This is a genomic window from Pelagicoccus sp. SDUM812005 (assembly GCF_031127875.1).
Classification (GTDB): domain Bacteria; phylum Verrucomicrobiota; class Verrucomicrobiia; order Opitutales; family Opitutaceae; genus Pelagicoccus.
The window spans coordinates 113,638-171,308 of sequence record NZ_JARXIA010000015.1; the positions used below are offsets into that span (position 1 = coordinate 113,638).

The following is a 57,671-nucleotide window of genomic DNA, read 5'->3' on the forward strand; positions in this document are numbered from 1 at the left end:
TGCCTCGGACGCAAAGATGGTCTTTCTAGCGGGCAGCATTCCCTCCGTCGAAGGGGACATGAAAGCTCAAGCCACCTCCGCGCTCCAGGCCCTCCAAGCCCGAGTCGAGTTGGCCGGAGGAACCCTTGACGATCTCGTGCACATCCGCGCCTACATCGCGGAAGGGGACACCAAAACCTTGGACAAGCGGATCGCCGAATGGGAAGCGCTCTATCGCGAAACCTTCAGCGGAGACCAAGCCCCCGCTATCACTACCTTGCCGGTCGATTCAATCGTGGGGAACGGAATGATTGAACTCGAGGGAGCCGCCGCCATACGTCCTTGATGTGCCAATACTCGAAGCCACCTTTCCTGAAGAGGATCTAGAATCGGAGATGCCAAAATCGCTACTCAGCATGGCCACTATCGGTGGGCGTACCCAAGACACCGAGGAGCGATTCGAAGTCATCAACCCCGCCACCGGATGCCCTTTCGCCACGGCGCCGCTCTGCGGAGCTCCAGAGCTCGCGGCCGCCGTCACCTTCTCCAAGCGAGCCCAACCTCAATGGACTCAATCGGAGCGCAACCGCCGGGGCGCCCTCCTCGCTTGCTCCCACGCCATCGCGCGGAAGCAGGAGGAGCTGGCCAAGCTCATTACCCTCGAGCAGGGCAAGCCCATCGCCGAGGCGCGCAGCGAGGTCGCCTACGCAGCGGAAGTCTTCGAGGCCTACTCAAAGATGGAAGTCCCGAGCAAAGACCTCACCAACGGCGAGAAAAACCGAACCCTCCTGCTCAACCGCCCCTACGGAATCGTCGGCCTCATCACCCCCTGGAACTTTCCCATCGGCACCGCAGCCGTAAAGATCGCCCCCGCCCTCCTTGCCGGCAATGCCGTCATCCTAAAACCGTCCCCCGTCGCCCCCCTCTCCCCGCTCCTGCTCGGAAGAATCCTCAAGGACCTCTTGCCCGCTGGGATTCTGAATACGCTATCCGGCGACAAGAGCTTGGGCGAACAAATCACGCGTCACCCGGAGATCAGGAAACTTTCCGTAACCGGTTCCATTCCCACCGGCCAAGCGATCCTCGCGGAAGCCGCCACGGAACTTAAGTCCGTTACCCTGGAGCTGGGCGGGAACGATCCTGCCATCCTCCTTCCCGACTGCGACCCGCAAAAGATCGCCAAGGACATTCTCGAATCAGCCTGGCGAAACGCCGGCCAAGTCTGCAGCGCCATCAAGCGAGTCTACGTTCACGAATCCATCTACCAAGCCACCGTATCCGCCCTTTGCTTACGCATGGCCGACTACCCTGTCGGCTCCGGAAACGAGCCAGGGGCCCGCATCGGCCCCCTCACTACGGAGTACTCGAAGGAACGCCTGACCGACCTCGTCAAAAACGCCCAAACGGAGGGGGCCAAAATAACTCGCAGTTCGAGCCCGCTCCCCGAACCTGGCTATTTCTTCGCTCCCGCCATCGTTTCGGAGATCCGGCCCGACCACCCGCTCGTGCTCGAAGAGCAATTCGGGCCGGTGCTGCCCGTCGTCCCCTATCGCAATATCGACCAAGCCATCGAATGGTCGAATGCTACCAACTACGGCCTTTCCGCATCCGTTTGGACTACGTGCCCAAGCGTTGGATACGATATCGCATCAAAACTCGAGTGTGGGCGGGTGGGCGTGAACGGACACCGACGGGCCAAAGCCTCCGCCCCTTTCGGCGGATTCAAGCACTCAGGACTCGGCCGGGAGCTCGGCCAATGGGGACTGGCCGAAATGTGCGAGTCTCAGGTCGTCAATATCTTCGAATAATTCCACCACCACTCGCAAACCGCCAACACCACAGAAAAAGATGTCTACTCGTTCATGTGTCGCCGCCCTTGGCGCCATCAGCTTCGCTGCGTCCCTGCTCGCAGCTCCCGAACCGCCGATCTACAACAGCGCCTCCACGTCCCATCCTGAATCCGCCCTGCACGGCATGGTTTCCAGCCGAGAAAAGCTCGCCAGCGAAGCCGCATTGGAAGTTCTCAAAAACGGAGGAAACGCGATCGACGCCGCCGTAACCCTCGGCTTCGCCATGGCAGTCACCACGCCTCAAGCAGGCAATATCGGAGGCGGCGGGTTCATGATGATCCACTCTGCGGATACGAACACAACCGTAGCGATCGACTACCGGGAAAAAGCGCCACTCGCCGCCACCCGAGATATGTTTCTCGACGCGAACGGGGACGTGGACAAGGAACGCTCGCGCTACAGCCACCTCTCCGCTGGGGTGCCGGGAACGGTAGCCGGCTTCGCCCTCGCCCTCGAAAAGTACGGAACCATCACCCTAGCCGAAGCCTTGGCTCCAGCCATCGATCTCGCCCAAAACGGTTTCCCCGTAAACGAAGACCTCTACCAATCGCTCAAGACCGCGAAGCCGCGTGTAGAAAAGCACGCGCCGCACGCCCTGAAGGACTTCTACGACGAAGACGGCATCCCCTATCCTCCCGGGCACATCATCACCCTGCCGAACCTTGCCAAAAGCCTGGGCCTCATTGCCGAACAGGGAGCCGACGCATTCTACAAAGGGCCGATCGCCGACCTCATCGTCGAAGACATGAAGGAAAACGGAGGCATCATCACCAAACAAGATCTCGAACAATACCAGGCTGTAGTGAGAACTCCAGTACGCGGCACCTACAAAGGATACGAGATCGTTTCCATGCCGCCGCCGAGCTCCGGGGGCGTGCACATCGTGCAGATCCTAAACATCCTGGAAGCCTTCGACCTAAAGGCCAGCGGACACAACAGCGCCCAAACCATCCACCTCATGGCGGAAGCGATGAAGTTCGCCTATGCCGACCGCTCCAAGCACCTCGGCGACAGCGACTTCAACCCAATCCCCGTCGACTGGCTCACCTCCAAGGAATACGCCGCCGACATTCGCTCTCGCATGAACACTGAAAAGGCGACCCCGAGCACGGAAATCCTTCCCGGCGAACCGATCCACGAAGGCCTCGACACCACGAACTACACCGTGATGGACAAGTACGGGAACGCCGTGGCCAACACTTATACCATCAACTTCACCTTCGGCTCGAAGATCATGCCGCCCGGTACCGGATTCTTCCTCAACAACGAGATGGACGACTTCTCCTCCAAGCCCGGCGTCCCCAACGCCTACGGTCTCATCGGCGGCGAGTACAACTCCATCGAATCCGAAAAGCGCATGCTGAGCTCCATGTCCCCCACCCTCGTGCTCAAAGACGGAAAGCCCTTCCTTCTCACCGGCAGCCGCGGCGGCAGCCAAATCATAACCGTAAGCCTTCAGGTCATCCTCAACGTCCTAGAGCACGGGATGAATCTATCCGAAGCAGTATCCGCATCACGCATACACCACCAGTGGCTTCCGGACGTACTGCGCCTGGAGCGCGGCATCAGCGCCGACACCCAGGCCAAGCTGAAAGAGATGGGCTACGAACTGAACGAAGGCGGAGCCATGGGTACCGCCAACTCCGTATCCCTCCAGGACGAAGTCTTCTATGGCGCAGCGGATCCTCGCCGCCCGGACACCTTTGCAATCGGCTTCTAAGCTAAAAGAAACTCATAGATATGAATAGCACGATTCGCGCTCTCGCACTCGCGTCCGTCCTCGCATTTTCCCTCCAGGCAAAGGACCAGGAACGCACGCCGCGTACTGACTGGACGGATACGCAACTGGAAGAACTCGCCTGGAAGATCCATCAGAATTGCCTGACGCTCGATACGCACATGGACGTGCCAATCGTCCTCAAACGCCCCGGTTTCGACATTTCCGAGGAGCACAGCTGGCACGAGCATGCGAGCCAGGTCGACTTCCCCAGAATGAAAAAAGGCGGCATGGACGGCGGCTTCTTCGTGGTCTACGTCGGCCAGGGCCCGCTCACCCACGAAGGCCGCCAAAAGGCCATCGCTTCCGGATTCGAAATAGCCGACTTGATTCACAAAACAGTCGAGGAACATTCGGATCTCGCCGCTATCGCCACCACTCCGGCGGAAGCCTACGCCATTCGGGAGGAAGGCAAACGAGTCGTCTTCATCGGCATCGAAAACGGATACACCATCGGGCGAAACATCGACCTGCTAAAAGACTATTACGACAAGGGCGTGCGCTACTTCGGCGTCACCCACAGCAAGAACAACGACCTCGCCGATTCCTCGACCGACCCTGAAGGCAACCTCCACATGGGGCTCTCCGATCTCGGTCGGGCCGCCATCGAGGAATGCAACCGCCTCGGCATCATGGTCGACATCTCCCACTCCTCCGACAAAACGGTCTGGGACATCCTCGAGCTCTCCAAGACACCCCTACTCGCCTCCCACAGCGGCTGCTACGCCTGCTACCCGCACCCGCGCAACCTCAACGACGCCCTCCTCAAAGAAATCGCCGCCCGCGACGGCGTGGTGCAGATGAACATGTTCAGCGCCTACATGATGGACGTCGAACCGAACGAGGAACGCTCCCAAGCAATGAAAGCCTGGTTCGAAAAATACCGAAGCGGCCGGGAGCTCAGCGAAGCCGAGCAGGTCGAGGCCACCGAGCAATACGTCGCCTTGCAGAAGAAGTTCCCGAAACCGCTCTCTACGGTATCCGCCGTGGTCGACCATATCGACCACATGGTGAAGGTGATGGGGATCGATCACCTCGGCTTGAGCGGCGACTTCGACGGAGGCGGTGGAGTCGAAAACTCCATGGACATCGGCCAGATGATGCCCATCACCATCGAAATGCTCAGACGCGGCTACAGCGAGGAGGACCTCGAAAAGTTCTGGGGAGCCAACGTCATGCGCGTCTTGCAAGCCTCCCTGGACTACGCGGCCAGCCTAGCGGAATCTGCCGAGCCGCAGGACAGCTGAAACGCCGCGTCACCAGATCGTTACAACTTTCAGATTTCAATCGCCAAGGACCTGCTCTAGCTCAAGCGTATCCGTGCCCACTCTCTTAGGACACCGTACGTATCGTGAAACTAGCGCTCGTCACCGAAACCTACCCTCCGGAAATCAACGGAGTTGCCATGACTCTCAGCCAGCTCGTCGGAGGGCTGAGAGACAAGGGTCACCTCGTTCAAGTGGTTCGCCCCATCCAATGCTCCGAGCAAGGCGAACCCAGCGTAAGCTCCGATACCATTACCGTATTCGGACTTCCAATACCACGTTACCCTGACCTGCGATTCGGACTCCCTTCCCGCAACCGCCTCATCCACGCTTGGCAAACTAATCGCCCCGACATCGTTCACGTCGCCACCGAAGGCCCTCTCGGGCTCTCGGCCATTCGCGCCGCCAAAGTCCTAGGAATACCCACCACTTCCACCTTTCACACCAACTTCCACAGCTACAGCGAGCACTACAACGCGAAGTTCGCCACCCGCATCGTCCTGGCCTTCCTCCGCTGGATACACAACCAAACGCGCTGCACCATGGCTCCCACGCAAGAGCTCGCCCAAGAGCTCGCAGCGGAGGGATTCAAGAACATGGACGTTTTTGGACGCGGCGTTAACCTAAAAGTGTTCACCCCAAAAGCTCGCGACGAGAACCTGCGAAAGTCCTGGAACGCCGCGACCGATTCGCCCGTATTTATCCACGTCAGCCGACTCGCCGCCGAAAAGAACTACGAGCTCCTAAACAAGGCGTATTCAAAGATCAGAGACACTCGGCCTGACGCTCGCTTCGTTATCATCGGCAGCGGCCCGATGGAAAAGCAACTGCGGCGAAAAATGCCCTATGCCTATTTTCCAGGCGCCATCCCACTCGAAAATCGTCCCGAGCTCGCCCGCTACTACGCTTCCGCCGACACCTTTCTCTACCCGAGCAAAACAGAGACATACGGAAATGTCGCAACCGAGGCCATGGCTTGCGGCAACGCCTTGCTCGGCTTCGACTACGCTGCCCCCGCCCAGCACGTGCGCCACGGTGCAAACGGCCTGCTCGCAGCCCTCGACGACGACGACAGCTTCCTTCGCAGCTCCGTCGAAATCGCTCGCAACGACGCGCTGCGCAAAAGGTTGGGCCAAGCTGCGGCAGCCTACTCGCCCGCCTTCGACTGGCAACCGATCGTCGATCGCTTCGAAAGCATTCTGCGCAGAACGATCACCAGCTAGAGCAACGGTTCTACCGTCGATGAATCGCCGCTGCTCTCTTGGAGCAGGCGATAGGTCTTAGCGATCGTATCCTTTAGGTCGTCCGGCTTGAAAGGCTTGGTCAGGTATCCATCCATTCCCGCTCCGAAGCAATTCTCGCGGTCCTCGCGCATCGCGTTCGCGGTAAGTGCGATGATCCGCGGACGCTTCTCGCCCCAGCGCTTGATGATCTCGCGAGTCGCTTCCAGTCCGTCCATTTCCGGCATCTGGATATCCATGAACACCAGATCGAAATCTCCCTCGCCAATCATATGGACCGCTTCCAATCCATTCTGGGCGACTGCGATTTCATAGCCCATCTTCTTGAAGAGTCGATTCGCGACCTTCTGGTTGATCGCATTGTCCTCGGCTAGCAAGATGCGGAGAGGCATTTGTTCGCCAAACTTCGTGCCTTCGTTCAAAACCTTTTTCACCCGCGGCGCCGCTCTGCCTCCCGCTTCCAGCATACGAGACTTTACGTTCTCCAGCTTGTATGGCTTCAGCAACGACAAGGTGTTGCCATCCGCATTCTCTCCGAGGTGCATGCTACCGAGACGCCCGGTGAAAACGATCGTAAGGTTCTCGTTGCCCAGCACGCTCCGTATCCGCGTCTTCAGCTCCTGATACTCCAAGCCGCCCAGTCCCGCTTCGATGAATACGACGTCCACGTCCGGAAATGCCTGAACGATGGTCTCGAGTTCGTCGATCCTCGTTCCAGACCGGACCGTCACGCCGAACAATTCGAGCTGGCTCGTCAATGACTCGCAACTGAATCCATGATGATCGAGCACGATCGCCTTGCGCCCTTCCAAAAGGCTAGGAGCGCGAGAGCTGCCAATGTCGAAGCTGAGTGCAGCCCGATTAAACGACACCGTAAAGTGGAAGGTCGATCCCACACCTTCGTCGCTCTCGACCCACATCGAACCACCCATCAGCTCCGCAAGGTTCTTGCTGATGGCAAGGCCCAGACCCGTGCCGCCATACTTGCGCGTGGTCGACGCGTCGACCTGGCTGAAGGATCCAAAGAGTCTGTCAATGCGATCGGCAGGGATTCCGATTCCCGTATCGCTTACCTGGAAATGCAAGATGACATCGTCGTCCTTCACATGGAACGGGTCCACTCGAACCACGACGCCGCCCTTCGCAGTAAATTTCACCGCATTTCCGATCAAGTTGACGATCACCTGGCGTAGACGTGTCGGGTCGCCCAACAGGGATCCCGGTATTCCCTTTCCAAATACATAGGAAATATCCAAGCCCTTCTCAGTCGCCTGGATCGCAAGCGTATCGATCGCTTCCTCGATCGTATCGCGAAGGTCGAACATGATGTTCTCCAACTCCAGCTTTCCTGATTCGATCTTCGAAAAGTCGAGGATATCGTTGATCACAACCAGCAGCGCCTCGCTACTAGCCCGGATCGTATCCACATAGTCCTGCTGCTCGTTCTCGAGCGACGTCTCCGCCAAAAGCCCCGTCATGCCAATGATACCATTCATCGGCGTGCGGATCTCATGCGACATATTCGCGAGGAAGAAACTCTTCGCCCGGTTCGCCTCTTCCGCCTCCCGCATCGTCGCCCGCAAGCGCTCCTCGGAACGTTTCTGCTCCGTCACTTCGTGGAAGAACCAAACCCGGCCGTACGATTCGCCCAAAGGCGAGGAGATAGGAATCGAGGTTCGCTCAAAGGTACGTCCATCCGCAAACTCCAAGACGTCCTTAAACGTCTCGCTTTCGTTCTTCGAGATCATCATGGCGCGCTCGAAGAAGGATTCCGAGTCCTCGACCTGCTTGGACGCGACGCTCCAGATCTTCTCCGGACGCCCCACATCCATCAAGTTCGTAGACAAGCCCCAGATTTTGCAGAAGCGTCGGTTAAAATTGGATACGATGCCGCGTTCGTTGACGACGAGGATACCGTCGGTCGCCGCCTCGCTCTGCGCCTTCAATACCGAGTTGTAGCGCTTGAGCAGGTTCTGGCGACGCTTGTTGTGCGTCACGTCCGTTCCCGTTACGACCAAAGCGGATACCCGCCCCTTCTCGTCCTTCACGGAAACCGAACGGAAATAGATATCGAGCTGGCGTCCAGACTCGGTCATGACCTGCACGTCCCCTTGCCAATGTCCGTACTCGAGCGTCTCCTGCAGGATCTTGTCGTAGACATGCTTCTCGCCGAAAAGAGCCTTTACTCCGCCCTTGTCATTAAGCACGTCAATCGTCTGGTAGCCGACGATATTGACGAAGGAATTGTTGCGATACAATGCTTCGCCCTCTCGATCGACCATGAGGACGAAGTCACTCGACGCTTCGACCGCTGCCGACACCATGCGAAGCCGCTCTTCCGACTCCTTGCGCATGGTGATGTCTTCAAAAATCCCATACCAAACAACGTTCTTGCCCGAACGCTTCTCAGGAACCGCCTTCGTGGCGACCCACTTCTGCCGACCGCTGGGAGTATTGATTCGATACTCGATATGAAGCGGCGTAAGGTGCTGGCTCGAAACTGCGAGCGACTCGTAGACCCGCTCCAAATCTTCGATACATACCGCGCCCATCGCAACCGACGCATCCTCCATCACGGACGCTGCTTGCACCCCTAGCAGCTCTTGAACCTTTTCGCTGATGTACGGGAAGCTTGGAGTGCCCGTCTCATCCATCGAAAGGTGGAAGTAAACGCCGGGAACCTGATTGGAAAGGCGATCCAGCTCGTGGGTGCTCTTCTCAAGCTTGCTCTGCACCCGCACCTCTTCCGTAACGTCACGCATGCAAATCACGAAGTCGCCATCCTGTGACGAGAAAATGGATACGGAAAGTTCCGTGCTCACGCCATCCGAAGATTCAACCGACTGCTGAAAAACGGAAGGAGCGCCCTCCAGCGCCTCCTCGAAGTGAAGATCGAGATCGAGGTCTCCGAAAAACGGAAATACGCTCTGCAATTGCCGACCGGCGGTTTCCCCTTGGCCGACCCCCAAGAACGACTCCGCCGCCCGATTCGCAAATCGAACCACAAAGTCGCGATCAGTCCCCTCGTCGTTTCGCCCGCTAACGCAAATCACCGCATCCGCAGTGGCGTGCAAGGCCCGCTCCAACGAAAGGGTCGAACCATTGGACTCGATCTGGTCGCGCCAAATCGGCTCCAGGCTCCAAAGCCTGCTTCCCCCGCTGATCCCAGTGACCACTACATTGCAAACGATCGGTCCCGCCTCCAAAGGCGAGCGCAAGGTGAGCATTCCCGTTCCCCTCTCCAAATCGAGACACTTTTCCGCGTCCCTAAAGATCGCGTCCAAGGGAGCCTCCTCAAGAGCCGAGGTATCCGGATCGCCCGCCAGCAAACTGCACGCCGCATGGTTCGCCCGAGAAATTTTGTAACCCGTAACGATTACTTGGGCTTGGGGCGACTGGAGAAATGCGTCTTGGAAAATGTTGGACAGGCTCATGGAATCGGATTCTGACAGAAGCAAGCCCCGCGTAAGTTGCTGTTGGACTTTAACTTCAACAGACTTTCGCGTTGCGGGTTACAAACGATACTGTGCATGGAGGAAAACATGAACTAATCGAGAGCGTCGCTTCGATGCTTCCCCATCGGCAAAATCCCCCGCAACTTTACTCAAGCGGCCAAATCTCTACAGAGAGTCTCCTCCACCCATGGAGTAGGGACATTACCTCACCCGTCCCTTCAGCGAGCTTCGCGAAACCGAAAACGCAGGCGCCCCCACAGCAAGACCGCCGCCAAAAGCAGCCCCAGGGCCAGTCCCGACCAAACCCCGACCGCGTCGTACCCGAGGACGAAACCGAACACGTAGCCCGCCGGCAAAGCCACCACCCAATAGGTCCCGAAGGTTATCCACATCGGAATCGTCACGTCGGACATTCCACGCAAGGCCCCGAGACAGGCCACCTGAGCCCCGTCGAAGATCTGAAACAAGCCAACCACCACGAAAATGGCCGCCGCCGCCGCGATCACCGTCTCGCTGTCGACGAACTGCCGGGCCAGCCACTCGCCGCCTACCAAGAAAACCGCCGCCGAACCGATGGTTTGCAGCAGGGTGAACCAAAACGTCGTCGCGTAGATCCGCTGCATCCCCACCCAATCGCCGCCGCCCATCGCCGCGCCGACGCGAATCCCGCAGGCAATCGACACCCCCAGCGGAATCATGAACGACATCGCCGCGCAAGACATCGCGATCTGGTGAGCCGCCAGCGCTTCCTTGCCGAGCCAGCCCACCATGATACCCGCTCCCGCAAAAGCTCCTACCTCGAACAGATGCTGGGCGCCCATCGGCAAGCCCAGCTTAAGCATCCCGCGAAACTCCGGCCACTCGTAGCCGCTCAGCCAGCGCCGCGGCAGCAAGCCCTCAAAACGCTTCGCCCTCAAAGTCAGGGCAAACATCACCGCCGCCACCAGGCAGCGCGAGATCAAGGTCGCCCAACCAGCTCCCAGCAAGCCCAACTCCGGAAAGCCGAGCGCCCCAAAGATCAGCAACCAATTCAGCAGCACGTTCAAACCAATGCCGCCCAACAATACCACCATAGGAGCCTGCGACCAACCCAAGCCTTCCCAAACGCTCTTCATGCAATGATAGAAAAGCGCCGGCAACAAGGACAGGACGACCAGCCAATAATAGCCCCGTGCCGCTTCCACCACCACGCTCTCCTGGCCGTAGCGATCCAAGAAAAGCGCGTTCGCCCCCAGCAAGCCCATCGCGACGAGCGAAACCACCACCGTCATGGCCAAGCCGTGGCGGATATGCCGTCCTACCTGCCTCCGATCGCCCGCTCCCTTAGACTGGGAAACCAAAACCGTCACGGACGCCAACACTCCCATCAAGGCGACCAAGGGGATGACGAAAATATTGTTCACGAAAGCCGCCGCTCCCAACGGAGCCACGCCTACCTGCCCGATCATCAAGGTGTCCACCACCCCGATCAGGATCTGGCCCAGATTCCCTAGCACGATCGGCCCCGCCAGCCAAAGCGTAGCCTTCAGTTCCGAAGCCCAATTCCCTTTCGTATCGCCCCCCATAAAAACAAGGGCGTACAGCTAGCCCGCCGCTTCAGACCGAGCAACGCTAAACAACGCAGCGCCCAAAACTCAGCCTACGGCGTATCCAAAAAGCGGAACGCCTAGCTCGCGATCTCGAAGATTCGATGCAAGCGCAAGAGCTCGATCACCGACTGTACCGGCGCCTTCACATTCTTGAGACGCACGCTAGCGGTGCCCTGAGGCAAACGCTTGTATACTCCCAGCAAGGCGCCTACGCCCGAGCTGTCGATAAAGTCTACCTTCGAGAAGTCCAGCTCGACAGCCACGACGCCATCGCTCCAAAGGGAGTCGACCTCCTTCTTGAAATCGCGGGAGGAAGCGGCGTCCAAACGGGCCACCCCAACTTCAGCGCGAAGCGTTCCTTCTACAGTTTGTCCTTCAAGTACGATACTCATTTTAGCGGGAATGTTGGAAATAGGAATGTGTCGATAATCAGGAACGCAGAGGCTCCTCCCCTATAGAACGACGCCGCGCCCCAGCTCTTGAGCTCACCCTAAAAATTCGCCTATCATCACCCTACATGCGAAAACCCACTCTTCTCGGCATCACCGGCGGCAGCGGCTCCGGAAAAAGCTGGCTCGCCAAGCACCTCCAAGAACAGCTCGGCAGCCACCAGCTCGTAGCCATCCAACAAGATTGGTACTACCGCGACCTCAGCCACCTGCCCGCCGACGAAGCAGCCAAGACCGACTTCGACGACCCCGCCGCCTTAGAGCTCGACCTGCTCGAATCCCAGCTGCAACAGCTCTCCCAAGGCCACCCCGTCGACGCTCCCCAATACGACTTCTCCACCTTCTCCCGCAAAACGCAGCCCCACCCCATCCAGCCCCGCCCCGTCATCCTCGTCGAGGGACTCTTCGTCCTGCACCGACAGAGCCTCGCCCGCCGCCTCGACCTCAGCGTCTACGTCGACACCCCCAGCGACCTTCGGCTCCTGCGACGCATCCGCCGCGACCTCAGCGAACGGGGCTACCAGCTCGAGCGAATCCTCGATTTCTGGGAGCACGACCAAATCCCAAGTTTTACCAAATTCGTACAACCCCAGCGCGAACGCGCCTCACTAATATGGGACTCATTGCAAGATACTGCTTTGGTACCTGCGCTTCTGGCCGATCTAAAGAATCGAATATCCAGATATGCAGACCAACCCACAACTTGAAGACGAAGAACTCGTCGACTACTGGTCGAAGGCTGGGACTCCTGTCGGAAAGGCACGTCTCAACTTTCGCGTAAAATCCAAACGCCTCGTCTGGGCCATGGTGCTGGGCTTCTCCCTCGGCCTCAAGCGCGTCATCGACATCGTCGCCTCCGCTTGCGCCTTGCTCGCGCTCTCTCCCGTCTACGCCCTCACCGCCTTCCTCATCAAGCTGGAAGACCGCGGTCCCATCTTCTTCAAGCAAGAGCGCGTCGGCTACCGCGGCACCCGCTTCTACATGTGGAAGTTCCGCTCCATGTGCGTCAACGCCGACCAAATCAAAGACCAGCTGCTCGCCCAAAACGAGCACGGCAGCGACACCGTCACCTTCAAGATGAAGCACGACCCACGCATCACCCGCGTCGGCCGCTTCATCCGCAAGTACTCCGTAGACGAGCTCCCCCAGTTCTGGAACGTCTTCTGCGGCGAAATGTCCATCGTCGGCCCCCGCCCCTGCGTCCCGCGCGAAGTCGTCATGTACACCGTCGAAGACCGCGCCCGCCTCCTCGCCAAGCCCGGCCTCACCTGCTTCTGGCAAGTCGCCGGCCGCGCCGATATCGACTTCGCCGGCCAAGTCCGCCTCGACGTGGAATACATCCGCTCCGAAAGCGTCTGGCTCGACATCAAGCTCCTCTTCAAAACCGTTCCCGCCGTCCTGCTCGGCAAGGGAGCCTACTAATCCCACCTCAGGCCCCACATGAAAAAGACCTGGCACCTCCTCCTTCCCGACTGGAGTTCCTACGACACCCTCTGGCAATCGGAACGCCCCTTCGCCCTCTGGCCCATCGGCAACCAACCGCTCATCTCCTACTGGATGGACGAAGCCGTAAACCAGGAGATCGACGAAATCACCCTCTACACCGCGGACCGTCCCAACGAGCTGCGCAACTACCTCGACGACGGAAACTTCTGGTCGCGCCCCGTCCACGTCATGCCCATCCGCTCAGACGAAGACGCGCCCGAAGACGCCACGCCCGTAGTCGGGCTCCCTCGCGCCAACCGGCTCCCCGAGCCCATCGAAGGCGAAGCCGGACTGCTTCAGCAATGGCTCCGCCTCAACCGCGAGTGGCTCGACAACCTGCAAGACCACACTCTCAAGATCGAAGTCAAGCACCCCGCCGGTGGCTGGGTAGGCCCTCACGTACGCATCCACCCCACCGCTAAGCTCGTCGCGCCTTTCTGGATTCAAGGAAAATGCGAAGTCGGAGCCGGCGCCCAGGTCGGTCCCTACGCCTGCATCGGCGAAAACGCCATCGTCGACGAAAACGCCAGCGTGCAACGCTCCATCGTGCTCCCCGGCACCATGGTCGGCTGCAACACTTCCCTTGAGAACGTCGCCGTAGAAGGCGGCCTGCTGCTCGACAGCAAGCGCGGCTGCCGCGTCGCCATTACCGATTCCTTCATCCTTTCCAACATCAGCGAAAAGCTCTCCAGCCCCAGCATCCTGGAACGCTTGCTCGCCCTCGCCCTCTTCTGCCTCGTCTCGCCCGTCGCCGCCCTCAGCCGCATCGACTGGAGCGAACTGGAAGCCCACGACGGCCGCGGCGGCGCCCTGCGACTCAAGACCGGTAGCCAAGGCCGCCTCATCGTACGCCGCTGGCACTGGCTCAAGGAAGTCGTCAAAGGCCGCATGCGCCTCGTCGGCATCCTGCCACGCCCCGTAGACTGGACCTCCGAAGCGGCCGACCTCGACGTTGCCCGCCGCCTCGCCAAGACCACCCCTGGCGTCATCGCCCTCTCCGACGTGCACGACAGCCATAGCCCTCAAGACCCCACTGAGTGGATACACGCCTCCTATCAAGCGCTTTGCGACGACAAGAGCATCGGCAAACTCATCCGCTCCAAAATCTGGAGACTCGTCTTCAAGCCTATCCAATGAGTTCCAAGTCCATAGCGTATCACGAAACGGGATACTGCGAATTTCCCGCCGCCCTCGAACGAGTCGCGGAAGTCTCCGCCTTGCTCAAAGCCTTCTGCCAACGCAACTGCCTAGACGAAACGCTCTGGCCCCAACTCGACCTCGCCATTTGCGAATGCCTCAACAACGCCGTCGAGCACGGCTGCCAGGAGGACGAATCCCTCGTCGTTAAAGTCAAATGGACCTGGATCGACGAAAAGCTCATCGTCGAAGTCGAAGACCCCGGCCCCTATTTCGACCCCGTGAACGACGCCAGCCTCCCGGAAGATCCGACCTCCGAGTCCGGCCGCGGCTACTTCATCATCCAATCCATAGCCGAATCCTTCTCCGCCGAAAAGACAGACTACGGACATAAGGTCACCCTCCGCTTCGCCACCCACGCGGCATCCGACATCCTCGTGAAAACCGAGGAAATGTTCTCCATGCTGCAGAACCTTTCCAATGACCTCAACCTCGCCTACGCCGAGAGAGACATCATCGCCGGACTCGCCCACGACCTCACCCACTGCCCCGCGATCGAAACGTTCATCGAAAAGAGCGTACAACGCCTGCGCGGATTCGTGGATCTGACCCAAGCAAACGTCTGGACCCTCGAGAGCGACGGCAGCCTAGAAAACGCGTACCACGAAAGCGGCGATCAATTGGAAATCCGCGAAGCCGTGATCTCCCGCGATCAAGCCTGCGCCTGCACCACTGTCATCGCCTCGGAGAAGGAGCTCTGCGTAGAACACTGCAGCCACCTCGACGAGACAGATCCCTTGTACGAAAAATCTGGATGCGCCATCGTGCTGCCCATTCTCTACCAACGGGATTGCCTCGGCACCATTGCCCTGCATGCCGCCGAGCACAGTACAAAGGTTCTCTTCGAAACAACGCTCCCCCTCGCCCGCACTTTCGCCCAATTTCTCGGACTGGCCTACACCAGCGTCAAAACCTTCCGTCATCGGGAAGAGCACGAACGTTCACAAACCCAGCTTCAGGTCGCTGCGGAAATCCAGCAATCGCTCCTTCCCTCGTCGTATCCAAGCAACCAATACTGCCGCTCCACTGGCCGCTGCGTCGCAGCCATGGCCGTCGGCGGAGACTACGTGGACGCCATCGAGATTCGCGACGCGGGCTTGCTCATCGTGATCGCAGACGTAATGGGCAAAGGCGTTCCCGCCGCCCTGCTGGCGACTATTTTCCGCACCGCCATCCGCTCCCGCCTCAATCTCGCCGAAACGCCGGGCTGGTTGCTAGCCAAGATCAACAAGCAGATCTACGACGAGCTGGGCCACCTCAACATGTTCATCACCGCCCAAGCTGCCTTCCTCTCCTACGAAAAGAAGGTGCTAAAGCTCGCCAGCGCCGGACACTGCCCCGCCATTCTCCTCGATTCGAAAACAAACGAAACCGAACTGCTCGAAGCCGACGGCATGCCGCTAGGCATCGACCCCAGCGACTTGTACGAAGAAAACCTGATCCAACTTTCGGATACATCAAAGGTACTCTTCATAACCGACGGATTCTACGAAGCGGAAAATCCCAAGGGCGATATGCTCGGCATGGATCGGCTCGTCAAAGCCATCCCCAAGATTTGGGAGGACGGGCTCGAATCCGTCCCCAACAAGGCCTTCGGCATCGTGTCCGAATTTGCAAAGGGTCGCTCCGCTACCGACGACCAGACCATGATGGCCCTGGAAATCCTCTAGCCGGGAAAAAGGCCGCTACCGCAAAGGGCGCTCGGACTGCAGACGGCTCGCCGTCCGCGACACGTCGATTCCCAAGCCGTCATGAGCCAAAAATTCCGGATCCAAGGTTTCCAGCAAGACCGATACAAAGCGCTTGGCCTCCTCCTCCGAAAACACGGAGCCGGTGAACGGCAGCTGCAGCAATCCGGCGCGGATCCGACGTTCCCGTTGCGCCAAGCCGTGCATCAGACGGTAGCAAGCATAGTTGGCCAGAGCCGTGCCTGCCGAGTGCGAGGGAATCGCCATGAACTGCGACGCCGTCAACTTGCTCGCGAGCTCCCGGTAGGGCAAGGTCGTCCAGTAGCCGGGATCGCCCGCGGATTCGATGACCTTCCCACGCGGCCGCCGCCCGATCGCGTCTTTCTGCGAAACATCCGTTTCGTTAATGGCAATCCGCTCGATCGAGATGGAATCGCTCACTCTTTCTGAAAAAAGCACGATCGCGTCCCACGGCTGGTCGAGCAGCGCGTCGAGCGGCTTGAAGCAGTCGTCCCACCGAGCAGGCAAAGACAAAGACTCGACCCTATGGTGTTCGCGGTCGACCGCCGCTAAACTCGCAACACATTGACAAGCAAGCGACTGCGCAGAAGCGTCGATCGATTCGAGTCCAGCCAACAGTAAATTCATAGCTCAAAACGGTAGCGGATAACCACCTAGGGTCAAAGCTGCTCCCGCAATTATTAACGAATTTACTTCCACGCCTGCTCGGAATTTTCGGCCCTACGGACCTATTCGGCCTCCACCGCTTCCGGCATCTTGCGGTAAAAGCTTCGCTTCTTTCCCACGCCGCCTACGCATTGGCATTCAGCCAAACGCTCGACCTCCAAACACAGGGCCTCGATCTCGGAGCGCTCCGCCTTGAAGGCGATCTTGATGAGCTCCTCCCTCTCGAAAGCCTTGCGGAGCTCCACCACTACAGGCTCAGCCAAGCCGTTCTTCCCCACATGCAATGCGGGCTTCAAACGCTGAGCGTAGCCACGAAGCTCTGACTTTTCCTTGCTGCTAAGCAAATTCATGCAGCTCTCTTGGGAAGGTCCGCCTCGAATGTCAATCGAGAGATAGCTCCGCTCGAGCTCGGTTCAGGCTCTCCTCCAAGCGCTCCAGGGTCAAGGGCTTGGAAAGGTAATCGTTCATCCCGGACTGGATGCAGCGCTCCTTGTCGCCCTGCAAGGCATGGGCCGTCACCGCAATGATATAGGCGCCGGAACTCTCGTCCCCCGCCTCCCCTTCGCGGATCATGCGCGTCGTCTCCATCCCGTTGATCGGAGCCATGCGCACGTCCATCAACACGATGTGGAACTCGCCGCTCTTCATCTTCTTCAGGGCGTCGACCCCGTTGGTAACCGTTTCCGCCTTGTATCCAAGGTGTTGCGACAGCTTGGAGGTGATGAGCAAATTGTTCGGGTTGTCGTCCACTACCAGCAACCGAAGCGGGGCATTCTCCTTCAAGGCTCCTGTGGCAGTTTTTTCAGAAGATTTCATTAGATCCTTTTCCTCTACATTCGCCCTGGAGTTCAAAGGGCGAACACCAGGATTTTTGCGCGGTAGGTGTATTTCTAAGGTAAATACGCTGCCCTTATCAAGCTCAGTTCTCTCAATCCAAATATCCCCGCGCATCGCCTCGCACAGCCGCTTGCAAATCGCTAGCCCCAACCCCGTGCCTTCCTGCCCCCTCTCGCCCCTGCCATGGGCCTGCGCAAAGGGGCAAAACAGGGATCGAATCCGCTCGGGAGCGATCCCGATCCCGGTATCCTCAATGCGAACCCGTAGGCACAAATGCCCTGCGTATTCGCTCGTAGTGGTTGACGCCGTAAGCGAAATTTCCCCTGCGCGCGTAAATTTGTAGGCGTTGCCGAGCAGGTTGATCAGGATCTGCTTCACCCGCGTCTCGTCCCCGACCAAAAGCTCGGCGCTCACCCGCTGGCAATCGACCTTGAAGTCGATGGCATGGTTTCGCGTCTTTGCCCCCATGATGGCCTGCACCTCCAGGAAAATCGACGACAAGTCCAAGTCCTCGCACTCGAGCTCCAGATGACCGGAGTCCACCTTCGAATAATCGAGAACCTGGCCGATCAAATCGATCAGCAGCTTCCCGCTGTGCGTAATGGCATCCACGTATTCGGACTGCTCTCGCGTGAGCCGAGTGTTCGAAAGCAAATCGCAAAAACCGATCACCGCATTCATTGGGGTCCGGATCTCGTGCGACATGTTCGCCAGGAAATCCGTCTTGGCCTGGCTCTCCGTCTTCCCGTACTCGATTTCGGCCTTCGCCGCTTGCAAAGCCGTTTCCAACTCCCGGTTCGCCTTGGCGATATCGTGGAACATGTCCCGCATCTCCGCCAACTTCGAAACCGTGGCGTCGATTCCATCCGTAGCAGGCGCCCCTTTTTGGCAAACCCGCAGCGAGCCGACCACCACCGATTCCACGACGGTGCCGCCTTCCGAAAATTCCGGCATGAAAACCACCGTGCGATCCGCCAAGTCGAAACCTCGCATGCGCAGGTTCAAAACGCTCGCCGACCCGCGCAAGGCCAAGACCCACCCATTGAAGAAGCCCTCGCTGTCATCCGCCGTCAGCTTGAAGAAGTCGCTCGCCTGGCGAGCGCTTGCCAACAAACCCGTCGCCGCCCAGCGCTCCCGCAAAATCCCGGAACAGGACAGGAGGCGCCCGTTGACGTTGAACCGGATCCAGTCCTCGTAAAGTTGTTCAAGGTGTAGCTCTGGGGTAAGTGAGCGCATGTTCGTCTAGTAGAATGAAAAGTGAAACGAGAGACGAGAACTATGCACGCAACCTCGACGCCTAACAAATCCTAGCTCGCAAAGAGGTCAACTTTACCACGATATTTATAAAAGTACTTAAGGGTCGAATCCGCCTCCGCCGCCCCGTCGCTTCTTTCCTGCAAAACCTTACGTGGGCTTGCTAGGTTTTACCGCCGCCCACATCCGCAGGAGGTACTCGGAAAGGTTGAGCATGCTCAGCTTGCCCATGCCGCCGCCGACCACGCTCGCGAAATCCGCTTCGTGTCGCGAACGCTCCTCGAAGTACTCCCAAAGCTCGGCATTCAAGATCAAGGCCGCCGTTTCGCGACGCCGATTCGTCTCCGCCACTTCCACCACGCGATCGAACCAAAACCGACGCTCCTCCGGCAAGGACTCGATGTAGTCGAAAAGCAGTTGCTCGTATCGGTTTAGGCTCATTGCCCCTACCCGTGCCAAGGCCCTACGCCGCTGGCAACTTTTTTATCCAGACCGGTATCCACGCCCCAAATACAGTTACCGCAAAGTACGCTCGCTCAAACCGTTCACCGCTCGCATGTCGCTGACGAACTGCCGGGTAAAGCTGATGAGCTGCACCGCATCCTCGTCGGAGAGGTAGAGCCGCTTGAAGTCGAAGCGAAGCAGCTTTCCCCGCACCAGGGCATAAGTCATGGTTTGGATCATAGGCTGGCGCAGCTCCTCCCGGTTGGTCTGGAAGACGAACTCCGAAACCGCGAAATAGGTAACCATGTCAGGCTCGTCGATGGCGCGAAACCAGTAGCCGTTCTGGAACTCCTTCACGCTCTCGTCGTTCCCCTTCTTGAAGGCAATGTAGTCCTCGAACTCCCAAAAGTCCTCCCGATCCAGCCGCTGGCGGCGCTCGGCAAGGATCCGCTCCTTGACCTCCTCCTTCACCGGCTCGAAGGCCTCGGACGTCATCGAGGTAAACGCATGCTCCTGCGGCACCCAAATCAAGCCGTAGTTGTTCACGTACTTGGAACGGGTAGCCCGCACGAAATCCTGGTTCGTGATCGGCAGCACCAGCAATTCCCCCGGCAATCCGCCCTGGGCCTGGGCCCGATAGAAATCCGAAGACGGCTTCACCCCTTCCCAACCATAGTAAGCAGGCACCCGCAGCTTCAAGGCGCCCGCCCGGATGGTCCATTCATCGAAATAGGCCACCCCGTGCCGGTAGATCGGATCGATCGCTCCCATAGTGGAACGCCGCCGCAAGCGCGTCCCTTGCGTTTGCACCCTCTCGTTCACGCCCCGTTTCTCCGCGTCCTGGGCCACGCGAGCCAAGGCCGCTTCCGAAGCGGCCGCCATGGGGTCCTCCTCCGCCTCCTGGCCTCCCAAGCCCGGCAAACAAGCGACCGCCAAGCCGCTCAGGCCCCAAAGGCGCCCCCAACGTTTCCATTCCCTAAAAAGATCCCTTATCACGCGACAGCTATCAGACGGTGCGAGCCGCCCCCTTGTCAATGCGCAGATGCGACAGCCCAGCCGCATGCCCAGCGGGGAAGCCGCAACCAACCCCAAACGCTTCCCCTTCGCCCGCCAAATTCCGCCCCGCCCCTTCATCCTAAGGGCTTCCCGTAGCCGCGAGCGAGGGCCAAAAAAACTTGTCCCCCAGCGCCAGTTCCCAATGCTTCGTCCCATGTAAAAAAGCTGTAAGCGAGTTGTTCCAACGACTTTCAGCGACACATTTCCAGGACAGTTAGTTCCTATTTTCCTATAGTTGATGTTAGTGGCCGGTCCGGGAGGACCGGCCTACTTCGTTTCTGGAAGCCAGAAGTGTCAAAAACTGGGTAATTCCCCAAAAAGCAGCGCTTTTGATATTAGGATTATCCCCGTTCGCGCCGAATAAGTAGGCACAGGCAAAAAGCCGCCGATCGCCGCCCGCGATCGAAGAAAGACTTTAGACTCTTAGTTGGTTGGTTAACTACAAAAGGCGCTCGAACGAAAGTTCGGGCGCCCTTTTTGTATCCAAAAAACAGTGGTCCTGCTTCCGTAGGCTAACGCATGCTGGCAAAGGTCTTGGCAAGCAGTTCCTTGTCGGACTTATGCCCCACCTTCTGGCGCGTGGCCTCCACCAAATCCTTCTCGAGCTTGTTCTTGGTCGGCTGCTGCGTCTCGTAGTAGACGCCGAACTTCCCCGGCCACGGTTCCTCCGCCAAAGCGAGAGCCGCCGCCATGTCCGACACGTCGTGGACCTCCTCGTCGATCGTCTCGAAGGCTCCGCCCTTGCGCGGGTTTCCAGCGTCGAAGGCGCCCTTGTAGAACTCGACGCACTCGCTCAGCACCTCGATCACCGAAAAGCCGTCGTGCAGAGCCGCCCGCTCGTACATTTCCATCATGTGCTTGATCTGCGTCGCATGCGTGCGCGCCACGAAGGTCGCCCCGCTCGAGAGCAGCTTGCGCATCGGGTTGGTGGGTCGATCGAAGACGCCCCAAGGATCCGTCTTCGACTTGAAGCCCTGCGGCGAAGTCGGAGAGGTCTGCTTCTTGGTCAGCCCGTAGACGAAGTTGTCCATGATCACGTAGGTCAGGCGAAAGTTCTTGCGGCCCGCGTGGTCGAGGTGGTTCCCGCCGATCGAAAAGCCGTCGCCGTCGCCCCCAAACACGAAAACGTGCAAGTCGTCCCGCCCCAGGCTTACGCCCGAAGCGAACGGCAAGGAGCGCCCATGGATGAAATGGCCGCCGTGCGTATTTACGAAGTAAGGAAACCGCGACGAACAGCCGATCCCTGCCAGGGTCACGATGTTTTGCTGAGGCAGGTCGAGCTTCTCCAAGGTTTTGTAGTAGGCAGCCAAAACCGCGAAGTCTCCGCAACCGGGACACCACGTCGGGTGATCCGCTTGCAGGCCTTTTTTGGTCAGGACGCCGCGTTCGGCTTTTACAGGGGTAGGTGTTGCAGTGCTCATGCTTGGACGGGGGCTTGAAGGGTTGCGGCGGGGCTCGGGCAAATGGCTTCGATGCCCTGCCGGATCTCCTTGATCTTGAAGGTCAGGCCATCGGTTTTGTTAAGGCTGCGAATCGCAGGGTTGCAGTAGCGAGCCCGCAGCAAGGTGGCGAGCTGCCCGTATCCATAAAGTCCCTCGTCGTTCATCTCCACCACCAGGATATGTTCGTAGCGGGAAAAGATTTCGCCGAGGTCGTTCGGCAGAGGGTTGATGTAGCGGATCTGCAAATGGCCGATCTTGCGACCGCAGTCCCGCTCGCGAATCACCGTCTCGCGAATCGGCCCCCAGGTCGAACCCCAGCCCACTACCAGCACCTCTCCCTCCCTGTCTCCAAAAACCTGAGACGGGGGAAGCTCCGCCGCGATCTGCTGGATCTTGGAGCGACGCTTCTTCATCATCTTCGCATGCATCTGCGGATTCGCGGAAGGATGTCCGGCCTCGTCGTGCTCGAGACCCGTCACCTGCGGAAAGACGCCGCCTTCCACCCAGGTACCAGGCGGAGCGTGACGCGTGATCCGCTCCAGGTCGTAAGGCTTAAAATCCGCCGGGCGATCCTCCGTATCCAGACTCGGCTCGATCATCAAGGCATCGAGATCCGGCTCGTCAAAGGCCTCGATCCGCGATGCCAAAGACATGTCAGACAAAACGAATACAGGTACGCTAAACTTGCGGGCAAGCTGGCAAGCCTCCCGGGCGATGTAAAAACAGTCTTCCACGTTCTCCGCAGCCAACACCACCCGCGGGCAATCCCCGTGGCTGCCGTGGATCGCTTGCAGCAGGTCGCTCTGCTCCACGTTCGTCGGTAAGCCAGTGCTCGGCCCGCCGCGCTGGATGTTCACCACCACCAGCGGAATCTCCGCCATCGTCGCCCAACCGAGCGCTTCCATCTTCAACGAGATGCCCGGACCGGAACTGCCCGTCACCGCCAGGCGGCCAGCGTAGGAAAAGCCGATCGCCATCGACACCGCTGCCAGCTCGTCCTCGGCCTGCACGAAAACCCCGCCGTATCGCGGCAACTGCTGGCGCAGCATTTCCATGATGGTAGACCAAGGCGTAATCGGATAGCCGGCTCCATGACGCACGCCGCCGGCAATCAACCCCAGCGTCAAGGCCGTGTTGCCGTCCATCGTTACCTGCGGCGGCCCCTCGCTCTCCTCCTCGCTCTGGAACGAGAAGTAGCGATCCAACACGTTGTCGATCGGATACGAAAAGCCCGCGTCGAAGGCTAGGTTCACGTTGCGGAGCACATCCTCCGCCTTGCCGCCAAAGCGCTCCTTGAAAATCTCCCGCAGCTTCCCCACGTCGAGCTTGAAGATCCGCGACAGCAGGCCAAGGGCGAACAGGTTCTTCCCCTTCTCGCGGCTCGAGCCGCCCAAAGCCTCAACCGTCAAAGCCGAAATCGGCACCCCTACCCGCACGAAGCGATGGTCGTCCTCCTCCAGCTTCACGTGGTCGGAATCGTAGAGCAACACCCCGCCCTCCTTCAAGAAACCGATATGGTCCTCGTAGCTGTGCTGGTAGAAGGCCAGGAGAAAGTCCGCCTCGTCTCCCGCCGAGAGCACCTCTCCCGTGCCCATGCGAACCTGGAAAATCGACGGCCCGCCCGAAATCGTGGCCGGGATCGTCATGTAGGTCATGACTTCTTGGGCACTCCTGCCGGCGAGCCGGGCCAGAAATCCACCGATTGATTGAATGCCGTCTTGCGAGTTGCCCGCCAGACGAATGACTGCATCGCGAATCAACTCCTCGCGCGCAGGGATTGGGTTAGCTGAATTGTGGGGCATTTACGAGATGCAGAACTAACGCCGCCGCCTCCCAATAGTCAATCCGATGACGCTCAAAAGCGCGACGATTCTTAGGCCCTCCTCCCCCCGAAACCACCCGTCCGCACAATTGCACAAAATCGCCGCCAGCAAAACGACCGAAGAAAACGGATACACGCACCGCATTACGCGCTAAAAAGTACGCCGTTTCCGCAGAAGGTTGTTGACCTTAGGGCTGTAAACAACTTGTGAATAACTTTACCGTTTCCCCTCTAGAAAAGGGGACGGCTGCTAATTCACATTCGCGAGTGCCCTGTCGCGTCCCTCCACAACCTTCATCCTCTCCGCGCCGAGCCTCTTCGCTCGAAATTTCCAGTACCAAACCGCTTCAACATCCGTCCTCGAAATCCAACAAAATTCCCTCACTAGGCACCCACGCCAGACGCGCCTCTCCCCTGCCCCCACGCAGCGGTAAGAGCGCAACTTAATGCCGCAAATCGAAAGCCAGCATCCAGGTCAATTAAGCGATCCCCCAAGTCCCGAGGCAGATTCCCCCTCGGAGACCCTCTTCCTTCTCTCCATCTGCCGGGACGAGGACGATGCGGCCGCCCTGAGAGCTGACCTCAAACGCTCCGGACTCCGCCCCTACAAGATCCAGCGCTGCGTCCACCTCGACGACGCGATCCACCTTCTGCAGGTCTGCGGCTTCGACCTCGCCTTCGTCCGACTGGACGACTTCCAGGATCCCCACGCCGCCGTCCGGCTCATCCGCCAAAACGATCCCGAGCTCGCCCTCGTCTCCCTGACCTCGAACCGGCTGCTCAACTCCGAAGGCTTCCAGATGCCTGCAGGTATCGATGGCAACTGCCGGCTCGAAGACCTCTCCCCCACCCTCGTCTCCAGCCTCGTATCCAGCATCCTCGAACAAAAACGAGAACGCCAGGAACGCCTGAGGCTCCGCCAGGAACTCAGCTTCGCCCTCGAAATCGGCGAACTCGGAACCTGGTCCCTCGACATCGAAACAGGACGCATCGCCCTGAGCGAACAAGCGAGCCTCGCCCTAGAAACCAGCTCCCCCCAGCAGATCCCCTTCCTGGACGACCTGCTGGAAACAGCGTATCCAAGCGACCAGGACAGCCTCAAGCGACAGTTCGACCTCTCCATCGAAACCCAAGGCGACCTGGAAGCCAGCTTCCGGCTCAATCGCGACGGCCAGCCCGGCCCCAAGCTGAAAATTTCAGCCATCTACCGGCCCGGATGTCCCCGGACCAACCCCAGCCTCAAAGGATTCATCAAACGCGACGCCCAGTCCTCCGAAGAAATCCAATCCCGCATCGAGGCCGCCAACGAAGCCATTCGCAAAGCCCTCACCTTGCGCGACGACGCGATCGCTACCGCCCGGGAAGAACTCGAGGCCCTGATGCAAAAGATTGGGGCCCCCGCTCCCACCGCGCCAGCTTCCCCTGCGGCTCAGGCTCCCCAGCCGGTCGAGCCCCCCCCGCTCCCTCAAACGCCTTCCGCAGTCGAAGCGAGCCGCTCCGACTCCGCCGGCCCAGAGCCCCTCGCGCAAGAGATCTCCCTCCCGGAGTCCGCATCCAACGCCCCCTCCGAGACCGAGCCTCGCGAAACTCACTCGCCAACGCAGCGCCCCGAGCTGGGCCCCCGCCCAGCCCCCGCGTCCGCCCCGCCTTCCACCGAAGAGGAAAGCCAAACCCTCGGCATCGACAAGTCCCTTGCCCTGCAGCAAGTGCTCAAGTCCATCACCCGCCAAAAGCAGGACGAGACGAGCAGCGCCTTCCCCTTCGACTTCTCCACCGAAACCATTTCCAACTACACCGAGCCCAATCCCCACAACGACGGCTTCATCGGGGCCGCCAAACGGCTGATCGATATCACCCAAAACGGCCACGACATCGCCGTCACCCTCAGCGTCGACAACGACGGAGCCATCGAGAGCGAGCGCGAGCGCGACCTGCTCTTCGAAATTCTCAAGGAGCTGCTCACCAACGTCGTCAAACACGCCCGCGCCACCGAGTGCATCATCGCCCTCTTCCGCGACGAAGACGACTGGGTCCTCCAAGTCGAGGACGACGGCGTCGGGCTCGAGAACAATCTCGTATCCATTTCCACCCCGCTCAACAAGATCGGCCTCTTCCGCATCCGCACCAAGCTCGCCCTCAAAGGCGGACAGCTGGACCTCACCCCCACCTTCCCAAAAGGCCTCATCGCCCGCGCCCGACTCCCCGTCACGCTCGTGAACCGCGGAGCCGAACGAGCCTAGCCTAGCCTCGCGCAAGCTTCCGCTGCGGATTGTCCGCCCAATAGGAAGCCGCCGCCAAAACCGCCGCCAAAACCGCGGCTACCCCGTGCGCCCACGCATAGCTGCCCGCCCAGCTGCGAGCCAAGCTAAACGCCAAAGGCCCCACCGCGCTCCCGATCACGATCACGGAAACGAAAAAACCGCTGATCGCCCCGAGATGCTTCAGCCCGAAAAAGCGCGGCATGAAGACGCCGCTCAAGGCCCCGAAGCAGCCGCCGCTCACTCCAAAACCAAGCGCCAAGGCCACCGGCAATGCCCCGCCCTGCAAGCCCACCAAGGCAAACGCCGCCAAGGCGTTGCCGAGCGCCATAAAAGCCAGCAAGTACTTCAAGCGGCATCGATCGCTAACCCAGCCCACCACCAAGCTCACCACTGCATTCAAGAAGGCGATCGGCACGAACAGGTTCAACATTCCGCCTGCGTCCCTCCCCAAGTCGGTGGCCACGTCGATCACATGAAACGCGTATCCAGTAAAGTAGCACGACTGCAGGGCAAAGACCAAGCTGAACGCCCAAAACGAAAAGCTCCTCAAGGCTTCGCCCCGCGTGAACTCCTTCACCAGCTTGAACTCCGGATCCTCCGCCCGCTTCGCGTCGACCGGCTTGCCCGCATCCGCCTCCAATCCGCATTCGCCGGGATTGTCCCGGTACAGCAACCACGCCAGCCCGCAAAAGCCCGGAGCCAAAACCAAGGCCATCAGCCGCCAAGATTCCCGCCAACCGAAAGCTTCGATCATTTCGTTGAAGAGCTTCGGAGCCAAGGAGAAGCACACCGTCACCGCAATCCCGCCCACCGAAAAGATCTTTCCGCGATGAGCCACCCACCACTTCCCCACCATGTTGCGCGAGGTCATCATCACCAGCCCTTGCCCGAAGAAGCGGATCAAGAAAAAGCCGAGCACCAAGCTGCCCATCCGTATCCACAACTTCGATGCGTCGACTCCCGACACCGCCTCCACGCCCGTCGCGACCCCGTCCACCACGCTCATATAAAGGAGCGACAAAGCCAAAGCCGCGCTCGCCCCCACGATCATGCGCCTCGCCCCCAGCCGATCGAACAAGCGCCCCGCGTACGGCAACAAGAAACCGCTCGCCGCCGTCCCCACGAAATACGCCGCGCTCACGCTCAAGCGACTCAATCCCAACGCCTCGATCAACTTCTCGTTGAAGACGTTTACCCCGATCGTCTGGCCCGGCACGCTCGCCACCATCCCCAGCGTTCCCACCACCGCGACGATCCAGCCATAGTGCACCGGCTGCCGCCCCGGCTGGAACGGTACCCCCACCGCAAAAGCGTTCTCTCCCAACTTCACTCTCCCACCCATGAGCCCCTCCGGCCGCAAACTCCACCCCAATTCCCATAAAAAACATTTCGCCAAACGCCCCTCCCATTCGTAAAGCCACCTTACCGGAACGCTATGGAAATTCTCAGCAAAATCGCCACCCACACTTGGGCCATGATCGCCGAGATGGGAGTCTACCTCATCCTAGGGCTCGCCATATCCGTCCTGCTGCACCGCTTCCTCCGCCAAGCATGGGTCGAACGGCTCATGGGCAAGCGCAAGCTCAGCTCCGTGATCTGGGGCAGCGTCGTCGGCGTCCCTATGCCCCTCTGCTCCTGCGGCGTCATCCCCGTCACCATGAGCCTGCGCTCCAAAGGAGCCAGTCGCGGCGCCACCGTCTCCTTCCTCACCTCCACCCCGCAAACCGGAGTCGACTCCTTCCTCGCCACCTACGGCATGCTCGGCCCCGTCTTCGCAGTCTATAAGATAATCGTCGCCTTCCTCTCCGGCATTCTGGTCGGGCTCGCCACGGACCTCTTCGTCAAAGACCTTCCTTCCCCTGCTCCCCAAACGTCCATTCCGAAACCGGCCCCCATCGCCCAGCAACCCAACCTCAAGGAATCCTTCCGCTACGGCTTCTACACCATGCCAGGCGACCTCGCCTCCGCCCTCATCCTTGGCTTCGTCCTCGCCGGCCTCATCAGCGCCCTAGCCCCCGCCGACCTCCTCTCAAACATTCCCGGCGGAGCCCTCGCCGCCATCCTGCTCGCCACCCTCATCTCCGTCCCCTTCTACATCTGCTCCACCGGCTCCATCCCGCTCGCCCTCGCCCTCGTGCACAGCGGACTACCCATCAGCGCCGCCCTCGTCCTCCTCATCGCCGGCCCCGCCACTAACATCGCCACCATCACCACCATGCGAAAGGTCCTCGGCGGACGCAGCGCCTTCATCTACGTCGGCGGCGTTATCCTCACCACCTGGCTCGCCGCCGCCGTCTACCATTTCTTCCTCGATACCGGGACCCTCGGCACCCACGCCATGTCGCACGAGATGGATCTACCGCTTTGGAAGCACCTCGGCGGGGCGCTCCTCCTCCTGCTGCTAGTCTTCCCTCACCTCCATCAAAAGCTGCGATCGCCCCAAACCGTCCCAAGCTGCTGCGACGGCGACTGCCACTCTTCAGAAACAACGGATTCCACCATGAGCACCCTCACCCTCTCCATCCAAGGCATGAACTGCAGCCACTGCGAAAACTCCGTTCGCGACGGACTCAACAGCCTCCCCGGCATCGCGGTCCAATCCGTTGACAAAAACAGCTCCACTGCCACCGTCCAATCCGAATCCTTCGACGAAGCCGCAGTCCGCGAAAAGATAGCTTCCCTCGGCTTCGACTACCAAGGCACCAAGTAGCAGCCACTCACGCCATGCGCTACCTCGCCACCTTCCTTTGCCTCCTCGCGGTCCACGCGGCCCAGCTCCTCGCCACGCCCATCACCTCCCTCGACCAAGAGGAGAGCCAGCTGGCTGCCCACCTGCAAACGCCCGAAACCCTAGTCCTCACCGTCCGCAGTCCCTCCGACCTGGCCGAAGCGCAGCGACTGCTCACCCTCGCCGCCTCCCGCGAACTTCCCAGCCTCGTCCTCGTCGTCCTGCCCGACTCGCTCCCCGAAGCCATTGCCATCCGCCGGGCCGCTCGACGCTTCTTCACCTCAGACTTCAGCCGCCCCCGCACTCACTTCATCAAAGCCGAAGACCACCCGTATCCAGAATTCAAGGCCCTCCTGCTATCCCCCATCGAACCCGCCCCCCTTTTCGCTTCCCAAATCTTCCCAACTGAGCTCCCCTAATCCTGCCGACCTCCCAGCGACCGCTCGAACCTTTCCGTCACCATTCGCTCTTCACCCTCCACCATTCCTCTCCCCATCCAATACCCGCCGGAACTCCCCATTTCCCAGCGGCGAGACGAGATCGTATCCGCAATCCAAGCGCACCAGACCATCGTCCTCACCGGCGAAACTGGATCCGGAAAAACCACCCAAATCCCCAAGATGTGCCTCGACGCCGGACTCGGCAGCAAAGGACGCATCGCCTGCACCCAACCCCGCCGCGTTGCAGCCCTCTCCGTAGCCAAACGCGTCGCCGAAGAGCTCAAGGTCGACTTCGGAAAGGAAGTCGGCGCCAAAATCCGCTTCACCGACCAGACCTCCAAGCAGACTCGCGTCAAGTTCATGACGGACGGCATGCTGCTCACCGAGATCCATGGCGACCCGCTCATGCGAGACTACGAGGCCGTCATCATCGACGAAGCCCACGAGCGCTCCCTCAACATCGACTTCCTGCTCGGACACCTCAACCAGCTCCGGGCCCGCCGACCCGACCTTAAAATAATCATCACCTCGGCCACCATCGACACCGAGAAATTCTCCGCCGCCTTCGACCACGCTCCCATCATCGAAGTCTCCGGCCGCGTCTACCCCGTCGATATCATCTACACCCCCCTCGACGAACTGCTCGAAGACTCAGGCGACTTCACCTACATCGAAGGAATCGCCGAATCCGCAAAACGGATACAAGACGAATTCGGCTCTGGCGACATCCTCGCCTTCCTCCCCACCGAAAAGGACATCCGCGAAGCCATGGACCTGCTCGAGTCCCGCTTCAGCCGACGTATGGAAATCATCCCCTGCTTCGGTCGCCTCTCCAACGCCGACCAACAACGCATCTTCCAAAGCTCCCCCAAGCGAAAGCTCATCCTCGCGACCAACATCGCCGAGACCTCCCTCACCATCCCCGGCATCCGCTTCGTCATCGACACCGGCCTCGCCCGCATTTCCCGCTACAACCCCCGCGGCCGCACCAAACGCCTCCCCATCGCGAAGGTCTCCCAATCCTCCGCCAACCAACGCTCCGGCCGCTGCGGACGCGTCGCCGACGGCATCTGCATCCGACTGTATTCGGAAAAAGACTACCTCTCGCGCCCCGTCTACTCCATCCCGGAAATCCAACGTTCCAACCTCGCCGACGTCATCCTGCGCATGACCGCCTCCCACCTCGGAAACGTCGAAACCTTCCCCTTCATCGATCCCCCCGCCCCAGCCGCCATCACCGCTGGCTACCAGCTCCTCGAAGAACTCGGAGCCTTCAAAGGTCGGAGCGACCTCGGTCGCGCAACCCAACCCGATCAAAACACACCCCGCACTCTCACTCCCCTCGGCCAAAAGCTCTCCCGCCTCCCCGCCGACCCCACCGTGGGCCGCATGCTGCTCGAAGCCGAACGCCACGGCGTCACCCACGAAGTCCTCGTCATCGCCGCCGCCCTCTCCATCCAAGACCCGCGCGAGCGGCCCATGGACAAAGAAGCCGCCGCCCGCCAAGCCCACGCCCAGTTCGACCACCCCCAGTCCGACTTCCTCGCCCTCCTCAACATCTGGGAAGCCCTGCACGACAACTTCGAAAAGCTCTCCCAGTCCCGCCTCCGCAAGTTCTGCAAGCAAAACTTCCTCAACTACCTGCGCATCCGCGAGTGGCGCGACATCTACCAACAACTGGAACGCTCCCTCCCCAAACGCAAACGAGGGACCGACACCCCAGCTGCCCACCGCACAGGATCTCCCTCCTCCGAGCTCGACCGCGACAGCGCCCGCTACTACGCCATCCACGCCTGCCTGCTCACCGGCCTGCTCGCCAACGTAGGCCGGCGCGAAGAGACCAACCTCTACCTCTGCTCCGCCAACCGCAAGCCCCTCATCTTCCCAGGCTCCTCCCTCTTCATCCGGCAGCCCCGCGACAAAAAAACGGGCAAACGTAAAGACCCCGGTACCGAAAGCGGAAAGAAAAAGCGCAAAAGCCCTGAGTGGATCCTCTCCGCCGAAATCGTCGAAACGAACCGCCTCTACGCCCGCACCGTCGCCGCCATCGATCCCCGCTGGATCCTCGAAGTCGGCCGCCACATCGTCGCCCACTCCTACTCCGACCCAGAATTTCTCCCCGACCAAGGACGTGTCGTCGCCAGAGAATCGATACGCATCCACGGCCTCGAAATCCAAAACAAGCAGGTCAGCTACCTCAAGGTCGACCCCGCCAAAGCCACCGAGATCTTCATCCGGGAAGCCCTGCTCAACGAAGACTACGAAGCCCCCGCCAACTGGACCTTCCTCGAGCAAAACCGCCGCCTCATTTCCCGTATCCAAAACGCCCAGACAGTCATCTCCGTGGCCCATTGGATGGGAGTCGAAGAAGCCGCCTTCCAGTTCTACCAAAAACGCCTCAAAAACGTCGCCTCCAACGCCGACCTCAACCGCTACCTCAAGAACAAGGTAGGGCTCGACGGCCCGGCGAGCCGCAATGCAGGATCCCCCGAAACACTGCTCATGAGCGAGGTCGATCTCACCGCCTCCGAGGACGCAGCCATCGACCTTTCCCTCTTCCCCGAGACCGTGGAGCTAGGCAACTCCGCCCTCCCCATCGAATACCAGTACAAGCACGGCCACGAAAAAGACGGCGTCACCCTACGACTCCCCTACAGCAAAGCGAAATCCATCAACAACGTCCTTCTCGACTGGCTCATCCCCGGCCACCTCGAGCCCAAGATCCACGCCCTGCTCAAAGCCCTGCCCAAACACCTCCGGCAGCGCCTCATCCCGCTCGCCGAAACCGCCAAGACCATCGCCACCCAGATCCGCCCCACCGGCGACACCCTCATCGCCTCCCTGCAAAACCACCTCAAGGAAGCGTATTCACTCGAAACCTACGCCAGCGACTGGGACGAATCCGCCATCCCCGAACACCTCCGAGCCCGCATCGAGGTGCACGACAAAAAAGGCCAAACCATCGCCGAAGCCCGCGACGCCCAAAGCCTCCACCAAAAGCTCGAAGCCAAACAAGCCGAACTCAGCGCCACCCAAGCCAACGACACCAGCGCCCTCTGGAAAAAAGCCCGCGCCAAATACGAGCGCGAAATCACCTCCATCGCCGACCTGAGGCTAGGGCCAGATCGCAAGCCCGCGTCCGCCGACTCCAAAATCCAGATCGGCCAACCCAACGGCATCCCCCTCTACGCGTACCCCGCCCTCCGAAGCTCTTCGAGCGAAGGCGGGACTGCCCTCCGAAGCTCCTCGAGCGAAGGCGGGACCGCCCTCCGAAGCTCCTCGAGCGAAGGTGGGACTGCCCTCCGAAGCTCTTCATCCAACTCACCCTTCACCCTTCGCCTATCGCTCTTCCGCTCGCCCGAGGAGGCCAAAGCTTCCTCCGCCAGCGGCATCGCCGCCCTGCTCGAACACGAGCTCCGACGCGAACTGGCCTGGATCCGCACCGACCTCAAGGACGTGCAACGCGTCGGTCCCGCCGGCGTCGCCTTCCGACCCATTCCCGAGCTCAAGGAGGACGTCTACGAACACATCCGCCAAACGCTGCGTACCCACGAACTCGATACGCTCGATCCCGACATCCTACACGCCGCCCGCGAGAAGGCCCACGAAAAGTCAAAAGGCATTCTCTACAAAGTCGTCGACCAGCTAAAGCTCATCCTCGAAAAGCGCCAGAGCCTCATCGTGCAAACAGATATCGCCAAGCGCTACGCCGCCGATATCGACCGCCTCCTCCCGCCCGACTTCCTGCGCCACACCCCCAACCACATCCTGCCCCGCCTCCCCGTCTACCTCGACACCATCGCCCACCGCGCCAAAACCGCCGCCCAAAATCCCAGCCGCGACGCCCAACGCCAAAGCCAGCTCGACCACTACCGCCAACGCCTCGCCCAAGTCCCCCCTTCCGCCAGCTCCGCAGTCTCGAAGCTCCGCTGGATGATCGAAGAGTTTGCGATCTCCCTCTTCGCCCAACACCTCGGCACCGCCCACCCCATCTCCCCTAAAAAGCTAGACCAAGCCTTCGCGGAAGCCGGAGGAAACGCCCTCGCGACTCCCGCCCCGACCAAGCAAGCTCAAGACACTTCTCGGCTTAAAGGATCCAACCCAAGCTCGCAAAAAGCGAGAGAAGCGAAAACGGACCGCCCCACCCAAGCCGACCTCAACTCCCTCAAAAACCTTTTCCGCTAGACCAAAGCATTCACCCAACTCCACCCCCAAGACTTATGTCCGAAAACGAAAACGTCCCCGCCTCCAAACGCATCACCCCCTACCAGTGGCGCCTCATCGGCGTCGCGGCCGCCCTACTCAGCGTCACCGTCATCGCCTTCTTCCTGCTCGGCGTCTTCAACCTGCTCCGCTCCTTCGTGCAAACCTTCTCCGGCGTCCTCTGGCCGCTCGCCACGGCCGGCGTGCTCGCCCTCATCTTCCGGCCCGTGGTCGTTTTCCTGCAAAAACGGGCCCGCTTCAATCGCACCTGGTCCATCATCACCCTCTTCATCGCCGCAGCCCTCGCCCTCACCGGCGTGCTCCTGCTCGTCATCCCGGTACTGGTCGACCAAATCCTGCTTTTCATCGAATACCTGCCAGATATCGTGGGCCGTATCAGCTCCAGCCTAGCGGAGGCCTATCCGAAAGTCGTCGACTTCATCTCCTCCCGGCTCGGCGAGGAAAACCTAGCCCGTATCCAAGAATCCATTTCAAGCGGCATCACCAACCTCCTCCAGCACTCCGAACCTGCCCTCAACAACATCGTCGGCTTCGCCAGCAAAACCATCGCAATCGGAACCGGACTCGCCATCATCCCCGTCTACCTCTTCTTCATGCTCGAAAGCCGACGGAACCTCGGCAACGACCTGCGCAGCCAGCTCTCCTTCCTGCGCGAAGACTGGCGCGAGGACATCATCTTTCTCATCAACGAATTCATCGGCAGCGTCGTATCCTTCTTCCGGGGACAAATCGTTATCGCCTTCATCATGGGAGTCCTCCTAGCCATCGGATTCCTCCTCGTCGGACTCAAGTTCGCCATCATTCTAGGCCTGACCATCGGCTTCCTCAACGTCATCCCCTACCTCGGAAGCATCATCGGCCTCAGCATCGCCCTGCCGCTCGCCTACTTCCAGAAGGACGGCGGGGGCGTCAACCTCCTGATACTCGCCACCGTGGTGTTCGCCGTCGTGCAGGTCATCGAAGGCTACCTGCTAACGCCGCGCATCATGGGCCAGACCACCGGACTGCATCCCATGGTCATCATCATCGCGATCTTCTTCTGGGGCACCGCCCTCGACGGCATCCTCGGCATGATCCTCGCCATCCCGCTCACCGCCTTCTTCGTGGTCGCCTGGCGCCTCGCCAAACGCAAGTACCTCGACCAACTGCACAAGCGAGGCAGCGAAGCGAAACAAGCAAGCTCCTAATCGGCGCCCTCCCGCTCGGCGCCTACCGATCAAACAAAAAAAAGCGGAACGCTTTCGCGTTCCGCTCCAGATTAGCGACCTGGGATTCCTCCCATCCCGATCGCTTAAGATTCGATCGTCTGGCTCTTCAGCTTGCGAAGCGCGTCGCGAAACGCGTCTTCCGCGCTACCGGCGAACTGCTCGCCAACATCCCAGCCATTGACGACCATGATGCCGCTGCGCATGCCGTGGAAGGTTCCGAGATCCGTCTTTTCGCCGTCGGCGTTCCAATAGTCAGCCGCAACCGTGAACGAATACATTCCGGCCGCACCGCGACGCCAATCGATCACCTTCAACTCGATTCCCGCTTGGCCGGGCTCGCGACTCCTTCCGTTGTACTCGAACTCGTAGTCGCCGAGCCATTTCTCGCGACGAGCCGCATCGGCAAACGCCTGGCGCAACAGCTCCTCACGGATGTCCTCTGCTCGGAAACTGCCAGCCGCTTGAATGTCATCGACCCAAATCGTCACTTCCTTCCGGGCCTCGGACTTGTCCGCAACCGGCTTGGCGAAATTCGTCCCAACCATAGCAAGCAACAAGCCCATCAGACCTGCAAAACGAAGCGACTTCCCTAAGAAGTTAGCAATCTGTAGCTTATGGTCTTTCCTGTTCATTTTTTCTATCCTTCTGTTTACTTGTTCAAGGGTCGGAGGTTCCTCCCATCGGATACCTCCTTCTGCCTATGGATACGCTCAATTCCAAACAATGGTTTCAAACGTTTGTTTCATTTTTATTCGAGCAACTCCGGCGTTGCCACTCCGCCGAAAACGCGAAGCCTCGTAACCTCGCAAGCGACTCTGCGTAAGCACCCTCAACAGTGGCCCCGTCAAAATCTTCCAGCACTCTCCCCTACGCCATCGCCGCCTTGGCCTGCTGGGGCTTCGCCCTCTACTTCCCCTTGGCCGAGGTGCAAAAGCTGAACTTGAGCAACAGCAGCTTCCTGCTCTCCATCGGAAGCGCCTTCCGAGCCAAGGACCAACTGCTGCTCGGGCTCTGCGTGGACGTGCTCGCCGTGGCCATCCCTAGCCTGCTCTTTCTCCTGCTCCCCCTAGCCGCCGCGCCTAGCTCCACTCCGCTTCGCAAGCGCTGCCTCCAGCTCCTCGGAGCCATCAAAACCTGGGCGATGCCAGAGGTATTCGCCCTGTCGATACTGATCGCCTTCATAAAGCTAGGCTCGCTCGCGGAAGCCTCAATCGCCCCGGGCTTCTACTTCCTCAGCCTTGCGACCCTGCTCCTCATCTACCTGTTGCAGCGCCTCCCCATACCCGAACCGCCCCATCGAAAAAGCCGTCCCGCAGCCCTCGCCTACCTGCTCGCAGCCTGCCTCCTGCTCGTCCCTGCGAACGCACTGCCCATCATGACTGTATCCACCGCCCAAGGCCACAAGAGCAGCACCATCATCGCCGGCGTCGCTAACCTCGCCGAACACGGGCTTTGGGGAATCGCAGCAGTCGTATTCGTCGCGTCAATACTTGTCCCCTTCGGAAAGCTAGGTGGACTCGCCTGGTTGCTCTTCCTTTCACACAAAAATCCGGACCCGAGCTTCCAGGGGAAACTCTATCGCTTCATCGACTTCATTGGCCGCTGGTCGATGCTGGACATATTTCTCATCGGCGTGCTCGCCAGCCTCATCGAATTCGGAAGCCTTGCCTCCATCTCCCCCGGTCCCGCCGCGCCCGCCTTCGCCGCAGCCGTCATCTTAACCATCATCGCCGTAGAACGCTTTCCCCTCAAACAAAGCTCATGACCCAGGAAACTCCCGCCGCATCCACTGAATCGACCAACAGCCTCCTCGTTTGGATCGTCCCCCTGCTCGCCCTTCTCGTGGGAGGGTACATGGTACTAAAGGAGGTTACCGGACAAGGCCCTCAAATCACCATCGCCTTCGACGACGGAGCGGGACTCGAAGCGGGCAAAACCGTTCTGCAGCACAAAGGCGTAAACGTTGGCCTCGTCGAGTCCGTCAAGCTCACCCCCGAGCTGGACCGGGTCGAAGCAACCGTAAGCCTGCAGAAGTCGGCAAAGGGACTCGCACGCGAAGGATCCAAGTTTTGGATACTACGTCCCGCCATCGGCATCGAAGGCATTAGCGGCCTCGGCACCCTCATCAGCGGCCCCACCATTCAAGTCAGCCCCGGAGTCGGCCCCCTACAAAAGAAGTTCATCGCCGAGCGACGCCCTCCCCTCAAAGGCAGCGAGCTGGGCTACCACTACTACCTCCGCGTCGCCCAGCTCGGCTCCCTAAAGCCCGGCTCTCCCGTGCTCTACCGCCAATTCAAGGTCGGCGAAGTGGTCGACACCGAACTCGTCGCCGATGCCACCGCAGTCAGGGTCAAAATCCTAGTGAACTCGCCCTACGACAAACTGGTCCGCTCCGACAGCGTCTTTTGGAACGCCAGCGGCATTGCCATGAAAGTGGGCCTCCTCGGGGCCAAGATCCAAACCGACTCCCTGCAGTCCGTACTCGCCGGCGGCATCATGTTCGCCACTCCCGAAAACAAAGGCGAGCTCGCCGCGCTCGCCCCCGAAAACACCGAGTTCCCTCTCCACCCCGAACTCGATGAAGATTGGCTAAAGTGGAGCCCCAGCATAGCGCTCGAATAAGCAGTAGGGCCGGCGCTGGCTTGCCCCACGCCGCAGCGCAAATGCAGGATCAACCTCACGGCCACAGCGCTACGAACAAAAAAAGGACAGCCCTTCCAGGCTGTCCTTATAAAATGAATACGAGCTTCGGTTTCTTACGAACCCTTCAGCTCGTTCACCAGCGAAGAGATCGTAGCCTTCGCATCGCCGTAGATCATGCAGGTATTCTCCATGACGAAGAGCTTGTTCACCAAGCCGGAGAAGCCCTTGCCCTGGCCGCGCTTGAGCACGAAAACCGTCTTCGCCTTATGCGCTTCGATAATAGGCATGCCGTAGATCGGACTCTGTGGATCGTCCGCCGCAGCAGGATTCACCACGTCGTTGGCGCCAATCACGATGGCGACGTCCACCGTCGGCATCATCGGATTGACCGTATCCATCTCGAGCAGCTTCTCGTACTCAACGTCGGCCTCCGCCAGCAAGACGTTCATATGGCCAGGCATCCGTCCAGCCACTGGGTGGATGGCGAAATTCGCCTCGCAACCATTCTCCTCCAACAGCTCCGCTAGCTCCTTGACCACGTGCTGGGCCTGAGCAACCGCCATTCCGTATCCAGGAATGAATACAACCGAGCTCGCCGCTTCGAGGACGTAAAACGCGTCTTCCACGCTCAGCGCTTTCGGCTCGCGATCGTCGTCGTCCCCTCCACCGCCGCTAGCCGCGCCGAAGCCGCTGAAGAGCACATTGCCCAACGAACGATTCATCGCCTTACACATGATCACCGTAAGGATCAGACCGCTCGCTCCGACCAAACAGCCCGCTACGATCAGAACGTTGTTGTAGATCACGAATCCAGCCGCCGAAGCGGCCACCCCCGACAAACTGTTGAGCAAAGAAATGACCACCGGCATGTCGCCGCCACCGATCGGCATCACACCCATGATGCCAAACAGCAAAGCCAGGCCCACTCCCGACAGGAAGAGCTTATAGGTCAGCTCCAAGTCCGAGCTCCAAGTGAAGACTACCCCGACCGCCAGGATTGCGATCAAGAGCAGAATGTTCAGAGCCTTTTGCCCGCCGAAAACGATAGCGCTGCCGCTCAGCTTTCCGGACAGCTTCCCGTACGCGAAAAGCGAACCGGTAAAGGTCACGCCGCCGATCAGCATGGCGGCGTAGATGACGAAGCCGCTAAACTTCGCATTGGACTGCATCTCCATTTCGTAAACTGCCCAGCCCATGCCGCGGATCTTCTCGAACTCCGCCCACGCTACCAGCAAGCTGGCCAAGCCGCCAAAGCCGTTGAACAGGGCCACCAGCTCCGGCATGGCCGTCATTTTGACCATGCGAGCCGCCACCAGGCCGATGGCGCTACCCACGATCAAGCCGCCGATAATCCAAGTATAGTCCAGACCATCCGCGAGCAGGGTGACCACCACGGCGAGCAGCATGCCCAAGCCGGAAACAAGATTGCCGCGACGCGCCGTATCGGCGGAGCCCAGCATCTTGATGCCAAATACGAAAAGCGTGGCCGCAACCACATACGCTAAATTGATAAGATCGTTCGCTTCCATGGCTGCTTACTTTCCCTTCTTCTTGAACATCTGCAGCATGCGGTCCGTCACCACATAACCGCCCACCACGTTCACCGTGGCGAATACGAGAGCGGCGACGCCCAAAATCATACCAATCGTGCCTTGCTCCTCCGCGCGGATCGCAAGCAAGGCCCCCACCACCGTGATGCCAGAGATCGCGTTCGATCCCGACATGAGCGGCGTGTGCAACTGCGAAGGCACCTTGCTGATCAGCTCCAGCCCTAGAAAGGCCGCGAGCACGAAAATGAAAAATAGTAGTACAAGATCCATAGTGTATCCAGTTTTTGCTTATTGCCGTGTTGAGGTTACTTGGCGAATCGCTCGTGAACGATGGAACCGCCCTGCGTGATCACGCAGCCTTTCAGGATTTCGTCGCCGAGATCGCTCTTGATCGTCTTCGACTCCTTATCCCAGAAGTGCTCGATAAAATTGTATACGTTTGACGAATACATCTGGCTTGCATGAGCAGCGACTCCACACTCGAGCTTGCCGATGCCAAGGATGCGCACCCCATTGGGCGTCAACACTTCCTGGTCAAGCCGCGAGCCCTCCACATTGCCGCCGGACTCGACCGCCAAGTCGACCACCACGCTGCCATGCTTCATGCCGCTGAGCATCCGCTCGTCCACGATCATCGGCGCCTTGCGGCCAAATAGCTTCGCAGTGGTGATGACGATGTCGGACTGGGCGCAAACCTTCGCCATGCCCGCCTTCTGCATTTCCTTTTGCTCGTCGGTCAATTCCTTCGCGTAGCCCTGCTCGGTCTGCCCGACCTCGCCTAGATCGATCTTCACGAACTTGGCGCCGAGCGACTTGACCTGCTCCTCCACCACCGGCCGCGTATCGAACGCGTCCACACGCGCTCCCATCCGCTTGGCCGTCGCGATCGCCTGCAAACCTGCCACCCCAACCCCGATCACAAAAACGCGAGCGGGCGAGATCGTGCCCGCCGGTGTCATCATCATGGGCAAGATACGGTTCAAGCGCTCCGCCGCTTTCACTACCGCATAGTACCCCGCAAGGTTGGCCTGCGAACTCAAGCCGTCCATCTTCTGGGCCAGCGTAGTACGCGGAATCATCTCCATGCTCACCGCCGTCACCCCAGCCTTAGCAAACTGGCCGATCAGCTCGCCTTCGTTGAACGGATCCAAAAACCCGATCGACCAGGACCCGCTTTTCTGGGCCGCCGCTTCTCCCATGCTTGGCTTGTTCAAGCGCAGGACCATGTCCGCCGCCGCGATCTCGCCTGCTCGGTCGCTCGAAATACGAGCCCCAGCCGCAGCATATTCTTCGTCGAGGTAGAAACTCGCCGCTCCCGCCCCGGACTCCACCACCACCTCAAGGCCGAGACCTGTGAGACGCTTCACGGATTCTGGAATAAGTGCGACGCGTTTTTCCGTTAGAGAGGTTTCAGAGGGAACGAATACACGCATGGGCGTAAAGTGGCCCATAAGTTTCATGAAATCAAATCAATCTAGATATGAGAAAATGTGATAGTTAAAGATCTTAGCGTAGTAGATATCTCATATTATCTGTCCTAATTCTCCTGAACGCTAAATTTCCGCCTCGATTTTAGCGCCCTCAGACACGACTGGCCGAAAAAAGAAAACGGAACGGCCAAGCTCGCGCAAAATGCGTTCGCTTGGCCGCGTGTCATCACCCCTGTAAAAATGGAAGCCCCGGGTCGTTCGCTCCCCGCTTCGCAAGGGAATTCGAACAAACTACTACCTTTGAGAAACGAAACGTCAGCTGGAGCTGGCGGGCACCTAAGCGGACGGTTGCGAAACAAGAGAAGCGAACGAACCTGCGCCGCGGACGGGTAAAGATCCTCAGGCGCTCGGGGCATCGAGCCAAACCCCAGCCCCCGAACCGCCCCTTCAGCATTTCTCGATTTCCCAATAAAAAGCGCCGCCTGCTCGCAGCGGGACGACGCTCAACTCGGCTCCTTCCCCCGATTCAAAGGATCCAGCCAAGTCCGCTTCAAAACGAAGCTCGTCGCCAGCAGGATCCCCACGCAGATCCACATCGACTTGTATTCGCGGATCACCAGGAAGAGCGGGACGATCACCAGCATGAAATGCCAGACGATCCCGACCGCGATGTTGAGGATGTGACGCGGCCAGTCCTTATTGGCTTCCACCGCGGGCTCCCGCTTGCGCAGCTCTGCGATCACCGGACCCCAAAGCCCCCAAGGGTGGACCTTTCGATAGAAGGACGAAAGCGTATCCATGTCCTCAGGACGCGAGCAAAGACTGCCCACCACCGCCGCCACGAGCGACACCAGGAAGATCGCCGGGAAAAGCTGTATAAAGGAGTACTGCGGAAACAGCTCCGGGAAAGTCACCGAGCTCAAAATTCCGCCCAGCATACCGCAGAAGTAGCCCACCCCATTGAAGCGCCACCAGTGCCACTTCAAAATATTCGGAGCCGCGTAGCCGCCCCAAAGTCCGCCCACGATCCAGCCCATGATGTCGTTGATGCTATCCATGAAGACGCTGATCCCCACTCCCAGGGCCACGACCAAGATCGACGACAGATAGCAGAGCTTCACGTACGTTCCCTGCGACTCGTTGGGACGGAAGTAGTGCTTGTACACATCGTTCACCAAGTAGGCAGCCCCCGCGTTGATGGTGGAGTCGAAGGTCGACATGAAAGCCGCCAAGAAGCCCACGATGATCAAGCCCTTCAGCCCGATCGGAACGAACTCGCTGATGACGTGCGGCAACACCAGCTCGTAGTCGAAGGCCGGATCCTGCAGGCGCAAATCCGTCGAATAGAAGACCAAGCCCAACACCACGATTCCCGTCACCAAGATCCAACGCGGAAACAAGGCCAGCGACACCACGCCGCTCATCAAGGCCGCCTCCCGCGGGCTCCGGGTCGCCAGCAAGCGCTGCATGTCGAAATTGGGAGCCGGACCCGCCAAGCTCACCAGCACCCCCTTCAACATCATCATCATGAAAAAGGGAAAGAAGAGCTCGTAGCCCTGCAGCTGGATAATGTCGTCGAGCTGCGGCAGGAGCCCGCTCCAGTCCAGATCCAATTCCCGGCCGAACCACACGCTGCCCCAGCCATCAGGCGTCACCGCCGCGATCGACTCGGCCGAAGTGTACACCATCGCGTAGTAGCCGATCACCACCGAAATCGCCACCAGCAGCGAGTACTGCACCATGTCCGTAAAGATCACGCTGCGGATCCCCCCCAAGGTCGCGTACAAGAGCGACACCGTGATCAACAGAAACGCGTAGGTCGTCGGCTCGAACGTATCCGGCAAAAAGATCGAGGCAAATCCCGCCAAGCCCTTGAAGGCATAAGCCGAAAAGCTCACCACGCTCAGCAAGGCGAACACCACCAATACCATGCGAGCCATCTCCAGCCCCATCGGATTTCGAAAGCGCGTGGTCATCCAGTCCGCCCCCGTCAAGGCGCCGGAGCGACGCACCCACTGGGAAAGGTAGACCATCATGAAAACCTGGTTGTAGGTCGGCCACAGCCAAGGCAGCCAGGCCCCCTTCGCCCCATAGATGAACACCACCGAAACCAGCCACATGGTGCCCGCGATATCGAACATCGAGGACGCGTTTGAAACGCCCAGCAGGTACCAAGGCACCTTGCGGTTGCCCAAAAAATACGACTCCAAGCTCACGCTGGCCTTGCGGCGCATCACCACCCCGAAAGCCAAAACCGCAACCAGATACAGGACAATCAGGGACAGGTCTATGGCATGGAGATCCATCAAGAAAACGAGCAGGGCAGAAAAGGAGGGATAAATCGGAGCAGCGCCCCCGATGAAACGAAGGCAGCCTCGCGAAACACAAGGCTACACAAGGGCTAACACCGGTAAATCTCTAAGTCCTACAAGTTTATACCGACAATCCGGAAAAAAACGTCCGACTACTCCGACTCCTCTTCCGACAAGTAGTGCAGCTGCACCTCCGCCACTGCAGGCGGTACGTCCCGCAGAAAGACGCGCACAAACTGGCTGCGACCTCCCCCGTACGCCGCCTCGAAATCCTTGCTCCGGATCGTATGGCTGTGCTCCCAGACCACTTCCTCCTCCGCATCCACTCCCTTGAACTCGATTTCCGAGACGCGGGGAATGAGATTGAGGGATTTCACCCGCATTCGACAGGTGAGCAACCACGCATCCTCCTTAGGGTGCAGCTTCACCGCCTCGAAGACCGCCTGCGTATTGGTCTCCGCAACCGTAAGCTCCCACTCGGGCTGATCCTCGGCCACCGCCGACGCCGCCATCCATAGCGACGCCGCTGCCGCCACCCCTCTCAACACGCTCCAAACTCCCTTGCCCTTCATCATAGCTGCATTCCTCAAATCTTCCTTAATCGGATCCGAAGCTAACATCGACCATAAGGTCCGCGGCTATAAGCTCTAAATCGTCCCGCAAGTCCGAGAGCTTGCAATCCGCCGGAATGCACACCCGAGCCCGCGCCTCAAAAAGCGGTTCCCCCGTCATCGGAGCGCTGCGGCACTCCGTGCTCAGCTCCTCCACGTTCACCCCGCGCTTGGCAAAGGCGTTCGAAATCTGGCTCACGATGCCCGGACGGTCGTTGCCCACGATCTCCACGGTCGCCACCTCGTGGCAATCCCCCGCGTCCACCGCGTTCCCGTCCTTCACCACCACGCTCAAGCCCTTGCTCTCCAAGGCCGCCACCGCCGCCAGCAATTCCTCGCGGCGACCCTCCGCCGCCCGCACGCGCAGGATCCCCGCGAACTGGCCCCCCAAATTGCACATGCGGCTCTCGAGCCAATTCCCGCCCGCTGCTTTCACAGTCGAGGCGATCAGTTCCACCAAGCCCGGACGATCCGGACCGATTACAGACATGACGATGGGGCTTTCCATTTCCCAAACATCACAAGCCTTGCCCGGATTTATTCAAATCCTAAAAAGCGCCCCGCTCGTATCCCCTAGAGCCCAGCCCAAGCTGCTGCCTATCATCCACAAAAGGTATTGCGACCGGAGAAAACCCCGTCTTTCAATGTCCCCTTCGTAACACCACGAACCAGCCCAGCGAATTGACCACCCAAAAGCATACCATCGAAGTCGAGCGACTCCACAAGCGCTTCGGCAAAATCGACGCCGTCGACGGCATCAGCTTCAAAGTCGAAAAAGGGCAAATCGTCGGCTTCCTCGGCCCCAACGGCGCCGGCAAGTCCACCACCATGCGCATCCTCACCGGCTACAACCGGGCCACCTCCGGGGTCGCCAAGATCTGCGGCGTTTCCGTCGCCGCCGATCCCCACTTCATCAAGCGACGCATCGGCTACATGCCGGAAAACAACCCCCTCCCCCTCGACCTGCGCGTACGCGAGTACCTCAAGTACCGAGCCAAGGTTAAGGAAATCCCCTTCACCAAACGACGCCGCGCCATCGAGCAAGCCCTCGAAAGCTGCGACCTCCTCCGGGCCCAGGACCGCATCATCGGCAAGCTCTCCAAAGGCTTCCGCCAACGCGTCGGCATCGCCGACGCCATCCTCGCCAACCCCGAGGTCATCATCATGGACGAGCCCACCATCGGCCTCGACCCCCACCAAGTCATCCTCATCCGCGACCTCATCGCCTCCCTGCGCGGACGCATGACCGTCATCATCTCCTCCCACATCCTACCCGAGATCGAGATGACCTGCGACCAGATCATCATCATCAACCACGGCAAGATCGTCGGCCAAGGCTCCCCCGCCCAGCTCCGCGACACCTTCATCGACCACACCACCTACCAAGTCGAAATCGCCGGCACCACCAAGGAGCTCGAAGCCGCCCTCGCCACCATCGCCCCCGAGCTCCAAGTCGAACGCATCTCCGACCGCGACGAAGACGGATTCGCCACCGCCGAAATCCAGATCAAAGGCAAGCGCGACTACGGCGAACGCCTCTTCAAGACCCTCGCCGAGCACCCCCACCTCCGCACCCGCTCCCTGCGCAGCAAGAAGGCCCCCCTCGAGGACGTCTTCCTCGCCGCCACCCGCCGCTCCTGGGAAGAGGTGGACGAGAAACTCGCCCCGCCCCTCGCCAGCAGCAGCCCGAAAACCTCAGCCCCGCAGGGAACCAAAGCCGCCGCGCCCCCTCCATCTCAATAGCGACGCGAAACCCGCGCCCCCAATCGGACCGACTCCACACCCGCGCTCCATCGAATGAGACACTTTCTGACACTCCTACGCAACGAGATCTGGCGCCTGCTCATCAGCCCCAGCACCTACATCGCCGGCTTCCTCTTCCTCCTCGTCATGGGCTTCCTCTTCCAGTGGATGCTGCGCGTCTACACCTCCGACCCGCAAGACGAGACCCCCAGCGTGCTCTTCTTCCGCATGTTCTTCATCCCCGTCTTCTTCATGGTCCCCCTGCTCACCATGCGCTCGCTCGCCGAAGAACGACGCTCCGGCACCATCGAAACCCTCCTCACCACCCCCGTCACCATCGCCGAGATCGTACTCGCCAAATTCAGCGCCAGCTACCTCTACTACTGCTCCCTCTGGCTCATCACCGCCTCCTTCCATATCATCTTCTTCGCCTACGCCCAACGCGACACCATCATCGACCCCTACCCCCTCATCGGAGGCTACGCCTACATCTTCCTCAGCGGCACCCTCTTCCTCTCCCTCGGCATCTTCGCCAGCTCCCTCACCAAAAGCCAACTCGTCGCCGGCATCCTCGGCTTCTCCCTCGTCTTCGGCTTCATCGTCATCGGCAGCAACGTCGAAGACCTCTCCGTCCTCACCAGCGAACAAAGCCTCTGGCTGCGACAGTTCTCCGACCACACCGACGCCCTCCAGCACATGGGCGACTTCTCCGCCGGCATCATAGACACCCGAGCCATCGTGCTCTACCTCAGCGCCGCCCTCACCTTCCTCTTCCTCAGCGTCCTCGCGATCGAATACCGAGACGGCACCAGCTAGCCCCTACCCGCGCGCCTAGAACCTAGCATCCAGAACCGAACCAACGTGTCCGAATCCTTCCAGTCCAACCGCATCTCGGATCGCCTCCAAGCCTTCCTGCAGATCGTACTCGTTTTCCTGATACTTATAGCCGTCAACTACATCGGCATGCGCACCTACCAGCGCTACGACCTGACCGAAGGAAACATCTACTCCCTCTCCCCCGAAACCCGCGCCTACCTCGCCCAGCTCCAGCAACCCATCGAAGCCATCGTCACCATCTCGGAAAACACCGACGAACCCGGCCTCACCGACATCCTCAAGGACGTCAAGCTGCTCCTGCGCGAATACGAATACGCCACCCGCGACCAAGGCAAAAACCGCGTCACCGTCGAGTACCTGAACGTCTACTCCCAAACCAGCCGGGCCCGCTCCCTCGGCATCGAATCCCCCAACGTCATCGTCTTCAAGTCCGGCACCCGCCAACGCCAAGTCCGCATCGACGAACTCTACAAGATCCAAAACTCCGAACTCCGCGAATTTCTCGGCGAAAACGTATTCACCCGCTCCATACTCGAAATCGTCGAAACCTCCGAGCCCGTCCTCTACTTCACCACCGGCCACGGAGAATTCTCCGCCAGCGACGTCACCGCCTCCACCGGAGCCTCCGCCCTCTTCAACGAACTCAAGTCCCGCAGCTTCACCACCCGCTCCATCGACCTCAGCACCGCCCAACGCATTCCCGAAGACGCCTCCCTCATCGTCGTGGCCGCCCCCAAAGCTCGCCTCCTCCCCCAAGAACGCCTCCTGCTCGAAAGTTACCTTAACAAGCGGGCCGGGCGCGTGCTCGTCCTCCTCGAACCCGGACGCGACCACGGCCTCGAAGACCTCTTCTTCGAATGGGGCATCCTCGCCGAAGACGCCCTCGTCGTCGAACGCGACCCCAACTACGTCATCAACGGCGGCGACCTCATGATCCGCCGCTTCTCCGAGCACCCCCTCACCAGCTCCCTCTTCCAGCAAGGCATTCCCATCATCACCGACCGAGCCTCCTCCGTGCGCGAAGACCCAGGCCGCCCCATCGACGATTCCCTCAAAGTCAGCGAACTGCTCGCCACCTCCGACCAAAGCTGGGCCGAGCGCCAATACCGCCGCGACATCCGCCCCACCTACGATCCCGCCATCGACGTTGCCGGCCCCATCAAGATCGCCGCCATCTCCGAACGCCAAGTCGACTCCAGCCTCGGCATCTCCCTCCCGGGAGGAAAGCTCACCGTCATCGGCACCTCAAACTTCATATCCAACCAGCGGATACAAGCATCCGGCAACCTCTACCTCATCCTCAACGCCATCAACTACTCGGTCGACCGCTACACCCGGCTCAACATCCCGCCCCGCCCCATCAAAAAAGTGAAGCTCGACCTCTCCATCGAGCAGCTCCACCTCGCCCGCTACCTCATCTGGTTCGCCCCGCCCGCCGTCCTCGGCCTGCTCGGCCTGCTCGTCTACATCTCACGCAGAAACTGACCTCGATCCAGCTCACCCTTCACTTTTCACGAAACACTTTTTCCCACCGTGCGCCTAAAAATCACGCTAACACTGCTCGCCATCCTACTCGGCTTGCTCACCTACATCTTCTACATCGATAACCGCACCGATATCGGCCAGTACGAAGACCGGCGCTCCACCGTGCTCGGCGACCTCGCCGTGGGCATCGACTACCTCAGTATCCAAAACAACGTTACAGGCCAGACCATCACCCTCGAGCAATCCAAAAACCGCTGGATGCTCCGCGAGCCCTACCTCTGGCCCGCCAACGAATTCGCCGTCCAGCGCATCCTCACCGAACTCCGCTTCCTCGAGCGCATCTCCTCCTTCGAAACCAATATCGTATCCAACTCCGGCGTCTCCCTGCCCGACTACGGCCTCAAGCCCTCCCAATACGCCATCATGATCGGCCGCGGCGAGCGACGTTCCACCCTCCACATCGGCAAGCCCACCGAGATCGGCAACAACCTCTACATCCTCTCCACCGACCAAAGCCACGTCCACGTCGTCAACCGCTCCCTCCTCGAAGCCATCTCCGTCAACCTCGACAACCTCCGCTCCTCCCGACTCTTCGATATCGCCGTCTTCGAAGCCACCTCCTGGAATATCCAAGTGCGCGAAGACGGACGCAACCTCCGCGCCTGGTTCGCCCGCAACGGCGACAACTGGGTATTCGAAACCCCAATACGAGCCCGAGCCGACTCCGAAGCCGTCAACGTCCTGCTCAACCGCTGCCTCAGCCTCGAAGCCGACTCCATCGTCGCCTCCAACCCCACCGACCTCTCCCCCTACGGCCTGCAAAACCCGCTCTACCGCATCGCCATCGAGTCCGACCAAAACCGCGAAGTCCTCGAGATCGGAGAAAAGATCTCCACCGACTCCGAATTCCGCTACGCCAAACGCGAAAGCCGCCCCACCGTATTCCAGCTCCGCATCGACTTCCTCGAACTGCTCGCCAAATCCCAAACCATGCTGCGCGAGCGACGCATCTTCGAAGTCGACGTCACCTCCGCCACCACCCTCACCATCGAACGCCGCGACCAGCAACCCCTCACCCTGCAAAAGCTCGAAGACGGAAACTGGGAACTCGTCGTGCGCGACGAAAGCCAAGGTATCCAAACCATGGATGGCGACGCCCAAGCCATCACCGAAATCCTCAAGTGGCTCGACGAGCTCAAAGCCGTCCCCGACGACGGCTTCGTCAACGACGCCCCCTCCGCCCCCGACCTCGAATCCTACGGCCTCGAAGTCCCAGAGTACACCCTAACCATCACCTCCGACCGCCTCCACGGCGACCCCCAACGCCTGCCCGAATTCCGCACCGAGACCCTCCTCATCGGCGACCGCAAGCCAAACGACCGCCACGAGAGCTACATCAAGATCGCCCACAAGGACTTCGTGTATTCAAGCTACAACGACATCTTCGCCCACATCGACAACGACCCGCTGCTCTACAAAAACCGGAACATCATCTCCCTTCCCAACAGTTCCCGTATCCAAAAAATAAGCGTCGAACGCCTCGCCGACCGCGCCATCGTCGCCGAAGAAACCATCGACCCCAACGCCGAAACGCCCAGCGCCGCCGCCAAGCTCGCCACCATCGTCTCCCAACTCACCGTCCACAGCTTCAACCCCGACGGCTTCACCCGCACCGTCGAGATCGCCGGCCGGCGCAAGCCCTGGGCCTACAAGCTCGTCGCCACCGTCGGCTCCGACGACACCCCCAACGCCATCACCCAACAAATCGAAATCTACGTCTCCGAACTCTCCGGAGGCCCCCTCCTGTGGGGAGGCATCGCCCAAACCAACCAAGGCTTCCGCTTATCCACCGACTTCGTCGACGCCTTCACCCAAATCGTCTTCGACCGCGTCGCGCGCCCCGCTCCCGAAGAGCCCTTCAGCACCAAGCCCCTCCCCGAAGGCCAAAACGCGCGCCCCGCCGCCGGACAAAACCAATTCGAAGCCGCCCGCCCGCCCCAGCCAAGCGATCCCGCGCAGTAGGGCCAAATGAGCAAACCGCGCAAAAGCCCGATCCGCTTCGCCTGGAGAAGCGCCTGCCACTCCTGCAAGGCGCTCATCCAGTGGTGCTACTCGGCCCTCGTTCTCCTTCTCGTCAGCGCCACCCTCTTCGCGGCCTACGTCGCCACCCTCGACGACATCCCCGTACCCAATTTCATAATACGCGAGCTACAAGGCCAGCTCAGGCAAAAAGGCGTCGACCTCAGAATGAAAGGCGTCCGCTTCCAGCCAAACGGACGCATCATCTTCGAACGCCCCGAGCTCTACTCCCCCGAACTCGGCTCCACCATCGTCGCCGCCAACTCCGCCGTCGCCAAGATCAAGCTCAGCCACCTCGCCTTCGGCAGCGTCGCCGTCGACGAAGTCCGCCTCTCCTCCGGCCGCTTCGTCATCCCTGCCATGCTCACACCCTCCGGCGAGCCCGCCACCGCCATCCGCTCCATCAACTTCGAAGCCACCCACCGCGGCCAACGCTGGAACGTCCACTACGCGACCGGAGCCATCGGCAACCTCAAGCTCTCCCTCGCCGGCCAGCTCGACGACTCCCTCCTCCAACTCCCCAAGCCCCAGCCCGACGCCCCTAAACCCTCCGTCAGCCAAGCCATCCTCAAGATCGCCCCCAAGATCACCGAACTCCAAAAAGAGCTCCAGCGCCTCGACGCCCCCTTCTGCGCCATCGACCTCAGCGTCCTCAACAAAAAGCAATCCGCCGCAATCCACTTCGGAGCCAAGCAGCTAAGCGTCACCCCCGAGATCGAAATCTACGACCTCGTCGTCGACGCCAATTACACCCTCGACTCCCAACTGACCGCCAAGATCCAAGCCCAGCGCGCCACCCTCCCCCAAAACTCCACCGCCAACAACATCCAGCTCCACGCCAGCTGGCAAGACGGTACGCCACCCCAACAGCTGCTACCCGACCGTATCCACCTTTCCGCGACAAACCTAAGCCACCGCGGCATCACCCTCCCCTCCCTCTACGCCATCGCCGCCCCCGGTGCCCACAGCCACCAAGCCACCCTCCAGTTCGCCTTCCCCGAGAGCCCCATCGTCGCCCAGCTCACCCACCACCTCGCCAGCAAAACCACCTCGGTCGACCTCACCGCCCAGCTCGACTCCGCCACCCTCCAAGCCCTCAATCCCATCGCCCTCGAGCTCGCCCAGCAGGACATCACCACCCTCGCCAGCCTCGACAAAGCCATCGACCTGCACCTCCTCGCCCAACTAGAAGAAGGCTTCAAGCCCAGCCACATCGAAGCCTTCGCCCAAGCCGGCCCCACCAGCATCCGCGGCGCCCATATCGACTACGCCTCCACCCACGCCACCGCCATCGGATCGCAGATCGACGTCCACGCCATCCGCCTCATCTCCGGCCAACAAAACGGCGTCATAAAAATTGGATACAACCTCGACACCCTCCTGCGACGCATCCTCGTCGAAGGCACCTTCGACCCCACCATGATCAACGGCTGGTTCAAGCCCTGGTGGTCCGCCATGTGGGACGGCATGACCTTCCCCAGCCAAGGCATGCTCACCTACCTCGACTCCCAAGCCACCTTCAAGCGCCCCGACACCGTCTTCGTCACCGGCACCGGCTACGTGCAAGACCTAGACCTCCGCGGCATGCCCGTCGACGAACTCCGCACCAAGATCTTCTCCAAGTTCCACTACGTCGACCTCTACGACCTCGAACTCTCCACCACCGACGGCCAACAAGCCATCGGCGAAATCCAGTTCCACATGGACCGCGATACCCGCGACGAAAAGGACAAGCTTACCGGAATCTGGATACAAGCCCTCTCCACCCTCGACGTCAAAAACGCCCCCAACATCCTCTGGGAAATTTCCGAAGCCGCCGCCAACATCCTCGCCCCCTACTGCTACCACCTCCCACCCCTCATCGAGGCCCGCTCCTCCTCCGTCCGCCACCACGACGAGTACCTCAACGACATCGACCTCCAGCTGGAGACCGAAACCGGCTTCTCCTTCTACGGATTCCCTTTCGACTCTCTCGACGCCTTCGTCCACATCGACGACGACATCATCGACATCCCCCGCGCCTCCGCCCACCTCGGCGGCGGCCTCGTCCACGCTTCCGCCTTCATCGTCGGCGACGAACTCCAACTCGACGCCCAGCTCGACCAAGTCGGTTTCGGCCAAGCCCTCAACGCCGCCAACACCTACTTCGCAAAAGACGGCAGCGAAACCGCCCAAAGCATGCCCCCCGAGCGACTCCTCGGCTTCGGCGGCAAGCTCGACGCCCAGTTCCAAGGAGCCGGCATCGTAGGCGCCCCCCTCTCCTTCCTCGGCGAAGGCAAATTCGCCGTCACCGAAGCCGACTTTGGCTCCTTCCGCCTCTTCGGTCTGCTCTCCGCCACCATCAAGGCCCTCAACCTCCCCATCCTCAAAGACCTCACCACCCTCGAGCTCACCAGCGCCCACGCTCCCTTCCAGGTCGAGCGCGACACCGTACGCTTCCGCGACGGCGAGTTCAACGGTCCCGGCGCCCGCATCAAAACCGAAGGCACCTATAATATAGAGAGCGACGCCCTCGACTTCACCGCCCGACTCTTCCCGCTCCGCAACAACAAGGTCCCCCTCATCACCCCTCTTCTCAACCTCCCCCTCGACCTCTTCTCCAACATCTTCGAAATCTCCGTCAGCGGCACCTTCGACGACCCCAAGCTCAGCCTCTTCAACTCCAACACCAAGGAGAAAATCGAAGTCGACTCCACCACCCCCACCCGCGACCACCGCCCCGCCCGCCGCTAAGCGCCAGCCTCAAAACAGCGCCTCGCCTCACCCCATCGAGTCGCATGGCTTCAACCCCGCCCCACCCCTCGCAAATCCCCGCCAAAGGCCCCTCTCGCTTGTAAAAAACGAGCGTAAAAAGCGGGTAAAGGAACCGTGACAAATCGGCGCCGGAGCTAAGTCGCTGATCACGAAATCCTTATTCCCCCCGCCCCCTCGACGCAGCCCTCCCCGTTCGTAAATCAAGTCCAAAAAAAAAATAATACCGCGTTGACGGTCTCGAAAAGCTCCCAATATCTTGTGGTCTTTTCGCCGGGGACCACACCATATTGTGGTTAATACGAAGTGGATAAGTCGGAATAACTCCCTCTCGTCAGAGTGTAGGAGCTATGTTCTCTTTCCCTCCCTCCCCGTTCGGAACACCTCCCACAACTCACCTAATCAAAGCCAAAACTGTCTTTACGCAGCTCGATTTAAACCATGCAAAAAACCTACACCGTCGGCAGCCGCTCCTTCGTCCTCGACCAGACCAAGGCGGAAGAAGCCTTCAAGGCCAAAAAGATCATCAACGGCCGCGAAACCCTGACCTTCAACCTGCTCCCGCTCAAATACAACTGGGCCTACGAGCTGTACAAGACCATGAAGGCAAACCACTGGGAGCCGGAAGATATCATCATGAACAAGGATATCGAGCAGTGGAAGGACGACGGGCAAGTTTCGGAAGTCGAGCGCTGGATCATCATGATGGGAGTGGGCTACTTCTCCGCCGCGGAAGGCATCGTCGGCGATAACATCCTCCACGTCATCCGCCACCTCGTCACCGCCCCCGAGCTCAAGCTCGTGCTCGGCCGCCACGCCCACGAGGAAAACGTGCACGCCGACTCCCTCCTCTACATGATCTCCTCCCTCGGCATCAACCCGCACGAGTGCGAGGCCATGTTCGAGGACATCGAGACCATCGTCGCCAAAAACGAGTTCGTCACACGCCACTCCCACGCCCTGCGCCGCGACATCGACCTCACCATCACCGAAAACAAGCAGAAGTTCGCCAAGAACGTCTTCCTCTTCGGCCAGTGCATGGAAGGCACCCAGTTCTACGGCATGTTCGGCATGATCCTCTCCCTCTACCGCCAGAACAAGTTCCGGGGCATCGGCGAGATGTTCCGCTACACCCTGCGCGACGAGTCCAACCACATCGAGCTCCTGCGCAACCTCTTCATGGACCTCGTCGAGGAAAACTCCGACATCTGGACTCCAGAATTCCAAGAGGACCTCCGCCAGACCATGGCCGAAGGCATCGCCCTCGAGAAGAACTTCATCGAAGACTGCCTGCCCGTCGACTCCATCGGCCTCGTCAAGAAGGACTTCCTCCAGTACATCGACTACATCGCCGACCGCCGCCTCGAAGGCTGCGGCCTCAAGCCCCTCAACCCCGGCATCACCAACCCACTCCCCTGGCTCGCCGAGATGATGGACATCAAGAAGGAGCAAAACTTCTTCGAAGGCCGCGTCACCGAGTACCAAAAGGCCTCCTCGCTCGAAAACGACGACGACGACGACCTGTAAATATACGAGCTGGAGGGACCGGTTCCACCCGGTCCGCAACTCCACACCAAGGCCCGCCTCAGGGCCTTTTTCCCGTTTCCCCGCCCCATTTCTTTCCAAAACCACTTCGTGACTCTTCAGCCCTTTTGACCGCCATAGCTCGCAGAGCGACGGCGGTTCGTGGGCAAAAATCTTCAACCACTCGCCAACCAAGCTTCTCCACAACATGATCAATCCAAATCTTCAAGAAGACCTCGCCCTCAAACGCCTCGTAACCGCCTCCCGCGAAAAGTCGCACGGCTTCGACTGGCGCTCCGGCCTCGCCGACACCGACACCCAACGCGCCGCCATCAACGTCGTCACCCACGAAGGCGAAGCCACCTTCGACCTCTCCGAAATCGTCGACACCATCGGCAACGCCCTCGCCAACGTCCTCCTCTCCAAGAACGAAACCAACGTCTTCAACGAAGAAAACCGCCAGTGGGTCTGCTCCGTCGCCCGCCAAGTCTGCGACAAGCTCGAATCCAAGTCCCCTGAAACACTCGAGTCCCGCGTCGGTCTCAGCGAACTCTACGACCTCATCGAAAACACCCTCGTCGACAACAACGCCTACGACGTCGCCAAATCGATGCTCATTAACCGTCAGCGCAAACTCGTCGCCGACAAAACCGCAGGACTCAAACACGTGCGCCTAATTCGCCGCGACCGCAAAGTCGTCCCCTGGAAGCAAGAGAAGATCGAAATCGCCGTCCGCCGCGCCTTCCTCTCCCTCGAACTCAACTCCGACCCCGCCGTACAAGTCGCCGAGGCCGTCACCGAACGCGTGCAAGCCTCCGCCCACGCCTTCATCGAAATCGAAGAAGTCCAGGACATCGTCCAGGAAGAGCTCATGCGCCAAGGCCACTTCAAGGTAGCCGCCCACTACGTGCTCTACCGCGAAGAACGCCGCCAAATGCGCGAGCAGGAAGCCCTCCAGCTCGCCAACGCCACCGAGCAAGACTCCATGGTCGTCGTTAAGAAAGCCGACGGCTCCACCTACTTCTGGGACGGCATCGACCTCAAGAAGCGCATCGAGTTCGCCTCCATCGGCCTCGACCTCTGCCTCACCGCCGAAGAAATCGAGCACGAGCTCCGCCGCGCCGTCTTCGACGAGATCTCCGAGTCCGACCTCGAGAAGACCATCACCCTCAACGCCCGTACCCTCATCGAGCAAGACGCCGACTTCGCCAAGTTCGCCGCCCGCATCAAGCTCTCCTACATGTACGAGGAAACCCTCGGCTGGGACATCGTCCGCGACGGCATCGGCGCCATCAAGACCTTCCACCAAAAGAAGTTCAAGGAGTACATTCGCCACGGCATCCTCATCGGACGCCTCAACCCCAAGCTCAAGGAGTACGACATCGCCAAGCTGGCCCGTACCCTCGACCCCTCCGCCGACCTCGAGTTCGACTACCTCGGCATCCAGACCCTCTACGACCGCTACCTCATCGTAGACAAGACCCAGAAGAAGCAGCGCCGCATCGAGACGCCCCAGTTCTTCTGGATGCGCGTCGCCATGGGCCTCTTCCACGCCGAAGAAGACTGCAACGAGAAGGCCAAGACCCTCTACCGCCTCTACAAGTCCCGCCGCTTCTGCAGCTCCACCCCCACCCTCTTCAACTCCGGCACCTGCCACTCCCAGCTCTCCAGCTGCTACCTCTACTACGTCGAGGACTCCATCGAAGGCATCATGCAGCGCGGCATCGCCGACAACGCCTACCTCTCCAAGTGGGCCGGCGGCCTCGGCGGCTCCTGGACCGCCGTACGCGGCACCGGCTCCTACATCGGCGGCACCAACGGCGAGTCCCAAGGCATCGTGCCCTTCCTCAAGCTGCACAACGACCAGCTCATCGCCGTCAACCAAGGCGGCAAGCGCCGCGGCTCCGGCTGCGCCTACCTCGAAACCTGGCACAACGACCTCTACGACTTCCTCGAGCTGCGTAAGAACACCGGCGACGACCGCCGCCGCTGCCACGACATGAACACCGCCAACTGGATTCCGGACCTCTTCATGAAGCGCATGGAAGCCCGCCAGTCCTGGTCCTTCTTCCGCTCCTCCGAGGTCCCCGAGCTGCACGACCTCTACGGCGAAGCCTTCGAAAAGAAGTACGTCGAGTACGAAGCCAAGGCCGCCAAAGGCGAGATCTGGTCCAAGGAAGTCCCCGCCATCGAAGTCTGGAAGAAGATGCTCTCCATGATCTTCGAGACCGGCCACCCCTGGATCACCTTCAAGGACCCCTGCAACGTGCGCTCCCCCCAGGACCACTGCGGCGTCATCCACAGCTCCAACCTCTGCACCGAGATCACCCTCAACACTTCCCAGGAAGAAACCGCCGTCTGCAACCTCGGGTCCATCGTGCTCGACCAGCACCTCGACAAGGACGGCAACATCGACCACAAGAAGCTCCGCGAGACCGTCCAGACCGCCATCCGCGCCCTCGACAACGTCATCGACATCAACTTCTACCCGACCGAAGCAGCCAAGCTCGCCAACTCCCGCCACCGCCCCATCGGCCTCGGCATCATGGGACTGCAAAACTGCCTCTACGTCCGCAACACCCCCTTCGCCTCCCAGGAAGCCGTCGAGTTCAACGACGAGATCATGGAAGCCGTGGCCTACTACGCCATCGAAGCCTCCTCCGACCTCGCCGCCGAACGCGGCACCTACCAGAGCTACAAAGGCTCCAAGTGGGATCGCGGCCTCCTCCCGCAGGACACCATTGACCTGCTCGAGAAAGAACGCGGCACCGAAGTCGACGTCCCCCGCGGCGGCAAGATGGACTGGACTCCCGTCCGCGAGAAGATCGCCAAGCACGGCATGCGTAACTCCAACGTCATGGCCATCGCTCCCACCGCGACCATCTCCAACATCACCGGCACCTCCCCCTGTATCGAGCCCGGCTACAAGAACCTCTTCGTCAAGAGCAACCTCTCCGGCGAGTTCATCATCCTCAACCAGCACCTCGTGCGCGACCTCAAGGAACGCGGCCTCTGGAACCGCCAGATGCTCGACGACCTCAAGTACTTCGACGGCGAGCTCGACGAGATCGAAGCCATCCCCGACGACCTCAAGGCCAAGTACAAGACCGCCTTCGCCATCGACTACTCCTGGCTCGTGCTCGCAGCCGCCCGCCGCCAGAAGTGGATCGACCAATCGCAGAGCGTGAACCTCTTCATCGCCAGCCCGGACATGAAGACTCTGTCCCACATGTACCGCGCGGCCTGGAGACACGGCCTCAAGACCACTTATTATCTCCGCAGCCTCGGCGCCTCCACCATCGAGAAAGCCACGGTAGGAGCCAAAAAGGAAGTCCGCGGCATCGTCGGCGGCAAAGCCACCGCGGCGGAGCCCGAAGTCTGCGAATCATGTCAATGATCCGCAAAAGGTAGGGCGGCATCGCCGAGGCCGCCACATCACAACTCCTTTACCAAGCCCCGCTTCCTCCGAAGCGGGGCTTTTTTGTAGGATCGAACCCCACAAGTCCGCCGAAACCTCGACGAAGGCTGGAATCAACTCCATCGTTGAAGCCGGTCTCCTAGTATTCATACTCACGACAAGATGACTTCCGATATACTCGAATCGATCCAAGCTGCCTTCGATAAAGAAGGCACTCGCTTCATCGTTGTCGGAGGCTTGGCCACCATCGCCCACGGATACCTGCGAGCAACTACAGATATTGACATCGTCATAGATCTAGTACCCGAAAGCATCGAAAGAGCTTTTGCCGCACTCGAATCGATCGGTTATAAACCGCACCTCCCCATCACAGCGAAAGCGTTCTCAAATCCCGAAACACGCCACTCCTGGGCGACCGAGAAAAATATGACCGTGCTCCAATTTTGGAGCGAAAAGTACCCAGTCATCGCCATCGATCTATTTGTCGAAGCCCCCTTTGATTTCCGTAAAGAATGGGAAACCGCCTACAAACAAAGCCTAACAACAAAAGCTTCGCCCATCCATTTCGTAAGCCTCGCTTCTCTCATCGCAATGAAAGAAAAAGCAGGTAGGCCACAAGACCTCGCCGACCTCGAACACCTTAGGTCTATCCAAGAACAAATCGAACCAAAGTGAACGAACCCGATACCAACACCGACTGGCAAAATGGCACTTGGACCGGCTCTCGCCTCGAGCAACTCAAGCGATGGCGAGCCCTGCCCCTGAAAGCCAAACTAGACGCCCTCGACGACCTCCTTTCATTCAGCGGCAAAATGCTCCAAGCGCGGCAAGCAAAAGGCCTTCCCTACGCAACAAATCCCCAGGTCGCCTCCACCGCAGCGGTTTCCGAAGCCCCTTCCAAGTACCATGA

43 protein-coding genes (2 of these 43 only partly in view) are annotated in these 57,671 nt (G+C 60.0%); 25 read left to right on the forward strand and 18 right to left on the reverse strand.

What is annotated here, in order from left to right:
* From QEH57_RS17080 to QEH57_RS17100, 5 genes are all read left to right on the forward strand, one after another.
* A protein-coding gene (locus tag QEH57_RS17080) for a Rid family hydrolase (RefSeq protein WP_309007982.1) crosses the window boundary here: on the forward strand, positions 1-325 show its 3' portion. Its footprint begins 1,106 nt before the window's first position; 325 of the gene's 1,431 nt are visible here — the last part of the coding sequence; the start codon falls outside the window, past its left edge; the stop codon is at positions 323-325.
* 70 nt (positions 326-395) lie between these two features.
* Positions 396-1,787 (forward strand): aldehyde dehydrogenase family protein, encoded by a 1,392-nt coding sequence (locus QEH57_RS17085; protein WP_309007983.1) that lies wholly within the window; start codon positions 396-398, stop codon positions 1,785-1,787.
* 40 nt (positions 1,788-1,827) lie between these two features.
* Complete coding sequence (gene ggt / locus QEH57_RS17090; protein WP_309007984.1) at positions 1,828-3,549, forward strand: gamma-glutamyltransferase; 1,722 nt, start codon at positions 1,828-1,830, stop codon at positions 3,547-3,549.
* Between the two features lie 20 nt (positions 3,550-3,569).
* Positions 3,570-4,853, forward strand: coding sequence for a dipeptidase (locus QEH57_RS17095; protein WP_309007985.1), 1,284 nt, complete (start codon positions 3,570-3,572; stop codon positions 4,851-4,853).
* A 104-nt stretch (positions 4,854-4,957) separates the two neighbouring features.
* Positions 4,958-6,094 (forward strand): glycosyltransferase family 1 protein, encoded by a 1,137-nt coding sequence (locus QEH57_RS17100; protein ID WP_309007986.1) that lies wholly within the window; start codon positions 4,958-4,960, stop codon positions 6,092-6,094.
* Here QEH57_RS17100 and QEH57_RS17105 read toward each other — a convergent pair.
* The 3 genes from QEH57_RS17105 to QEH57_RS17115 all read right to left on the reverse strand — a co-directional run bounded on the left by QEH57_RS17105 (position 6,091) and on the right by QEH57_RS17115 (position 11,548).
* Positions 6,091-9,546, reverse strand: a complete 3,456-nt coding sequence (locus QEH57_RS17105; RefSeq protein WP_309007987.1) for a response regulator — start codon at positions 9,544-9,546, stop codon at positions 6,091-6,093. The genes QEH57_RS17100 and QEH57_RS17105 overlap by 4 nt on opposite strands.
* 239 nt (positions 9,547-9,785) lie before the next feature.
* Complete coding sequence (locus QEH57_RS17110; protein WP_309007988.1) at positions 9,786-11,132, reverse strand: MATE family efflux transporter; 1,347 nt, start codon at positions 11,130-11,132, stop codon at positions 9,786-9,788.
* 101 nt (positions 11,133-11,233) lie between these two features.
* Positions 11,234-11,548, reverse strand: a complete 315-nt coding sequence (locus QEH57_RS17115; RefSeq protein ID WP_309007989.1) for an STAS domain-containing protein — start codon at positions 11,546-11,548, stop codon at positions 11,234-11,236.
* Positions 11,549-11,673: 125 nt separating this feature from the next.
* Here QEH57_RS17115 and udk point away from each other — a divergent pair, with 125 nt between their 5' ends.
* From udk to QEH57_RS17135, 4 genes are read left to right on the forward strand one after another with little or no spacing between them, the layout of a single operon-like run.
* The gene (gene udk, locus QEH57_RS17120; protein WP_309007990.1) at positions 11,674-12,312 is read left to right on the forward strand and encodes a uridine kinase; all 639 of its coding nucleotides are present in this window, start codon (positions 11,674-11,676) and stop codon (positions 12,310-12,312) included.
* Positions 12,290-13,027, forward strand: a complete 738-nt coding sequence (locus QEH57_RS17125) for a sugar transferase (protein ID WP_309007991.1) — start codon at positions 12,290-12,292, stop codon at positions 13,025-13,027. Before udk ends, QEH57_RS17125 begins: the two co-directional genes overlap by 23 nt.
* 18 nt (positions 13,028-13,045) lie before the next feature.
* Positions 13,046-14,227 (forward strand): hypothetical protein, encoded by a 1,182-nt coding sequence (locus tag QEH57_RS17130; protein WP_309007992.1) that lies wholly within the window; start codon positions 13,046-13,048, stop codon positions 14,225-14,227.
* Complete coding sequence (locus QEH57_RS17135) at positions 14,224-15,957, forward strand: SpoIIE family protein phosphatase (RefSeq protein ID WP_309007993.1); 1,734 nt, start codon at positions 14,224-14,226, stop codon at positions 15,955-15,957. Before QEH57_RS17130 ends, QEH57_RS17135 begins: the two co-directional genes overlap by 4 nt.
* A gap of 15 nt (positions 15,958-15,972) precedes the next feature.
* Here the strand turns inward: QEH57_RS17135 and QEH57_RS17140 are convergent, their stop codons facing one another.
* From QEH57_RS17140 to QEH57_RS17170, 7 genes are all read right to left on the reverse strand, one after another.
* Complete coding sequence (locus QEH57_RS17140; protein ID WP_309007994.1) at positions 15,973-16,623, reverse strand: hypothetical protein; 651 nt, start codon at positions 16,621-16,623, stop codon at positions 15,973-15,975.
* 101 nt (positions 16,624-16,724) lie between these two features.
* Positions 16,725-17,012 (reverse strand): YhbY family RNA-binding protein, encoded by a 288-nt coding sequence (locus QEH57_RS17145; RefSeq protein WP_309007995.1) that lies wholly within the window; start codon positions 17,010-17,012, stop codon positions 16,725-16,727.
* Between the two features lie 31 nt (positions 17,013-17,043).
* Complete coding sequence (locus tag QEH57_RS17150) at positions 17,044-18,735, reverse strand: ATP-binding protein (RefSeq protein WP_309007996.1); 1,692 nt, start codon at positions 18,733-18,735, stop codon at positions 17,044-17,046.
* Positions 18,736-18,903: 168 nt separating this feature from the next.
* Positions 18,904-19,194: a hypothetical protein gene (locus tag QEH57_RS17155; protein ID WP_309007997.1), complete on the reverse strand. Its 291-nt coding sequence runs from the start codon at positions 19,192-19,194 to the stop codon at positions 18,904-18,906.
* A gap of 75 nt (positions 19,195-19,269) precedes the next feature.
* Positions 19,270-20,193 (reverse strand): hypothetical protein, encoded by a 924-nt coding sequence (locus QEH57_RS17160; protein ID WP_309007998.1) that lies wholly within the window; start codon positions 20,191-20,193, stop codon positions 19,270-19,272.
* Positions 20,194-20,765: 572 nt separating this feature from the next.
* Positions 20,766-21,674 carry a thiamine pyrophosphate-dependent enzyme gene (locus QEH57_RS17165; RefSeq protein WP_309007999.1) on the reverse strand — a complete coding sequence of 303 codons (909 nt, stop codon included), beginning with the start codon at positions 21,672-21,674 and terminating at the stop codon, positions 20,766-20,768.
* Positions 21,671-23,497 carry a 2-oxoacid:acceptor oxidoreductase subunit alpha gene (locus QEH57_RS17170; RefSeq protein ID WP_309008000.1) on the reverse strand — a complete coding sequence of 609 codons (1,827 nt, stop codon included), beginning with the start codon at positions 23,495-23,497 and terminating at the stop codon, positions 21,671-21,673. The genes QEH57_RS17165 and QEH57_RS17170 overlap by 4 nt, the downstream gene beginning before the upstream one ends.
* A 466-nt stretch (positions 23,498-23,963) precedes the next feature.
* Between QEH57_RS17170 and QEH57_RS17175 the strand changes: the two genes are divergently transcribed.
* Positions 23,964-25,757: an ATP-binding protein gene (locus QEH57_RS17175; protein ID WP_309008001.1), complete on the forward strand. Its 1,794-nt coding sequence runs from the start codon at positions 23,964-23,966 to the stop codon at positions 25,755-25,757.
* Position 25,758: 1 nt separating this feature from the next.
* Here the strand turns inward: QEH57_RS17175 and QEH57_RS17180 are convergent, their stop codons facing one another.
* Positions 25,759-27,108, reverse strand: coding sequence for an MFS transporter (locus QEH57_RS17180; protein WP_309008002.1), 1,350 nt, complete (start codon positions 27,106-27,108; stop codon positions 25,759-25,761).
* A gap of 105 nt (positions 27,109-27,213) precedes the next feature.
* Between QEH57_RS17180 and QEH57_RS17185 the strand changes: the two genes are divergently transcribed.
* The 4 genes from QEH57_RS17185 (at position 27,214) to QEH57_RS17200 (ending at position 34,357) form a co-directional block, all read left to right on the forward strand.
* Positions 27,214-28,488, forward strand: a complete 1,275-nt coding sequence (locus QEH57_RS17185) for a permease (protein ID WP_309008003.1) — start codon at positions 27,214-27,216, stop codon at positions 28,486-28,488.
* A 14-nt stretch (positions 28,489-28,502) separates the two neighbouring features.
* A complete protein-coding gene (locus QEH57_RS17190; RefSeq protein WP_309008004.1) occupies positions 28,503-28,925 on the forward strand; it encodes a hypothetical protein in 423 nt (140 codons plus the stop codon).
* 75 nt (positions 28,926-29,000) lie between these two features.
* Positions 29,001-33,131: an ATP-dependent RNA helicase HrpA gene (gene hrpA / locus QEH57_RS17195; RefSeq protein ID WP_309008026.1), complete on the forward strand. Its 4,131-nt coding sequence runs from the start codon at positions 29,001-29,003 to the stop codon at positions 33,129-33,131.
* A 35-nt stretch (positions 33,132-33,166) separates the two neighbouring features.
* Positions 33,167-34,357: an AI-2E family transporter gene (locus QEH57_RS17200; RefSeq protein ID WP_309008005.1), complete on the forward strand. Its 1,191-nt coding sequence runs from the start codon at positions 33,167-33,169 to the stop codon at positions 34,355-34,357.
* 104 nt (positions 34,358-34,461) lie between these two features.
* Here the strand turns inward: QEH57_RS17200 and QEH57_RS17205 are convergent, their stop codons facing one another.
* Positions 34,462-35,010 carry a hypothetical protein gene (locus tag QEH57_RS17205; protein WP_309008006.1) on the reverse strand — a complete coding sequence of 183 codons (549 nt, stop codon included), beginning with the start codon at positions 35,008-35,010 and terminating at the stop codon, positions 34,462-34,464.
* 203 nt (positions 35,011-35,213) lie between these two features.
* On the opposite strand from QEH57_RS17205, the gene QEH57_RS17210 reads away from it, so the two are divergent.
* Positions 35,214-36,143, forward strand: coding sequence for a paraquat-inducible protein A (locus QEH57_RS17210; protein ID WP_309008007.1), 930 nt, complete (start codon positions 35,214-35,216; stop codon positions 36,141-36,143).
* Entirely contained in the window at positions 36,140-37,000 is an 861-nt protein-coding gene (locus QEH57_RS17215) for an MlaD family protein (RefSeq protein ID WP_309008008.1), read from the forward strand. The genes QEH57_RS17210 and QEH57_RS17215 overlap by 4 nt, the downstream gene beginning before the upstream one ends.
* 134 nt (positions 37,001-37,134) lie before the next feature.
* Here the strand turns inward: QEH57_RS17215 and QEH57_RS17220 are convergent, their stop codons facing one another.
* The 6 genes from QEH57_RS17220 to QEH57_RS17245 form a co-directional block, all read right to left on the reverse strand.
* Positions 37,135-38,550, reverse strand: a complete 1,416-nt coding sequence (locus QEH57_RS17220; RefSeq protein WP_309008009.1) for an NAD(P)(+) transhydrogenase (Re/Si-specific) subunit beta — start codon at positions 38,548-38,550, stop codon at positions 37,135-37,137.
* A 6-nt stretch (positions 38,551-38,556) separates the two neighbouring features.
* Entirely contained in the window at positions 38,557-38,841 is a 285-nt protein-coding gene (locus QEH57_RS17225) for an NAD(P) transhydrogenase subunit alpha (RefSeq protein ID WP_309008010.1), read from the reverse strand.
* Positions 38,842-38,876: 35 nt separating this feature from the next.
* A complete protein-coding gene (locus QEH57_RS17230) occupies positions 38,877-40,004 on the reverse strand; it encodes an NAD(P) transhydrogenase subunit alpha (protein WP_343224807.1) in 1,128 nt (375 codons plus the stop codon).
* Positions 40,005-40,504: 500 nt separating this feature from the next.
* Positions 40,505-42,307, reverse strand: a complete 1,803-nt coding sequence (locus tag QEH57_RS17235; protein ID WP_309008012.1) for a sodium:solute symporter family protein — start codon at positions 42,305-42,307, stop codon at positions 40,505-40,507.
* A 158-nt stretch (positions 42,308-42,465) separates the two neighbouring features.
* Positions 42,466-42,933, reverse strand: coding sequence for a hypothetical protein (locus QEH57_RS17240; RefSeq protein WP_309008013.1), 468 nt, complete (start codon positions 42,931-42,933; stop codon positions 42,466-42,468).
* Positions 42,911-43,414, reverse strand: a complete 504-nt coding sequence (locus tag QEH57_RS17245; protein WP_309008014.1) for an ACT domain-containing protein — start codon at positions 43,412-43,414, stop codon at positions 42,911-42,913. Before QEH57_RS17245 ends, QEH57_RS17240 begins: the two co-directional genes overlap by 23 nt.
* Positions 43,415-43,605: 191 nt before the next feature.
* On the opposite strand from QEH57_RS17245, the gene QEH57_RS17250 reads away from it, so the two are divergent.
* From QEH57_RS17250 to QEH57_RS17290, 9 genes are all read left to right on the forward strand, one after another.
* Entirely contained in the window at positions 43,606-44,667 is a 1,062-nt protein-coding gene (locus QEH57_RS17250; protein ID WP_309008015.1) for an ABC transporter ATP-binding protein, read from the forward strand.
* Positions 44,668-44,721: 54 nt separating this feature from the next.
* Positions 44,722-45,483, forward strand: a complete 762-nt coding sequence (locus tag QEH57_RS17255; protein ID WP_309008016.1) for an ABC transporter permease subunit — start codon at positions 44,722-44,724, stop codon at positions 45,481-45,483.
* A gap of 45 nt (positions 45,484-45,528) precedes the next feature.
* On the forward strand, positions 45,529-46,989 hold the full coding sequence (locus QEH57_RS17260; RefSeq protein WP_309008017.1) for a GldG family protein: 1,461 nt from the start codon (positions 45,529-45,531) through the stop codon (positions 46,987-46,989).
* 48 nt (positions 46,990-47,037) lie between these two features.
* Positions 47,038-49,011 (forward strand): DUF4340 domain-containing protein, encoded by a 1,974-nt coding sequence (locus QEH57_RS17265; protein ID WP_309008018.1) that lies wholly within the window; start codon positions 47,038-47,040, stop codon positions 49,009-49,011.
* Between the two features lie 6 nt (positions 49,012-49,017).
* The gene (locus QEH57_RS17270; RefSeq protein ID WP_309008019.1) at positions 49,018-51,801 is read left to right on the forward strand and encodes an AsmA-like C-terminal region-containing protein; all 2,784 of its coding nucleotides are present in this window, start codon (positions 49,018-49,020) and stop codon (positions 51,799-51,801) included.
* 459 nt (positions 51,802-52,260) lie between these two features.
* Positions 52,261-53,346 carry a ribonucleotide-diphosphate reductase subunit beta gene (locus tag QEH57_RS17275; RefSeq protein ID WP_309008020.1) on the forward strand — a complete coding sequence of 362 codons (1,086 nt, stop codon included), beginning with the start codon at positions 52,261-52,263 and terminating at the stop codon, positions 53,344-53,346.
* 205 nt (positions 53,347-53,551) lie between these two features.
* A complete protein-coding gene (locus QEH57_RS17280; RefSeq protein WP_309008021.1) occupies positions 53,552-56,740 on the forward strand; it encodes a ribonucleoside-diphosphate reductase subunit alpha in 3,189 nt (1,062 codons plus the stop codon).
* 183 nt (positions 56,741-56,923) lie between these two features.
* On the forward strand, positions 56,924-57,436 hold the full coding sequence (locus QEH57_RS17285) for a DUF6036 family nucleotidyltransferase (RefSeq protein WP_309008022.1): 513 nt from the start codon (positions 56,924-56,926) through the stop codon (positions 57,434-57,436).
* Positions 57,433-57,671, forward strand: partial view of a hypothetical protein gene (locus QEH57_RS17290; RefSeq protein ID WP_309008023.1) — the 5' portion only. 22 nt of this gene lie beyond the right edge of the window; the window shows 239 of its 261 coding nt (coding positions 1-239); its start codon is at positions 57,433-57,435; its stop codon lies beyond the right edge, outside the window. Before QEH57_RS17285 ends, QEH57_RS17290 begins: the two co-directional genes overlap by 4 nt.

Bases quoted from the DNA above. Each gene is read 5' to 3' on its own strand.
- QEH57_RS17085 (WP_309007983.1), top strand. From the start codon at position 396: ATGGCCACTATCGGTGGGCGTACCCAAGACACCGAGGAGCGATTCGAA.
- ggt (WP_309007984.1), top strand. From the start codon at position 1,828: ATGTCTACTCGTTCATGTGTCGCCGCCCTTGGCGCCATCAGCTTCGCT.
- QEH57_RS17095 (WP_309007985.1), top strand. From the start codon at position 3,570: ATGAATAGCACGATTCGCGCTCTCGCACTCGCGTCCGTCCTCGCATTT.
- QEH57_RS17105 (WP_309007987.1), bottom strand. From the start codon at position 9,546: ATGAGCCTGTCCAACATTTTCCAAGACGCATTTCTCCAGTCGCCCCAA.
- QEH57_RS17110 (WP_309007988.1), bottom strand. From the start codon at position 11,132: ATGGGGGGCGATACGAAAGGGAATTGGGCTTCGGAACTGAAGGCTACG.
- QEH57_RS17115 (WP_309007989.1), bottom strand. From the start codon at position 11,548: ATGAGTATCGTACTTGAAGGACAAACTGTAGAAGGAACGCTTCGCGCT.
- udk (WP_309007990.1), top strand. From the start codon at position 11,674: ATGCGAAAACCCACTCTTCTCGGCATCACCGGCGGCAGCGGCTCCGGA.
- QEH57_RS17125 (WP_309007991.1), top strand. From the start codon at position 12,290: ATGCAGACCAACCCACAACTTGAAGACGAAGAACTCGTCGACTACTGG.
- QEH57_RS17130 (WP_309007992.1), top strand. From the start codon at position 13,046: ATGAAAAAGACCTGGCACCTCCTCCTTCCCGACTGGAGTTCCTACGAC.
- QEH57_RS17135 (WP_309007993.1), top strand. From the start codon at position 14,224: ATGAGTTCCAAGTCCATAGCGTATCACGAAACGGGATACTGCGAATTT.
- QEH57_RS17140 (WP_309007994.1), bottom strand. From the start codon at position 16,623: ATGAATTTACTGTTGGCTGGACTCGAATCGATCGACGCTTCTGCGCAG.
- QEH57_RS17145 (WP_309007995.1), bottom strand. From the start codon at position 17,012: ATGAATTTGCTTAGCAGCAAGGAAAAGTCAGAGCTTCGTGGCTACGCT.
- QEH57_RS17150 (WP_309007996.1), bottom strand. From the start codon at position 18,735: ATGCGCTCACTTACCCCAGAGCTACACCTTGAACAACTTTACGAGGAC.
- QEH57_RS17155 (WP_309007997.1), bottom strand. From the start codon at position 19,194: ATGAGCCTAAACCGATACGAGCAACTGCTTTTCGACTACATCGAGTCC.
- QEH57_RS17165 (WP_309007999.1), bottom strand. From the start codon at position 21,674: ATGAGCACTGCAACACCTACCCCTGTAAAAGCCGAACGCGGCGTCCTG.
- QEH57_RS17170 (WP_309008000.1), bottom strand. From the start codon at position 23,497: ATGCCCCACAATTCAGCTAACCCAATCCCTGCGCGCGAGGAGTTGATT.
- QEH57_RS17175 (WP_309008001.1), top strand. From the start codon at position 23,964: ATGCCGCAAATCGAAAGCCAGCATCCAGGTCAATTAAGCGATCCCCCA.
- QEH57_RS17185 (WP_309008003.1), top strand. From the start codon at position 27,214: ATGGAAATTCTCAGCAAAATCGCCACCCACACTTGGGCCATGATCGCC.
- QEH57_RS17190 (WP_309008004.1), top strand. From the start codon at position 28,503: ATGCGCTACCTCGCCACCTTCCTTTGCCTCCTCGCGGTCCACGCGGCC.
- QEH57_RS17200 (WP_309008005.1), top strand. From the start codon at position 33,167: ATGTCCGAAAACGAAAACGTCCCCGCCTCCAAACGCATCACCCCCTAC.
- QEH57_RS17205 (WP_309008006.1), bottom strand. From the start codon at position 35,010: ATGAACAGGAAAGACCATAAGCTACAGATTGCTAACTTCTTAGGGAAG.
- QEH57_RS17215 (WP_309008008.1), top strand. From the start codon at position 36,140: ATGACCCAGGAAACTCCCGCCGCATCCACTGAATCGACCAACAGCCTC.
- QEH57_RS17220 (WP_309008009.1), bottom strand. From the start codon at position 38,550: ATGGAAGCGAACGATCTTATCAATTTAGCGTATGTGGTTGCGGCCACG.
- QEH57_RS17225 (WP_309008010.1), bottom strand. From the start codon at position 38,841: ATGGATCTTGTACTACTATTTTTCATTTTCGTGCTCGCGGCCTTTCTA.
- QEH57_RS17230 (WP_343224807.1), bottom strand. From the start codon at position 40,004: ATGCGTGTATTCGTTCCCTCTGAAACCTCTCTAACGGAAAAACGCGTC.
- QEH57_RS17235 (WP_309008012.1), bottom strand. From the start codon at position 42,307: ATGGATCTCCATGCCATAGACCTGTCCCTGATTGTCCTGTATCTGGTT.
- QEH57_RS17240 (WP_309008013.1), bottom strand. From the start codon at position 42,933: ATGTTAGCTTCGGATCCGATTAAGGAAGATTTGAGGAATGCAGCTATG.
- QEH57_RS17245 (WP_309008014.1), bottom strand. From the start codon at position 43,414: ATGTCTGTAATCGGTCCGGATCGTCCGGGCTTGGTGGAACTGATCGCC.
- QEH57_RS17255 (WP_309008016.1), top strand. From the start codon at position 44,722: ATGAGACACTTTCTGACACTCCTACGCAACGAGATCTGGCGCCTGCTC.
- QEH57_RS17270 (WP_309008019.1), top strand. From the start codon at position 49,018: ATGAGCAAACCGCGCAAAAGCCCGATCCGCTTCGCCTGGAGAAGCGCC.
- QEH57_RS17275 (WP_309008020.1), top strand. From the start codon at position 52,261: ATGCAAAAAACCTACACCGTCGGCAGCCGCTCCTTCGTCCTCGACCAG.
- QEH57_RS17280 (WP_309008021.1), top strand. From the start codon at position 53,552: ATGATCAATCCAAATCTTCAAGAAGACCTCGCCCTCAAACGCCTCGTA.
- QEH57_RS17285 (WP_309008022.1), top strand. From the start codon at position 56,924: ATGACTTCCGATATACTCGAATCGATCCAAGCTGCCTTCGATAAAGAA.